Origin of the sequence: Cryobacterium sp. Sr8 (assembly GCF_004403225.1) — a bacterium.
GTDB lineage: Bacteria > Actinomycetota > Actinomycetes > Actinomycetales > Microbacteriaceae > Cryobacterium > Cryobacterium psychrotolerans.
Window position 1 is genome coordinate 57,233 of the sequence record NZ_SOHO01000065.1, and the last position, 56,335, is coordinate 113,567.

Here is a 56,335-nt window from a genome sequence, read left to right on the forward strand (position 1 = left end):
TGAGCAGCGGCGTGAGGCCCTTGGCCGTCTCGCGCGCCTCAGGCAGGCCGGCCAGGGCCAGCCAGTTGCCGAGCATCCGGTAGCCACCCTCGGTCAGCACGGACTCCGGGTGGAACTGCACCCCGAAGATGGGCGCTGACTCGTGCCGGAGTCCCATGATCACGCCGCCCTGCGTGCGTGAGGTGACAATGAGCTCGCGCGGAACCGTGGAATCGACCACGGCGAGGGAGTGGTACCTGGTCGCCGTGAAGGGCTGCGGCACTCCCTGGTAGAAGTCGCTTTCGTCGTGCGTGATCAGCGACGTCTTGCCGTGCATGAGTTCCTCGGCGTTGGTCACCGTGGCCCCGAAGGCCTCCGCAATCGCCTGGTGGCCCAGGCAGACCCCGAGCAGCGGCGTGCCGGAGGCGAAGGCCGCCTCGACGATTGGAATGGAGACGCCCGCATTGGATGGCTTGCCGGGCCCCGGCGAGACAAGGACGCCGTCGTAGTGGGAGAGTCGTTCGGCCGCCTCCGATGCGTCGAACGCGTCGTTACGCAACACCTCGGTCTCCGCGCCGAGCTCCATCAGGTACCCGTTGAGGGTGTAGACAAAGCTGTCGTAATTGTCGAGAACCAGAATGCGGGTCATGAGCCGCCCACCGTCGCTTCCTCTGTGTTGATGATCTCGTCCACCCAGGGGAACACCCACGTGCTCAGGACGAGCAGAACGCCGGCCAGCAGGACAAGCAGGAGCAGGATCCGGAGCCAGGCCGGACCGGGCAGGATCTGCCACAGTGCTGCGTACATGTGAGCCTCCTAGCCCTTCGCCTGCGCGGCGATGATCGGTGCGAGTTCCGCGGGCGGGCCGGCGGATGTCGGCCGCCACGATTCGAAGACGCCGTAGGCGATGATCCGCTCCGCCGTCGAGTACAGCGGGTTGCAGCTGGTCAGGGTGATGAGGGCGTCGGTGGCGGCCTTGTCCACTGCGCCGGGAACCGGGGCGAGCACAGCCACCTCGGTCGGCGCAACGTATTCCATGTCCCGGAAACGGTAGGTGAAGTAGCCGTCGGCCGTTTGCACGTAGATTGCGTCGCCGAGTTGCAGTTCATTGATCAGGTGCATGCCCCCTCCGTAAGCGCTCCGGTGTGCGGCCACGGCGAAGTTGCCGACCTCACCGGGCATCTGGGTGTCGGGGTAGTGCCCGATGCCGAGGCGGGTGCTGTTCAGGACGCCCGTTCCGACACCCTCCGCGATGGTGCGGTGGTAGTCGGCACCGAAACGCGGCACGAAGAGCACGGCGAAGGCATCCCCGACGCCCGGCGCCGCTGACACAATCGGGTCACCGTAGTCCGCGGGTACCGGGGCGGGCTTGTCGGCGCCCCTGGCGTTGCGGTCCTGCGCGATCCAACCGTTACTGAGGTCGGCGGCGGCCTTCGACTGCTCGCCCGCGACGAACGCGTCATTCCACCAGAGCTGCCAGCCGATGAAGAGGAGCACGACGGCGCCCGCGGTGATGAGCAACTCACCGAGCACTCCCAATACGGTGACCGGGCGTCGAGACGACTTCCGGCCGCGTCTGCCACGGGCGGGCGCGGCGACAGGCTCGGACATTTCGGTCATGACGCAATCCTAATCGGGCTCCCGCCGGGCTTTCCCCGAATGGCGGACCGGGGCCCGCCCAGCCGGGGACGCTAGAATCTGAGGCATGGCACGCACAAACCCCCGCACCAAGCCCGCACGCGACGTGGTTTCCCGCTCCGAAGACGCACCGAACCCGGTCTGGTTCAAGCCGGTCATGTTCGGCTTCATGCTCCTCGGCCTCGCCTGGATCATCGTCTTCTACGTGAGCCAGGGCGGTTTCCCCGTGCCGGCGCTCGGCTCCTGGAACATCCTGGTCGGCTTCGGGATCGCCTTCATCGGCTTCCTGATGACGACCCGCTGGCGCTGACTGTCCCCATTTCGGCGGACCAATTACACCGGTGTAATTATCCCCATGTGGAAACTCCTGTGGATAACTTTTCCACAGGCTTCTAGGCCAGTAGTCTCACGCAACTGAGGGCCGCCAGGATCAGCGCGAAAACAACGATCAGCGCGGTCTGCAGGGTCGCCTGGGAGCGCTTCCTCGTCTGAACGAAGATGAGGCCCACGATGACGCCGCCGATCAGTCCGCCGAGGTGCGCCTGCCAGGAGATGTTGGTCCCCGGCAGGAACCCGATCACGAAGTTGATGCCGAGGAGCACCAGTAGCTGGGTGGAGTTGCCCCCCAGTCGGCGCTGGATGACGAGCATGGCGCCCACCAGCCCGAAGATGGCCCCGGATGCCCCCACAACGCCCACACGCGGGTCGGCGAGGAACAGGACGCCCAGGGAACCGGCCCACCCGCTCAGCAGGTAGAGCGCGAGGAAGCGCCAGCGTCCCAGCATGGCCTCCAGCTGCGGACCGAAGATCCACAGCATGTACATGTTCAGCAGCACGTGGAAGATGAAGCCGGTCGAATGCAGGAAGACGCTGGTGAGCATCCGCCAGGGCTCGAAGAGCGCGGGGTAGGAAAACGCACCGGCGTAGAAGAGCCTGTCCGTGACTCCGAGGCCCGGAATGAGTTGAAGCACGAACACGAAGAGCGTGACGGCAATGATGCCGTAGGTGACGACGGGTGCGCCGCTGCCCGTGAGCCGGGTCAGCACGGCCGACTTCGTGCGCGGAGCGTTGCGGCGCTGCTCCTGCATGCACTCGGGGCAGATGACGCCGACGGCGGCCTGGGTCTGGCACTCAGGGCAGATCGTGCGTCCGCAGCGCTGGCACAGGATGTAACTGGGCCTGCCCGGATGCCGATAGCAGTAGTTCGCGGCGGTACCGGGCAGGTCGGTCATCCGGGGCGGGGCCTAGACCTGTTCGACGGTGACGCTCTCGATGAAAACATCGGAGAGCGGGCGGTCGCGGCCGTCGGTGGGGACCGTGGCCAGCTTCTCGACGATGGCGCGGGAATCCGCGTCCTCGACGGCGCCGAAGATGGTGTGCTTGCCCTGCAGCCAGGTGGTGGGAACAACGGTGATGAAGAACTGCGAGCCGTTGGTGCCGCGGCCCCCCTGGATGCCGGCGTTCGCCATGGCGAGCACGTAGGGCTGGGTGAAGTCGAGCTCCGGGTTGATTTCGTCGTCGAACTGGTAGCCGGGTCCGCCGGTGCCCTGGCCGAGCGGGTCGCCGGCCTGGATCATGAAGTCCTTGATGATGCGGTGGAAGACGGTGCCGTCGTAGAGCGGCGTCTTCGAGGTCTGGCCGGTGGCCGGGTGCTTCCATTCGATCTCGCCCGTGGCGAGGCCGACGAAGTTCTTCACGGTCTTCGGCGCGTGATTGCCGTAGAGGTTTACCTTGATCGGTCCGAGGGTCGTGTTCAGGGTGGCGACTGCGGTGTGCTTAGACATAACGGTAATTCTTGCACAGCACTATTGCCGTCTCCTGACGAGGATCCGATACCCAGAGCGCTCCCAGCCGATTCAGTGGCAAGATGGGTGTGTTCGCCACACGACATCGATGGAGGGTCCAGATGAGCCTGTCACGCAAGCGCCGCAAGGAACTTGACCGGCTGCGCAAGAGCGCAGACGAACTATGGAACCACCAGCAAGAGGTTCTCGACCGTGCGAATGAGATCGCACGCGAGGCCGCACGTCAGGCGGGGAGCCTGACTCGCGAGGAAGTCGTCCCGCGCGTACGCGAGGGATACGAGCACTACGTTCGCCCCGGAGTTCACGCGGGCCAGGAAGTCGCCGACAGCGTTCGCCGCCGCCTGGTCGAGGACGTGCTCCCCGGCATCGGGACCGCGATCGGCACCGTCATGTCGGTCGGGGACGTCGCCAAGGATGCGCGGGTGCGCGCCGCCATGAACCGCCTTCGCTTCCAGAAGCCCGTCGTGGTTGAGAAGCAGGGCCTGGGCGCCGGCACGTACATCGCCATCGGAATCGGCCTGGCCGCCGCAGCCGGCGTCGCCTACGCCGTCTGGCAGACGTTCCGTGCCGACGACGAGCTCTGGGTGGCCGCTGACGAGCCCGAGCGCACGCCGAACGAGGACTAACCGTCCATAGCTTCACCAGGGCCTGTATCTTCCGGATACGGGCCCTGGTCTGTTAACGGGTTCGATTCCGGCTCGTGCCCTTAAACGAAGAACGCCCGGCCGCTGGAGCGGGGCCGGGCGTCTGTCCTTTGTGGAGCCACGGGGAATCGAACCCCGGACCTCCTGCTTGCAAAGCAGGCGCTCTACCAATTGAGCTATGGCCCCGCGAATCACAGGTGACAAGTCACCTTGAGGTCGCACGTGGGGATACCGGGATTTGAACCTGGGACCTCTTCATTATCAGTGAAGCGCTCTAACCAACTGAGCTATATCCCCCTATTGGGCAGATTTGAGACTACCGGAACCAGCCGGTTTCTCCCAATCGAGACGAGAGAAAACCGCGGCTGGTTCCACGTGAAACGTGTATTTCTGCCTAGTTGTTGGTGAAACCGACGAGCAGTCCGCCGGTCATCTTCACGCTGAGGTTGTACAGCAGGGCGAAAATGGCCCCCAGCGCGGTGATGACGACCGTGTTGAGCACGGCCACCACGGTGGCGAAGCCCATGACGTTCCCGAGCGAGAGAATGCTCGCGAGGTCTGACGAGTCGCCGGCGATCGAGGTGTACAGGTCGTCGACCGTGTCGAAAATCATCGTCTGGTTGAGCACCGTAAAGATCAGGAACGTGGCCACGATCGTGACGACGGCCAGGCAGACCGCGACCAGGAACGAGAGCTTCACGCTCGACCAGAAGTCGATGTACACCAGCTTGAGGCGCACCTGCTTCGTGGACGGTCGGCGGGTCGACTTCTTGGCAAGCTTTTCTGCGACGCTACTCATCTACTGATTCTTCTTTCTCCGCGTCGGTCTCCGGTGCGGCCTCAACGAGTTCGGCCACCAGATTGCGTTCGGTGTTCTTCGCTATGGCAATGATCCTGTCCTGCTCCGCGAATTTCGCGAAGACCACGCCCATCGTGTCGCGTCCCTTGGCCGGGACTTCCGCGACGTCAGAGCGTACCACCTTGCCGCTGGCCAGGACCACGAGCACCTCGTCGCCTTCATCGACGATCAGGGCGCCCACCAGGTCGCCCCGGTCCTCGTTGAGTTTGGCGACCTTGATGCCGAGGCCCCCGCGGTTCTGCAGGCGGTATTGGTCGGCCGCTGTGCGCTTGGCATAGCCGCCTTCCGTGACCACGAAGACGAATCCGTCATTGGAGACAACGGATGCGTCGAGCAGTTTGTCTTCGCCCCGGAAGTGCATGCCGATGACGCCGGAGGTGCTGCGTCCCATCGGCCGCAGGGCCTCATCCGTCGCGGTGAACCGGATGGACATGCCCTTGCGGGAGACGAGCAGCAGGTCGGAATCGTCATTGACGAGCAGCGCGGAGACGAGTTCGTCGCCTTCTCTGAGCTTGATCGCGATGATCCCGCCGGTGCGGTTGGTGTCGTATTCGCGCAGCGCGGTCTTCTTGATCAGGCCGTCGCGGGTGGCGAGGGTGAGGTACTGGGCCACCCCGTAATCGCGGATGTCGAGGATCTGCGCGATTTCCTCACCCGGCTGCAGCGCGAGCAGGTTGGCGACGTGCTGGCCCTTCGCGTCGCGGCCGGATTCGACTGCTTCGTACGCCTTGGCGCGGTAGACCCGGCCGGTGTTCGTGAAGAACAGGAGCCAGTGGTGCGTGGTGGTGACGAAGAAGTGCTCCACGACGTCATCCGCTCGGAGCTGGGCTCCCTTGACGCCCTTGCCGCCACGGTGCTGGTTGCGGTAGTTGTCGCTCCGGGTGCGCTTGATGTAGCCGCCGCGGGTGACGGTGACGACCATCTCCTCTTCGGGGATGAGGTCCTCGATCGACATGTCTCCGTCGAAGCCGAACATGATCTCGGTGCGCCGGTCGTCGCCGAACTTGGCGGTGATCTCGCCGAGTTCTTCGCTGATGATCGTGCGCTGGCGCTCGGGGCTGGCCAGGATCGACTTGAACTCGGCGATCTGCAGCTCGAGTTCGGCGGCCTGGTCGATGATCTTCTGTCGTTCGAGGGCGGCCAGGCGACGCAGCTGCATGGTCAGGATCGCGTCGGCCTGGAGCTTGTCGACGTCGAGCAGGGCCATCAGGCCTTCGCGGGCGTCATCGACGGTGTTCGACCGGCGGATGAGGGCGATGACCTCATCGAGCGCGTCGAGGGCCTTGAGGTAGCCGCGCAGGATGTGCGCGTCGGCCTCAGCCTTGTTCAGCCGGAACTGCGTGCGCCGGACGATGACCTCGATCTGGTGCGCGACCCACGCGGTGATGAAGCCGTCCAGGGCGAGCGTGCGCGGGATGCCGTCGACGATGGCGAGCATGTTCGCGCCGAAGTTGTCCTGCAGCTGGGTGTGCTTGTACAGGTTGTTCAGCACGACCTTGGCGACCGCATCGCGCTTGAGCACGATGACGAGGCGCTGGCCGGTGCGACCGGATGTCTCGTCGCGGATGTCGGCGATGCCGCTGATCTTGGCGTCCTTGACCAGGTCGGCGATCTTGATCGCGAGGTTATCCGGGTTGACCTGGTAGGGCAGTTCGGTGATGACGAGGCAGGTGCGACCCTGGAGCTCCTCGATGTTGACCACGGCGCGCATCGTGATGGAGCCGCGGCCGGTGCGGTAGGCATCCTGGATGCCCTTGGTGCCGAGGATCTGGGCGCCGGTGGGGAAGTCGGGGCCCTTGATCCGCTGCATCAGGGCCTCGAGCAGCTCCTCACGGGTGGCCTCGGGGTTCTCGAGGTACCACAGCGCGCCGGCGGCCACCTCGCGCAGGTTGTGCGGCGGGATGTTCGTGGCCATGCCGACGGCGATGCCCACGGAGCCGTTGACCAGCAGGTTCGGGAACCGGGCGGGCAGCACGGTCGGCTCGAGCGTGCGGCCGTCGTAGTTGTCCTGGAAGTCGACGGTGTCTTCGTCGATGTCCCGCACCATCTCGAGCGCGAGCGGAGCCATCTTGGTTTCGGTGTACCGGGGGGCGGCGGCACCGTCGTTGCCGGGGGAGCCGAAGTTGCCCTGGCCGAGGGCCAGCGGGTACCGCAGGCTCCACGGCTGGACGAGCCGCACGAGGGCGTCGTAGATCGAAGAGTCACCGTGCGGGTGGAACTGCCCCATCACGTCGCCGACGACGCGGGCGCACTTCGAGAAGGCCTTGTCGGGGCGGTAGCCGCCGTCGAACATGGCGTAGATCACGCGGCGGTGCACGGGCTTCATACCGTCGCGCACGTCGGGCAGCGCGCGCCCGACGATGACGCTCATCGCGTAGTCGAGGTAGGACCGCTGCATTTCCAGCTGCAGGTCGACCTGGTCGATCTTGCCGTGCTGGATCAGGTGCTTCGCCGCGGCCGCGGCCTCGGCGGCCTCCACGGTGTTCTCGCCCGGGGTGTCGGGGGTGTCTTTAGATGTCAAGGAAACGCACGTCCTTCGCGTTCTTTTGGATGAAGTTACGGCGGGACTCGACGTCCTCGCCCATCAGGGTGGAGAAGATTTCGTCGGCAGCCGCCGCGTCATCGAGGGTGACCTGCAGCAGCGTGCGGGATTCCGGAGCCATGGTCGTTTCCCACAGTTCCTTGTAGTCCATCTCGCCAAGACCCTTGTAGCGCTGGATGCCGTTGTCCTTGGGAATCCGCTTGCCGGCCGCAGCGCCATCCGCCAGCAGGGCGTCGCGCTCTCGGTCCGAGTACACGTATTCGTGCGCCGAGTTGGCCCACTTCAGTCGGTACAGCGGCGGCTGGGCGAGGTAGACGTAGCCCAGGTCGATCAGCGGGCGCATATACCGGAACAGCAATGTAAGCAGCAGGGTGGTGATGTGCTGGCCGTCGACGTCGGCATCGGCCATCAGCACGATCTTGTGGTACCGCACCTTGTCCGGGTTGAATTCCTCGCCGATGCCGGCGCCGAACGCCGTGATCATGGCCTGCACCTCGTTATTGCCGAGCGCGCGGTCGAGGCGAGCCTTCTCGACGTTGAGGATCTTGCCGCGGAGGGGGAGGATCGCCTGGGTCTCGGGGTTGCGTCCCTGCACGGCGGAACCGCCGGCCGAGTCACCCTCGACGATGAAGATCTCGGAGAGGGAGGGGTCCTTGCTCTGGCAGTCCTTGAGCTTGCCGGGCATGCCGCCGCCCTCGAGCAGGCCCTTGCGGCGGGCCGTTTCCCGGGCCTTGCGCGCGGCCATCCGGGCGTTCGAGGCCTGGAGGGCCTTGCGGATGATCTCGCGGGCCGGGTTCGGGTTGCGGTTGAACCAGTCCGAGAGCTGGTCGCCCGCGACGCGCTGCACGAATGCCTTGGCCTCGGTGTTGCCCAGCTTGGTCTTCGTCTGTCCTTCGAACTGCGGTTCGGCGAGTTTGATCGACACGACGGCGGTCAGACCCTCGCGCACGTCGTCGCCGGTGAGGTTGTCATCCTTTTCCTTCAGGATGCCCTTCTCGCGGGCGTACTTGTTGACGAGCGTGGTGAGCGCGGCCCGGAAACCCTCTTCGTGGGTTCCACCCTCGTGGGTGTTGATCGTGTTCGCGTAGGTGTGCACGCTCTCCGTGTACGCGGTGGTCCACTGCATGGCCACTTCGAGCGCGATCTTGCGCTCCTTGTCTTCGAACTCGAAGGAGATGATTTCGTCGTTGACGAGGTCGGCCTTCTTGGCACGGTTCAGGTAGGCGACGTAGTCGACCAGGCCCTGCTCGTACATGAAGGTATTGGTGACGGGGTTGCCCTCGTCGTCAGCGTGTTCGGGCCGCTCGTCGGCGAGCGTGAGGCGCAGGCCCTTATTGAGGAAGGCCATCTGCTGGAACCGGGCGCGGAGCGTTTCATAGTCGAACTCGACGGTCTCGAACGTTTCGGTGCTCGGCCAGAAGGTGATGGTCGTGCCGGTCTCGCTGGATTCTTCGCCCTTTTCCAGCGGAGCGTTGGGAACGCCGTCGGCGAAGCTCTGGCGCCAGACATGTCCCTGGCGGCGTACCTCGACCTCGAGGCGGGACGACAGCGCGTTGACGACCGAGCTTCCGACTCCGTGCAGTCCGCCGGAGACGGAGTAGCCGCCGCCGCCGAACTTTCCGCCGGCGTGCAGGACCGTCAGCACGACCTCAACGGTCGAGCGGCCCTCAGCCTTGTGGATGTCGACCGGGATGCCGCGGCCGTTGTCCTCGACCCGAACCGCGCCGTCGGCGAGGATACGGATTCCGATGGTGTCGCAGTATCCGGCCAGCGCCTCGTCGACGGAGTTGTCGACGATCTCGTAGACGAGGTGGTGCAGCCCGCGGGGACCCGTCGAACCGATGTACATTCCAGGTCGTTTGCGTACGGCTTCAAGTCCTTCGAGAACCTGGATATCGTCTGCGCCGTATTCGTGCGCCGGCTCTGTCTTTGGTTCAACTGACATCTGAAAGTGGGCTCCTGACCGTCGCACGGGCGACCATTCAGTCTACCAAACGGGCCGAGTGCTCCCGGCCACATACGCGCGTCTGGCGCGTTTTATTTGCGAGGGTGACCGAATTTGCCCGGTTACCCGTAGGTATCGCGTGGACCCCGCCCTGGAATTGATCTGGGGCCCTTTTTCCAGGAGGGGGCGTTGGGTCCCTGAAATCGGATTGACTCGATTCCGGCATCCGGATACTTCACGGCGATGTGATCCATGATCTCGACGCGCATCATCCTCAGCTGCGTGGCCCACGCGGTCGACTCGCAGCTCACGGTCAACACACCGTCCTCGATTCCGGCGGGGGTGGAGTGTTTCGCGGTCTCCTCTCCGGCCAGCTCGACCCACGATGCGAGGAGTTCGGACTGGGCGAGGGGAGAGTTCCAGCCGAGTTGCCTGGTGAGCGAACTGATCGCATCGCCGAGCCCCCGCGGGTCGCGGCCGGCCCCGAACGGAACGCTGGAACCGGTTTCGTCACGGGTGCGGCGCTTGCCCCTGGATCGTTTGGCATTCGGGTCGCCGAAGACGTCTTTGAAGCGCAGGTAGACGCGGCCCGCTTCGCTCTGCTCAGCCATCGACAACAGCCCCCGCCCGGATGTGGACGGTGTGCGCCGCGAGGGCCTCTGGCACGTCCTCGAGAACGGCGGCCGTGATAATCACCTGTTCGAAACCCGCGACGGCATCGGCCAGGCGCCGGCGCCGGGATTGGTCGAGCTCGGCGAACACGTCGTCGAGGATCACAACCGGATCTCCGCTCGTGGAGTCGCGGCGCAAGAGCTCGGCCGAGGCGAGCTTCAGGGCCAGGGCGAACGACCACGATTCCCCGTGGCTCGCATAGCCCTTGGCAGGCAGGGCATTGAGCATGAAAACGAGGTCGTCCCGGTGCGGACCGGCCAGGGTCAACCCGCGCTCGAGTTCCTTCGGCCGCAGACTCGCCAGCGCCGCCCGGAAAAACTCCCGAGTCCCGGTGCTCGAGCCTGTCGCGGTGGTCGAGCCTGTCGAGACCCGGATTGCGCCCGCGTCGACCCCGGAATCTTCATCCGCCCCGAGGATGCTGAGCGAGGCGATCAGCGCCGGTCCATGGTCTTCGCCCGCCACGGACTGATAGGCCACGCGCAGCGGTTCGCCGAGCTGGCGTATGAGTTCGGCGCGCTCGTCGATGATCTCGGAGCCCAGTTCGACGAGTCTCTCGTCCCAGATATCGAGTGTGCCCAGCGCATTCGGGCGTACGCCCGCCGCCCGGGCGGACTTCAAAAGAGTGTTCCGCTGTTTGAGCACCCGATCGTAGTCGGCCAGCACAGCGGAAATGCGCGGGGTGCGCAGCACGAGGAGCTGGTCGAGGAATCGTCGCCGACCGGATGGGTCGCCCCGGACCAGGGCGAGGTCCTCCGGTGCGAACAGCACGCTCGAGAAGTACCGCGGAAGTTCGCGGGTCTTGATCACGGATCGGTTGACCTGCGCCCGGTTCAGCCCCGATCGGTTGATCTGGACTTCGGTGAGAAGGTCCCGGCCGTTGTATTCGAGCCGCGCTCGAATGATCGCGGCGTCCTGGCCGGCCCGGATCATGGCACCGGTTGTCGACACCCGGTGCGAACCGAGGGTGCTGAGAAAGCCGAGGGCCTCGATCAAGTTCGTTTTTCCCTGACCGTTGCGTCCCACGACCAGGTTGGGTCCTGGCAGGAACGGAACGTCGACCTGCGCGTAATTGCGGAAGTCGGTGAGTGACAAGTGTGTGACCCTCACGCCGGGTCAGTCCGCCTTCTTCACGGCGTGGCCGCCGAACTGATGACGCAGGGCGGCGACGGCCTTCATGGCGGGTGAGTCACCCTGTCGAGACACAAACCGCGCGAAAATCGACGCGCTGATCGTCGGCACAGGGACACCGTTGGCAATCGCTTCCTCGATCGTCCACCGGCCTTCGCCCGAATCCTCGACGTAGCCCTCGATGTCGGACAGGTCGGGATCTTCCTTGAGGGCGCTAACGAGAAGCTCCAGCATCCAGGAACGCACGACGGTTCCCCGCTGCCAGGCGGTGAAAACGGCCGGGACATCCGTCATCAGGTCGTCGCGTTTTTCCAGGAGTTCATACCCCTCGGCGTATGCCTGCATGAGCGCATATTCGATACCGTTGTGCACCATCTTCGCGTAGTGGCCGGCACCGACGGCTCCCGCGTGAACGAAACCCTCTTCGCGCGCGCCCTCCGGTCGCAGGGCGTCGAAGACGGGCATCGCCCGCTCGACCTGTTCCGCCGCTCCGCCGACCATCAGGCCGTATCCGTTCTTCAGTCCCCAAATTCCGCCCGACACACCGGCGTCGATGTAGTGCACACCGGTCTTCTCCAGGAGTTCGGCATGGCGGAAGTCGTCGGTGAACCGTGAGTTGCCTCCCTCGATGACAAGATCGCCGGCGGCCAGCAGCTCCGAGAGTTCCCCGACCACCGAGTCTGTGATCTCGCCCGCCGGCACCATGATCCAGACGATCCGGGGTGCCGGAAGGGCCTGGATGAGCTCGGCGACGGATGCGACGTCGGTCAGATCCGGATTGCGGTCGTACCCGGTTACCTCAATGCCGCCCGCGCGCATCCGGGTGCGCATGTTCGCACCCATCCTGCCCAGGCCGATGATGCCAATGTGCAATTCGTGTCCTTTGACGGGAACTCGAGCCTCAGCGCAGGAGGAGGTTCGGCTGCAACAGGTACTTGTAGCTGTCGGCTCCCGGCTGGTCGCGTGAGTTCTGGCTGGTGATGAGAACCGGGCCCGGCTTATTCGGGTTCTCGGTCCTGGTGAACGAAATGCGCACGAACTCCGAGTGCACCGCTCCCAGTCCGTCCAGCAGGAACTGCGGCTTCAGGGAGACGACGGTCTCGGTGCCGGAGAGGATCGCGTCGATCTTCTCCGAAGCCTGGGCCTGTTCGGATCCGATGGCCTCCAGGGTTAGTCCGTCGGCGGCGAAGGTGAAACGCAGGGCTGCCTCCCGCTCAAGGACGAGCTGCACCCGGCGGGTCGCTTCGATGAGCTCCGCGGTGTTGATCACGGCGTAGTTGTCAACGGTCTCGGGGAACAAGCGCCGGACGGGCGGGAAATTGCCCTTGATCAGCAACGATGTCACGGTCTTCTTCTCCGCCGTGAAGGCGATGAGCTCACGGTCGTCGGTGCTCGTGATGGCCACCGAGATGGTTCCGCTGTGCCCGAATGTCTTGCCGACCTCCTGCAGGGTGCGGGCGGGAACCAGGGCGGTGATTGTGCCCTGGGCCTCGTTTGAGCCGCGATCCCAGTCGATTTCGCGAACGGCAACCCGATAGCGGTCAGTGGCAACCATGCTCAGGCTGTTCTCGCTGATTTCGAGTTGTACGCCCGTGATCACGGGGGTCACGTCGTCACGGGATGCCGCGACGGCAACCTGCGCGACGGCCATGGAGAATTCCTCGGCCGGTACGAGCCCGGATTGGGCTCCCACCTGCGGAATGCTCGGATATTCCTCGACCGGCATGGACAAGAGTGTGAAGTTTGCGGAGCCGCAGCTGACCGAGATGCGGGACTCGTTGGTCGAGAACCGAACGGGGGCATTCGGCATCCGGCTGGCAATCTCGGCGAGGAGCCGGCCGGAGACGAGGACCTTGCCGGTTTCTTCAACATCGGCGGCGATTTCGGTCTGGGCGGAAACCTCATAGTCGAACGAGGACAGGATCAGCCCATTCTCCGTCGCTTCGATCAGAACGCCACTGAGGATCGGCAGGGTGGTGCGCTGGGGGAGAAGCTTGACCGCGAACGATACAGCTTCGCTGAAAACGTCCCGGTTGGCCTGGAATCTCACGAAGTTACTCCTGTCGAAGGCGGTGGGTGGCTCAATGCTAGTCGTCTTCCGGAGCGGGCCGGTGACCAGCAGCGCTGGGCAGTAAAGGTTGTCGGATGGAGAGATATAAGAATTCTTGTTAATGGTCTTAACCGCTGTGGAAACTGTGGATAACTCTGTGGATATAGCGTGATCACTGGGAACTACACGTTTGTAAGTTGTTAGCGGCCTGTGGGATTAAATGACAAGAAGTTGTGAGGTCCAGATCGGCCCGAGACGAGTTTTCACAGGCGACCGTTGAGTTTCAACAGATTGCGACCCGTTGTTGTCAGAGTTTCCACAGGATTTTCCACAGGTGGAAAACTCTGGGTTTTTGTCAGTTACTTGTACCGGTGATTCTGTTTGATGCGGTTCGTGAGCTCAGTGACCTGGTTGTAGATCGAACGGCGCTCCTTCATGAGCTCGCTGATCTTCTTGTTCGCGTACATCACCGTCGTGTGGTCGCGGTTGCCGAACAGCTGGCCGATCTTGGGCAGCGAGAGATTCGTGAGCTCCCGGCACAGGTACATGGCTATCTGCCGGGCAGTGGCGACGGCCTGGGACCGGGAAGAGCCGTAGAGGTCATCGACGGTGAGTTTGAAGTAGTCGGCCGTGTTGGTGATGATGTCGACCGGTGCGATGACGTTGTCCTCATCGAGGGTGATCAGGTCCTTGAGTACCGTCTGAACCAGGTCCATATCAACCGGTGTGCGGTTCAGGCTGGCGAACGCCGTGACGCGAATGAGTGTTCCTTCGAGTTCCCGGATGTTGGAGGACACCTTCGAGGCCATGAACTCGAGGATGTCGTCGGGAACCTGGAGATTCTCGCTCTGGGCCTTCTTGCGGAGGATGGCGATGCGGGTCTCGAGGTCGGGAGCCTGGACATCCGTGATCAGACCCCACTCGAAGCGCGACCGCATCCGGTCTTCGAAACCGGTCAGGTGCTTGGGCGGCAGGTCGCTGGTGATGACCACCTGCTTGTTGTGGTCGTGCAGGGTGTTGAAGGTGTGGAAGAAGGCTTCCTGCGTCTCCGCCTTGCCCTGCAGGAACTGGATGTCGTCAATCATCAGGATGTCGATGTTGCGATAGCGCGACTGGAAGGCGGACCCGCGGTTGTTGGCAATCGAGTTGATGAAGTCGTTCGTGAATTCCTCGGAACTGACATACCGAACGCGGATGCCCGGATACAGACTCATGGCGTAGTGGCCGATGGCGTGCAGGAGGTGGGTCTTGCCGAGGCCACTCGAGCCGTAGATGAAGAGCGGGTTGTACGCCTTCGCGGGAGCCTCGGCCACAGCGACGGCTGCCGCATGGGCGAATCGATTGGACTGGCCGATCACGAAGTTGTCGAAGCTGTACTTGTTGTTGAGACGTGTGTCGTGGGGGCGCTCGGGCGAGGTTGTCTCAAAGACCGACAACGGCGCGGCCGGTGTTTCGGCGATCGGGCGAGTGGGGGAGTCGAGCTGCGGCGGTTGCTGGGGACGCAACGATTCCTGTTCGAGTTCGGGATTGACCACCACGTAGAAACTGGATACCGCGCTGGCTTCGTCGAGCTGGCCCATCGCCATCAGCAGCGGAACGCGCATGCGCTGGTTCAGCATGCTCGCCGTGAATTCGTTGGGCACCTCCAGGTAGAAGGTTCCGGCCGCAATTCCCTTGGGTTCGACCAGGGTAAGAAAGCCGTAGAGCATCGGTGTGATGCTGTCGTCGGACTCCAGAGTGGTCAGCACCGACCGCCAGGTGTCCGTTATGGGCTGTTCTCCGTCTGCCATGATTGCCTAATCTCTGAAATTCCGACTGGGCCGGAAGCCGCTGGGTTGGTGCCGCGCTCTGGACATCGATTTAATCGCCGAACAAATCATCCACAAAGTTATCCACCGCCTGTGTGTAAATCCGGTCGAATTCACAGGTTTCCTGCCCAAACCTGTGGATAACTTGTCCTCACGGTAGTCACTCGCCGATAGTCAGTCCAAATTAGCCACGATCCCGCCGCGTGTCACTCCGACGATTAGCGGAATTCTTGTGCAGAATCGGTCGTTTGGGCTTGCTGGGTTTGACCAGAACAGGGTGAGGCCGTAGTTTTAGTAGGTTGACCCCAGCCCGAGGGCTAGCTACTTCTTTCCCGGCCATTGTCCTGGCCTGCGGATATCCAACACGTGGAGATTGAGCAATGAGCAAGAGAACGTTCCAGCCGAACAACCGTCGTCGCGCGAAGGTGCATGGCTTCCGTTTGCGTATGCGCACCCGCGCCGGCCGCGCAATTCTCGGTGCCCGCCGTCGCAAGGGTCGCACCGAACTCTCCGCTTAGGCTCCGATGCTCGCCGGGGCCAATCGCATCACGAGCGGGAGCGACTACAAAGCCGTTGTTCGACGGGGTTTGCGCTACGTCGCACCCCATACGGTTACGTATGTTCGCAAGAGCCGTGAAGATTCCCCGGCGCGTTTTGGTTTCATCGTCGCAAAGAGTGTGGGTGGCGCAGTGAGCCGCAATCGCGTTCGTCGGCGGCTGAAGGCCGCGAGCTACGAGATCCTGACGTCGGTCCGACCGGGAACGGATGTCGTGGTGCGTGCTCTGCCCTCGGCGTTGGACACGAGCTGGCTCGTGCTCAAGGCCGAACTCTCCGATGCGCTCGTCAAGGGCGGCGCCCGGTAGATGGCCGTGAACAGGGTGATTGCGACGATTGTGCTGTTCCCCCGCAACGTGGGGGTTCTCCTCCTGCGTGCGTACCGCGCTGTGATTTCCCCGCTCTATGGGGATGTCTGCCGGTACTACCCCTCGTGCTCGGCGTACACCCTGGGCGCGGTCCAGGAACACGGCCTCGTGATCGGATCTGCCCTCGGCGCGAGGCGTCTCGCCCGGTGTCATCCGTGGGCCGAAGGCGGAGTGGATGATGTCCCGCTCAAGCGCACACGCCGCTACCGAGTGACATCCTTTGGATTTGTTGTCGCACCAAGCCACGGAAAGGGCTGACCCGAAGTATGGACCTCCTAGGAATCATCCTCTGGCCACTGAAGTGGGCGGTGGAGCTGCTTCTTGTCGCTTTCCACTGGCTGTTCTCCAATATGGGCCTCGGCTACAACGACGGAATCACCTGGGTGCTGTCCATCGTCGGCCTCGTCATCGTCGTCCGAGCCGCCCTCATCCCGATCTTCGTCAGGCAGATCAAGAGCCAGCGCAAGATGCTCGAGGTTGCGCCGCAGCTCAAGAAGATCCAGGACAAGTACAAGGGCAAGAAGGACCAGTTCTCCCGCGAGTCCATGTCCCGCGAGACCATGGAGCTGTACAAGCGCACCGGAACGAATCCGCTGAGCTCCTGCCTGCCCCTGCTGCTGCAGATGCCCATCTTCTTCGCCCTGTTCTCCGTGCTCAACGATGCCCAGCACCTCAAGGCCGGTGTCGGACCGCTCGACGTCGATCGGGCGCAGAGCTTCGGCAACGCATCCCTGTTCGGACAGGCCCCGCTGAGCGAGTCGTTCGCCAGCCAGTGGACCCTCATGATGGCCGGTAACCCGTACAGCGTCGCCGTCATGGTCATCGCGGCCGTCATGGTCGTGCTGATGACCGCCTCGCAGTTCATCACCCAGCTGCAGATCGTCTCGAAGAACATGTCGCCGGAGACCAAGGCGAGCCCGATGTTCAAACAGCAGCGCATCATGCTGTACCTGCTCCCCCTCGTCTTCGCCTTCTCGGGCGTCGCGTTCCCCCTCGGCGTCATGTTCTACTGGCTCACCTCGAACATTTGGACGATGGTTCAGCAGTTCATCGTGATCCGCAACATGCCCACCCCCGGCAGCGAGGCGGCCAAGGCCCGCGAAGAACGCCTGGCCCGCAAGGGAAAGCTTGTGGCGAAAGACGGCGACATCATCATCGTCGAGGAACCGAAGAAGCCCGCGCAGCGCCAGCAGCCGGTCGGCAAGAACCGTTCAAAAAAGCAACCCGGCCCGAAGAAGTAGACGAGAGACCGACGTGACTGACGTGACTGAAACCGACGCAACCGTGCCCGACACCGCAGAAGATTCCACCGTGCCCGAGACGCCCGTGAGCCCCGAGGCCGAGGGCGGCGCAGCCCACGGCGACGACTCCCCCACTGTCGACCAGCTCGAGCAGGAGGGCGACATCGCCGCGGATTACATTGAGGAGTTCCTCGACATCTGCGACCTGGACGGCGACATCGACATCGACGCCCGCAACGGCCGCGCCTACGTGTCGGTCAACGCCGCCGACGGCGACACGCTGCGCGTGCTGTCGAAGCCGGACACGGTCAACGCGCTCCAGGAGCTCACGCGCCTGGCCGTGCAGAACAAGACCGGATCCTTCTCGCGCTTGATCCTGGACATCGGCGGGTCCCGTGAGGCACGCCAGGCCGAGCTGTCTGCGCTGGTCGGTCGCGCGATCGAACGCATCGAGGCCGGCGCCGCCGACGCGGCCCTGCCCCCCATGTCGTCGTATGAGCGCAAGCTCGTGCACGACCTGGTCTCGGAACGCGGTTTCGTGTCCGAGTCCAATGGCGAGGGCCGCGACCGCCACACGGTCATCTCCCGCGCCTGATCGAACGCGACACGATGACGGAACAACTCGAGCACGAACCGGCCGCCGCAGCGGGACTCTTCGGGGAGAGAATTGGGATCGCACGTGCGTTCGCGCACAATTTGGCTGATCAGGGCGAGATTCGTGGATTGATCGGGCCGCTGGAACTTCCTCGTCTGTGGAGCCGGCACATCCTGAATTGTGCGATCGTGGCGCCCCTGCTGCGACCGGGCGTTGTCGGCGATGTGGGGTCGGGTGCGGGGTTGCCTGGCCTGGTGCTGGCGATTGCACGTCCCGATGTCTCGTTCGTGCTGATCGAACCGATGGAGCGCCGGGTGGCCTGGCTGAACGACCAGGTGGGCGCGCTTGGCCTCGAGAACACGACCGTGGTGCGGGCGAGGGCCGAGGATGTGCGCCTCGAGCAGCCGCTGGATCAGGTGACCGCTCGGGCCGTGAGCGCATTCCGGACCCTCATCCCCCTCACCGCTCCCCTGCTTCGGCCCGGCGGTGAGATGGTGCTCATGAAGGGCGCCGGCGCCGAGGCGGAGGTCGATTCGGCGGCCAAGGCGATTCGCAAGTACCGGCTGAGCAATGTTGAGGTGATTACGCTCGGTGAGGGCGTGCTGGACGAGGTCACGAGGGTCATACGGGCTACAGTGGATTAGTCCCAGGTACCGCCACTCGCCCTCAGTGAGAGTCGGACCGAGGTTCCCTTTCGGGTGGCTCATCAACCGTCGAACGTAAAGGTTTCACGTGAAACATCCTGGTGAAGACCAGCAAGTCAGCAGCCCAGCCGGATTCGACACGCCGCTCGCTCGTGAGATTTCGGACCTGACCCGCCGACGCCAGGCGCTCGCCTCCGAACGCCTCCCCCAGCCCGAGAAAACACGGGTTCTGACGGTGTCGAACCAGAAGGGCGGGGTGGGTAAGACGACCACCGCGGTCAATCTCGCCGCCGCGCTGGCGAGGCAGGGCGCCCGGGTGCTCGTGATCGACCTGGACCCGCAGGGCAACGCCTCAACGGCGCTCGGAGTCGAGCATCGGGCCGAAACGCGCAGCGTGTACGACGTCATCATCAACGACATGCCGCTCGCCGATGTCGTTCAGAAGAGCCCGGAATTCGGTGCGCTGTTCTGCGTTCCGGCGACGATTCACCTGGCTGGAGCGGAAATCGAACTGGTTTCGCTGGTCGCGCGCGAACAGCGGCTTCGACGCGCACTGGATCTGCACCTGCGCGAAATGACGGATCCGTATCACTATGTGTTCATCGACTGTCCCCCGTCGCTTGGCCTGCTCACAATCAATGCCTTCGTCGCTGCCCGGGAAGTTCTGATCCCGATCCAGTGTGAGTACTACGCGCTCGAGGGCCTAAGCCAGCTGCTCAAGAACATCGAACTCATCGAGAAGCACCTCAATCCCGACCTCGCGGTCTCAACGATCCTGCTCACGATGTACGACAGCCGTACGAACCTGGCCAACCAGGTGGCCCAGGATGTGCGCGACCACTTCCCGGATCAGGTGCTGGATACCCTGATTCCGCGTTCCGTGCGGGTGTCCGAGGCTCCCAGCTACGGGCAGAGTGTGATCAGTTACGATTTGAACTCCGCAGGATCGCTTTCCTACCTCGAAGCAGCGGCAGAAATCGCCCGGCGGGGCGCCCCAGAAACAGGAGCATAGCAATAATGGCGAAACGGACTGGCCTCGGCCGCGGCATTGGCGCATTGATTCCCGTTCAGGACCCGGCTCGGCTCTCCCGCCCGGTGGACGTCTTCTTCCCCTACGCGGAAGGGCAGGACCCCGACAAGGCGCCGGCCGCGGACGTGGCGGATGAACCGGAGGATCTCCTCCCCGTGCCCGGGGCCCGGCTCGCGCACCTCGACCCGGCCGATATCGTTCCGAACGCGGTTCAGCCCCGCACCGTCTTCGACGAGAGCGACCTGTCGGAACTGATCCACAGCATCCGCGAAGTCGGCGTCTTGCAGCCGATCGTGGTGCGTCCGCTTCTGGAACAGCCGGGCAAGTACGAATTGGTCATGGGCGAACGTCGCCTGCGGGCGAGCAAGGCGATCGGGCTGTCGAGCATCCCCGCGGTTGTTCGGGAGACCGCGGATGTCGACATGCTCCGCGACGCCCTGCTCGAGAACCTGCACCGCGCGCAGCTCAATCCGCTCGAAGAGGCGTCGGCGTACCAGCAACTGCTGGCCGACTTCGGCATCACGCAGGACGAGCTCGCGACGCGAATTGGTCGGTCCCGTCCGCAAATTACCAACACCCTGCGACTCCTGAAACTTCCGGAACCGGTGCAGCTTCGGGTGGCCGCGGGTGTTCTCAGTGCCGGCCACGCGCGGGCGATCCTGTCCGTGGGGGACCACCAGGGGATGTTGCGCCTCGCCGACAAGATCGTCAACGAAGACCTCTCGGTTCGCGCGGCCGAGGCGGCCGCGACCGCGGTGCCCAAGGCGGCGTCGACGCGTCCCGCGCCGGGGAAGCGGCAGGGTCACCTCGACGAGATCGCGGAGCGCCTCGGCGACCGCCTCGACACTCGTGTGAAGATCAATTTGGGAGCAAGAAAAGGCCAGATCACAGTGGATTTCGCTACGATCGGTGACCTCAACCGCATCCTCGTCGTCCTGGGCGAGCCCGGCTTCGGAGCGAACTAGCTTTCGACCCGCAGGATCGTTCCTGACGCGGTGAAAACTGCCGAATTCACCTCAATTCTGCGCCGGATCTGCAACCAGAAGCTGGCGTTGGGTGCCGCCGATGATCGCCCCGGGTCGAGTCCGGCACGCAGTCTGAGGCCGCATGTTTCACGTGAAACATCTTCGCTGCCGGCCGTTTCAGCGGTGCTGCTTGCGGGCTGGTTGCTGTGTTTCTCGTGGCGCAGCAAGCCGGAGGTCCGCGTTCCCCTATCTGCCGTAGGGGGACGCGCGGGATGATTCGCCCAGGGCCGGCAAATGGACTTCACGAGCACGCCAGCGTGTCGGTAGTTTTGATCCTTTGTGGGCGGTCCCCGTGATTGGGGGAGTGTACGTTTCACGTGAAACATCAGCGCTCCCGACGACCATCTGTGGTCTTCGGCGGGTCCAAGCGGCCCAGGCGGACCCAAATCGGTGAGACTTCGGCGCAGGGACGGAACTCCATGAACTCTCCCCTGCTGGTGCGATCATGACCACCTTGTGTAGGTTCGCGCTTCCGTCGAAGCGTGTTTCCCACGGCAGTAATCCGCGCACGAGTTCCATCAGGCCCGGGTCTCTTACGCGCACCGTGCCGCACGTTTCACGTGAAACATGCCCGATAGCGAGTGGTTCCGGGGCGGACCGTGCCCTTGCAAGCCTGAATCTTTCCCCAACGCCGCCCGGGCGTGCCCCGATGTGACGCCGATTTCCCGCAGTGGAGGCCATCCTGAGGGCCGACTTTCCCTGTGTGTGCCGTATTGACGGGGATGGGGTCCATGAGTGCCCAGCAATGTTTCACGTGAAACATGCCCTCTGCGCGGCCAAGAGTTGCGGCCATTCCGCTGCACCCAGTAAGTCTTACAGAAAACATGCGAGTCGGTTCGCGCGCGCCAACTTAGGCTTCAGGCGTGCACGCACCGCTGTCGTGGTGAGGCTCCTTTCCGGAGAGGGAGCCGAACTTTGCAGATCGGCCCCGAAAATGTCCCGCCTGAAGGCGTTGTGGTGCAACTACGCTGGGTTGATCCAGCTAAGGGCCGTTTGCGGTGAACCAGCAGTGTTTCACGTGAAACATGACGAATCCGGACGCCACGAGTGGCCCCTGGCTCCCGGAACGTGTGGCCAACTCAGGAGATCCGTAGATTTTCGAGGGTCCGACCGGACTGCTCCGGCTGTCGCCGGCGGAATTTCCTGAGTTAGCCCCACGCTGGCGCTCTACGCGGGACTGACAGCGGAACAGGTGGGCAGAACGGGGCGCGGGTGGGCTGAACGGGTGGCGGATGGACCTTGTCTGGTGTGACAAGGCGATGTGCCGTGGGCAAGCAGAGAAACACGTTGCGTTCGGCGTCCTGGGCGCCGGGAAAGAGTGACGCCGGGAAAGAGTGACACTGAGGCACGCGATATCCCCGTACGGGAACCGGGGGAGAGGTCAACTCAGGAGGTCCGGGGCCCGCAGGTGGTTTTCGCGCACTGGTTCGGCCCGCGTGGCCGGAATCTGCTGAGCTGGCCCCGGATGAATTCGGCCATCGCCGGAGGACGCGTGCGTCGATCGGAGATTCGTGCACCGCATTCCGATTTCCCGGGATGCCGGCCCGAAAGCACTCGTCCTGCGGCGCTGCTGCTGCTGTTGTTGCTAAGGAAGAATCTGCTGCTGTCGCAAAGCAAGAAAATGAACGGATATGCCATTTGATCAGCAATTTCCTATAGACGAGCTTGTGTGTCAGCGCGCGTCGATTACGCGGTTTGCTTGAGCTGACACACCGGGCAGTCGGGCGACGCCGGGAGTGTTTCACGTGAAACATCGGCCGCACCCGCACCCGCACCCGCACCCGGAACCGCACCCGGAGCACCACCGGGGCCCAGGTCGCACAAACAGTTCCTGGGCCTGCGGCGCCCCCGGGGGAGGGGTTCTCCCTCGACGGATCCGGGACGGAAGAAAAAATCAGGCTTCGGCGACAGCCGCCCGGGCGAGCGCCGCGTAGACCGCGCCGAGCGACTCGCCCGATGCCTCGATCGCCTGCGGGACCAGCGACGTCTCGGTCAGCCCGGGCAGAACATTGGCCTCCAGGAACCACGGCGTCCCCGCCGCGTCGACGATGAGGTCGATCCGGGACAGGTGGCGGAGGCCCAGGAGCGAATGGATCGCAACCGCAGTCGACTCGACAGCCGCAAGGACGGTCGGGTCCATGCGAGCGGGAGCGTAGAACAGGGTCTCGCCGGCGTTGTAGCGCGCCTCGAAGCTGTACACCCCGCTCAGGGGAACAATCTCGACCGCGGGGAGGGCGATGGGGCCCTCGCCCTTGTCGATAACCGTCACCGAAACTTCCGTGCCGGAGATGCGGGACTCGACCAGGGCGACATCGGCGTAGGCATAGGCGTCCACCATCGCGCGCGGCAGTCCGGCCGCGGCGGTGACGATAGTCACCCCCTGCGCGGACCCTCCCTGAGCCGGCTTGACCACGAGGGGCGCGGGCAGGGCGGCGAGTAGCCGTTCGAGAACACTCGTCGCGCCGAGGTCGCGGAAGGTCTCCTTGGAGAGGGCGACGGATGCCGGCGTCGCGTAACCGGCTCGGCGCACGAGTACCTTCGCCGTGGGCTTGGACCAGGCCAGGGCGGCCGCTTCGCCGCGCGCGCCGACGTGGGGGATACCCGTGGTCTCGATTAGCGCGAGGAGCGCACCGTCTTCACCGGTCGCCCCGTGCAGCGTTGGCCAGATGACATCCGGGTTGCGATCGACGAGTTCGGAGAGCAGCCCGGCGTGCGGGTCGATCACCGTGACGTCGTGGCCAGCTCCGGTCAGGGCGTCGGCCAGGCGGCGTCCCGAGCGAAGGGATACCTCTCGTTCGTGCGAGATCCCGCCCGCCAGCACAACGATGTCGAGGGGTACGAATTCGGTCATGATCAGGGAGTTTCCTTGCTCTAGCTGAGGCGGACGAGATCAGGAGGCGTCGGGTGGCGGGGAACCGAAGCGGGAATCGGCGCTGGGGGCATGGAGTGAGCCGGTTCCGGCGAAGGTGTCGAGCAGGTCCAGTTCGTCGCGGATGACCGTGGCCAGCCTGCGCACACCGAGCCGGATCTGATCCGGGGTCGGGTAACAGAACGACAGGCGCATGTTCCGGCGCCCGTCGCCGTTCGCGAAGAAGGCGGTCCCCGGCGTGTACGCCACGAGCTCGGTGACCGCGCGGGGAAGCATTGCCTTCGAGTCGAGCTCATCCGGCAGCGTTACCCAGACATAGAAGCCTCCGTTGGGGTTCGTCCAGGTCAGCTCCGGGAGGTATTCCTCCAGGGCGCCGACCAGGGCGTTCTTGCGCTCGCGGTACACGTCGCGGAACGTATTGATCTGACCTTTCCAATCGGCGGTGGACAGATACTCGGAGATCACGGACTGGGTGAACGAACTGGGCGACAGCACGGCGGCCTCGTTCGCGAGCACGAGCTTCTCCCGGATGGCGTGCGGAGCGAGCGCCCAGCCGACGCGGAAGCCCGGTGCCAGGGTCTTGGAGAAGGTGCCCAGGTACACGACGCCGTCCTCTTCGACCGAGCGCATGGCATCCGGCGCGGGGCGGTCGAAGTACAACAATCCGTAGGGGTTGTCTTCCAGCACGAGGATGTCATTCTGCCTGGCGATCTCGAGCACCTCGAGGCGCCGCTCCCAGCTCAGAGTCACGCCGGCCGGGTTATGGAAACTCGGGATCGTGTACAGGAACTTGATCCTCTTCCCGGCGGACTTCAGCCGGGCAATGTGCTCGCGCAGCGCTTCCGGGATGAGACCGTTCTCGTCCATCGGGACGTGCTCGACCTCGGCCTGGTAGGACTTGAAGATGACGAGGGCCGTGACGTAGCTTGGCCCCTCGGAGAGGACAACGTCCCCCGGGTCGAGAAAGAGCTTGCTGACGAGTTCCAGCGCGTGCTGCGATCCGGTCGTCACAACGACATCGTCGGCGTTGGCCCGGATGCCTTCGAGCGCCATCACGTCAAGGATCTGCTCGCGCAGCAGGGGAATGCCCTGCCCCGAGCCGTACTGCAACGCCGCGGCGCCGCGCTCGCGCATGACACGTTCCATGGCGTCGATCACGAGGTCCTGCGGCAGCGCGGCCACGTAGGGCATGCCGCCGGCCAGCGAGACGACCTCGGGGCGGGATGCCACGGCGAACAGGGCGCGCACCTCCGAGGCGCGCAATCCAGCGGCCCGGTCCGCGTAGTGGTGATACCACGGGTCGAGGTTGTTGCCGGCCTGGGAGGAGCCCTGTTCTGTCACGTCACGTCCGATCTGGTGTGCTCTTCATCGTATGGGGTCTTCTGCGGCGCCCTCGAAGTGTGTCCCGGCCGGGACCGCCGGGAGCACAAGAAAAGACCCGCCCGGCGTGAGCCGGACGGGTCCTCGTTCCTCAGGAACCAGCCGGTCGGCTACGCGAGGTAGGCGGCCAGGTCGGCTTCGAGGGCAGGCTTCGGCTTGGCGCCGATGACGGTCTTGACGACCTCGCCCTTCTGGAACACCTTCATCGCGGGGATGGAGGTGATCTGGTACTTCGCGGCCAGGCCCGGGTTGTCATCGACGTTCAGCTTGACGATGTCGAGCTTGTCGGCGTGCTCATGCGCGATCTGGTCCAGGATCGGGCTGACGGCGCGACAGGGGCCACACCACTCCGCCCAGAAGTCCACCAGAACGGTCTTCTCGTTTTTGATGACTTCCTGGTCGAAGGTTGCCTCTGTAACGGCACGTGCAGTCATGTCATTCTCCTTAGTTGGTAACGCTTGCAAGTTCGGTTTCGCCGGCCTTCGCCAGCAAATCCTCGGGAAGAGTGGAGAGGTAGTGCTCGGCGTCGAGCGCGGAGACACAACCGGATGCCGCGGCCGTCACGGCCTGGCGATAGGTGGGGTCGACCACGTCGCCGGCGGCGAAGACACCGGCCTGGCTGGTCTTGGACGAGCGGCCGCCGACGGAGATGGTGCCCTCGGGGGTAAGGTCCAGCTGGCCGTGCACGAGGTGCGTGCGCGGGTCGTTGCCAATGGCCACGAACAGCCCATCCAGTTCGAGGGTGCTCTCCGTGCCTGAGACGGTGTCGCGCAACTGGACGCCTTCAACGGCATCCGCGCCCAGGATGCCTACGACCTCGGAGTTCCAGATGAACTCGATCTTGTCGTTGGCGAAAGCGCGATCCTGCATGATCTTGGAAGCGCGCAGGGTGTCTTTTCGGTGAATGACATAGACCTTGCTGGCGAACCGAGTGAGGAAGGTCGCTTCTTCCATCGCCGAGTCCCCGCCGCCGACAACGGCGATGGTCTTGGCCTTGAAGAAGAAACCGTCGCACGTGGCGCACCAGGAGACTCCGTGGCCCGACAGTCGCTCTTCGTCGTCCAGGCCCAGCTTTCGGTACGCCGAGCCGGTGGCGACGATGACGGCCAGAGCCTCGTGCGTCTCGCCCGAGCCGAGGGTGACGGTCTTGATCGGGCCGGTGAGGTCAACGGCGGTGACGTCGTCGTAGACAACTTCGGTGCCGAACCGTTCGGCCTGCTCCTGCATCTTCGTCATGAGTTCCGGGCCCTGCACGCCATCGGTGAATCCGGGGAAGTTCTCGACGTCCGTCGTGTTCATCAGCTCGCCGCCGGCCTCGACCGAGCTGGCAATCAGCAGGGGCTTGAGGTTGGCCCGTGCGGCGTAAATGGCGGCCGTGTAGCCGGCGGGGCCGGAACCGATGATGATGATCTGGCGCACGCGTGCACACTCCTTGAATTCTGGGGGAAAGCGGGTAGAAGGCGATCGGGAACGTCGCTCACTGCCCGGTACAACACATCCTAATCGGATGCTATTCCGCGCCTTCCCCTCGGCGGGCGGGCGCACAGGAGGTTCGGAGGGGGCTCCCGCCGATTTGGTCTAGCGCCGGAGGCGGGCACGCAGCGGGACGATGACGGAGCGGAGTTCGGCACTGCGCATCAGCAGCAGCATCCCGAAGTAGGCCGCCGACATGACCACTCCGATGAGGAGCATCGACAGGATCGCCGGGATCCGGCCGGAGACGGCGAAGCCGCCCTCCCGGGCGCCGCCGAGTATCCAGAGCAGGGCCATGCCGAGCGCGAGCGGCAGCAGCACGGCGACGAGGTATTTGGCCAGGCTGCCCAGGATGCGGCGTCCATCGATCCCCCCGAGGCGGCGATGCAGGAGCAGGGCAGCCAGCCCGGTCTGTGCGATGCCCGAGACCGTCACGACGAGTGCGATGCCGACCGCGATCCACTCCTTCGGCAGCAGCGTGCACCCGAGCACCCCGGCCACGATGAGCACGACCTGGAACAGCGTGAAGAAGAACGGCGTGCGCGTGTCGCCCAGGGCGTAGAACGTGCGCTGGAGCACGAACAGGATGCAGAAGGCCACGAGGCCGAGAATGAAGGCGACAATCACGTTGCCGATGCCCTGCACCTGCTCGAACGGACGGACGAAGACGGCTGCGAACGGATAGGCGCAGACCGCGATCACGGCCGACGCGAGCACGATCAAGAGAGTCGTTCCGCGGATGGCGGACGAGGCATCCGTGCGCACCAGGTCGTACATGCCCCGCGAGGCATGTTCACTCATCCGGGTGAAGTACGCGGTGGCAACCGAGACGGTGATCACCGAATGCGGGAGCATGAAAATGAGCCAGGCCGTGGCGAGCACGAAGACGGATGCCTTGCCGGTGGCCACGAGGGCGACCTGCGTTTCGACGATCCCGGCGGCCGTGCTCAGGATCAGCATTCCGAAGGTCCAGCCGGCCATCTTGCCTGCCGTGCCGAGACCGACTCCGCGGAAGTGGAAGTCCGGACGGTAGCGCAGCCCTGCTCGCCGCCAGAAGTAGAACAGTACGACCGCCTGCGCCACGACGCCGAGGGTGGCGCTGCCCGCGAGGAGGGCGATCATCTCTGGGCTGAAGGCGCCGGCGGGTCGCTGGCCGTTCGGGTCTGCGCCGAAGAGGAGACCGAAGATGACCAGGCCCGCGATGGCGACGATGTTGTTGAGCACCGGGACCCAGGTGGATGGACCGAACGACTTGCGAGCATTCAGCACCTCGCCCAGCAGCGTATACAGCCCGTAGAAGAAGATCTGGGGGAGGCACCAGTAAGCGAACGCGATTGCGAGGCCGAGCTGGTCGCCCTTCAGGGGGAGCCCGATGAACCCCGTGATGGCCGGGGCCAGCAGGGTGGCCAGGATCGTCGTCGCGCCGAGAATGAGCAGGGCCACGGTCAGGAGCTTGTTGATATAGGCGGCGCCGCCGTCGGCGTTCAGGCTCGCGCGGACGATCTGTGGCACGAGCACCGCGGTGAGGATGCCGCCCGCGACGATGACGTAGACGGTGTTGGGCAGCTGGTTCGCGAGGGCGAAGGCGTCGGCGCCGTTGCCGATCGCACCGATCATCCCGGCGAGAACGATCAGTTTCACGAAGCCCAAAACCCGGGAAACGATCGTGCCCGAGGCGAGGAGGGCGCTCGCCCGGCCGATTCCGCCGGTATCGGCGGTGTCGGCGGCGCTAACCACGCGGCTCCGCGGCGGGTGTGGTGACGTCATCGGTCCCCGTCCCTGTTCCAGTCTCGGTCCCTGTTCCGGTCCCGGCGTCCGGCTCGGTCCCGGCGCCCACGGATGCCGCGCCTTCACGGCGGCGGCGCAGGATGTTGCGCCAGACGCCGAAGCCGAAGAAGAGCACGACGACGGCGGCGAAGAGCAGGGCGCCCAGGCCCTCCCAATCCGCGTGCACGCTCACCGCGATCTCCGCCGGACGGTCGATCCGCGTGCCGGCCGGTGTGTAGAGCGAGACGCGAAGCGTCACGTCTCCGTTGCCCACCGCGGCCGTCACCGGAACCTTCACGGTGCGCGCCGACTCGGCGTCAATGGTCGCCTCGACGTCATTCCCGACGACGAGGCGGCCGTTGGAGGGCACGACCTGCACCCTGACGCTCACGGACTGGCCGAGGGCGTTGCTCAAGGTGACCGGAATGTCCACCTTGCTGCCCACGACGTTGATCGGGCCCTTGGTGGTGACGGTGACGGACCTCAGCAGGGCGCCGGACGCGGCGAAACTCGCCGCGGTCGACTGCTGCCAGGCTGCGGGATCGTCGGCCCACGACGCGGACAGCAGCGCCAGGAGTTCGAGCCGGTGTGCGCCCGTGACGCGCACGGGGTCCTCGAGGGCGGTGGCGAAGGCGCCGACCTCGGCCTCACGTCGAAGGAGCTGACGGCCCTGGTCCACCCGGGCTGCCGATTCCGCCTGGGCCTGGAAGGCCACGGTGGCGGCCTGCGGGGCGGAACGCGCTTCCCTCAGCGTGGCGGGGGTCTGCCACGGGAGGGCAGCGAGGGCGTCGAGGGTCTCGCCGAGCCGGTTGGGACTCGCCGGCCAGCCCCGGTCAAAGGTGGCGAGGAGGGTGCGCGCGGTGCCCGGACGTTCCGCCGACACCACCGCCAATTGCGACGACGCCTCCGCCACCGCCTCGTGCCACTCGTCGTCGGTGGTTGCGCGCGCGGCCGTCCGCAACGCCCGGGAGATGGCGTCGTCGGTGGCGAGGCCCCGCCCGCTGCCGAGGGCGAGCACGGTGTTGGGCGTGGGGTCGTCCGCCGACTGGGTGACATTGCTGCCGCTGAGGATCGTCGTGGTGAGGCCGCTGGCGGCGAAGACGTCGAGATCGTTCTTCGCCACGACGCCGGCCGCCGGCCAGCCGATATCCGTCATCGTGTAGTCCCAGTCGAGCAGCCCCGCGCTCGTGGGCGGCGTCACCTCGCCCGGGGTCGGGGACGGCGAAGGAGTGGTCGCTTGACCGGGAGTCGGCGCGATGGTGCCGGGCGTCGGCTGGGGAGTGGCCGGGGCCTCGGTGAAGAGTTCGGGGTCGATGAGCCACTCGAACGAAATCGGGGAGAGCACCGTTTTCGAGCCGGCCTGGGCCTGCAGGGCGATGTCGGCGTCTGCATAGCTGAGAGGGAATATATCGTTCGTGGCCGCGGAGAGGCGGGAAAGCCACTCGGTTGCGCTCGGCGGCGCGGAGCTGCCCAGGACGCGGATCGACGCGATGATCATCGGATCGATCGCGATGGCAACGGGGCGGTCGATCACGCCGTCGAGCTGGCGTGAGAGCAGACCGGACTCCTGCGTGTACGTCTCCAGCTCCTCGGCCGGGATCAGGCCCGCCGATGACTGCGGGGCCGTGATCGGCATCGCAACGGCCAGCTTCACCGGGGTGACCGGGTCGCCGGAGTACCAGACGAAGGTGCCGCGTCCCTGCGCCAGCACCTCCCCGTCTGCCGTCAGGGTTGCCGCGATCCCGCGGGCTCCCCACGCATTCGCGGCACCGAGGCCGATGGCGTCGGCGGGCACGCTCAGCTTGACGCTCGCCGTGCTGCCGGGCTGGATGGTCGTCGTCGGGTGGCTCAGCATCCGGTCGCCCGGATCGCCGATGTCCTTGGGCTTCAGCCAGGAGTCCAGCGCGGACCGCGAAGTCAGCGCGCGCTTGGCCAGGTAGAGCTTGATGGTGCCGGCCGGAATTGAGTCTGCTGTGCTGTTTGTGATGCGCACCGTGACCGGAAGCGGCTGGCCGGGGCGCAGGATCGGCGACCCGGTGGGAAACACGTCGATGCTCACCGTGTCGGGCGGGGTCGCGGCCGCGTGGGCCGCGGAGGAGCCGGGGAACGTGCCGGCGAACCCGGTGAGGGCGAGGAGGAGGGTGACGAGCAGCACCGAAAGCGGCATCCGCAGTCGCGAGGTCAGGCTGCGCACGACCCCCGGGTGCACAGGCCGACGCGCGCGCTTAGTCCCGGCCTCCATAGAGGCGATTCTACGGCGTGCTTGCCGGGAGAAGCCTCCGCCGGGCAGCCAGTCGCTCCCCCCAGCAACTAACATGGGGAGATGCAGAGCGTCGCGGCAGCCCTCGCGCGGCTGGGCGACCTGGCTGCCTCCCCCACGGTGTCCCGACTGGCGAACGCATTCGCCGCCGCGGGGCACGAGCTTGCCCTCGTCGGCGGACCGGTGCGCGACGCCTTCCTCGATCGAGTCACCAACGACCTCGACTTCACGACGGATGCCTCTCCGGACCAGATCCTGAAGATCGTGAAGCCCCTCGCCGACGCGCATTGGGACATCGGTCGTGCGTTCGGCACCATCGGGGCAAAGGTCGGCGACGACACGGTCGAGATCACGACCTATCGCGCCGACAGCTACAACGGGCAGACGCGGCGGCCGGACGTGGTCTTCGGCGCGAGCCTCGAAGACGACCTCGTGCGGCGCGACTTCACCGTGAACGCGCTCGCCCTGCGGCTGCCCGAGGTGAAACTCGTCGACCCCTCCGGCGGCATCGACGACATGCTCGCCGGGATCCTGCGCACCCCCGCCGCGCCGGAGGTGTCTTTCGGTGACGACCCGCTGCGAATGATGCGGGCCGCCCGGTTGAGCGCTCAGCTCGGGTTCACCCTCGACCCGGACACCAGGGCCGCGATGACGGCCATGGCGGACAGCATCCGGATCATCTCGGCCGAGCGCGTCGGCGAGGAGCTGTCGAAGCTGCTGAAAGCCGACCGTCCGCGGTCCGGGATCGAAATTCTGGTGGAATCCGGGCTGGCCGAGATCGTGCTGCCCGAAATTCCGGCCCTCCGGCTCGAGGTCGACGAACACCACCACCACAAGGATGTCTACCAGCACACGTTGACCGTGCTTGAGCAGGCCATCGATTACGAACGGGAGCGCGGCAACCTGCCCGCGCCCGACCTGGTCGTGCGCCTGGCCGCCCTGCTTCATGACATCGGCAAGCCGGCCACGCGGCGGCTCGAGCCGGGCGGGGTGGTCAGTTTCTACCACCACGACGTGGTCGGTTCGAAGCTGGCGAAGAAGCGCCTGCGCGCCCTGCGTTTCGACAATGAGACGATCAACGCCGTGGGGCGGCTGGTCGAGCTCCACCTGCGTTTCTTCGGCTACACCGAGGGCGCCTGGACCGACTCGGCCGTGCGCCGCTACGTGCGCGACGCCGGCGACCAGCTCGAGCGCCTGCACATCCTGACCCGGGCGGACGTGACCACGCGCAACCGCCGCAAGGCCGACCGGCTCGGCTTCGCCTACGACGACCTCGAGCAGCGGGTGGCCGAGCTGGCCGAGCAGGAGGAGATGGCGGCGGTTCGCCCCGATCTCGACGGCGAGCAGATCATGGCCATCCTCGGCGTGAAGCCCGGACGCGAGGTGGGCGAGGCCTACCGGTACCTGCTCGAGCAGCGTCTCGACGACGGGCCGCTGGGCGAGGAAGAGGCAACCCGGCGGTTGCAGGCCTGGTGGGCGGGGCGTGGCCGGTAGCGGTGTCGCCCGTCGTGGCGCGATCCGACGGCGCAACGCCCTCACCGGGTACTCGTTGCTGGCGCCGAGCCTCTTCGGTGTCGTCTGCTTCCTGCTGCTGCCGGTGCTCGTCGTCGTCTGGCTCAGCTTCCAGAGCTGGGACCTGATCGGGCCGATCTCCTACGTCGGCCTCGACAACTACCGGTCGGTGCTCACCGACGGCGTGTTCGGCAATTCGCTCCTGGTCACGCTGGTCTTCGTGGCGCTGGTGGTGCCGATCCAGACCGCCATCGGCCTGTGGGCGGCAACCTTCCTGACCCGCGGGCTGCCGGGCTCCGCCTGGTTCCGCACCATCTACGTGCTTCCGTGGATCGCCGCCCCGCTCGCCCTGGGCGTCGTCTGGAAATGGATCCTCGCGCCGACCGACGGGGCGCTGAACACGCTGATCGGCCAGCGGATCGAATGGCTGAGCGACCCCTCGCTCGCGCTGCCGTCGGTGGCCGCCGTCGTGATCTGGACCAACGTCGGCTACGTGACGCTCTTCTTCATGGCCGGGCTGCTGAACATCCCGGACCAGGTCCTCGAGGCGGCCAGGATCGACGGGGCCGGCGGCATGTCGCTGTTCTGGCAGATCAAACTGCCCCTGCTCCGGCCGACGATGTTCTTTGTGCTGGTGACGACCGTCATCTCGGCGTTCCAGGTCTTCGACCAGGTGTACGCGCTGACCCAGGGCGGTCCCGCCCGCACGACCGACGTCGTCGCGGCGCGCATCTACTATGAGGCCTTCAGCGCGTTCGACCTGGGCCGCGCGGCGGTGATGGCGGTCGTTCTCCTCGTCATCCTGGTCACGATCACGCTCGCCCAGCAGCTCTACTTCCGGCGGAGGGTCACCTATGAGATGGAGTGAGTCCTGATGCGCTGGACCCGGCCGACCGCCGTCTACCACGTGCTCGTGGCCGGGGCCGTTTTCACCCTGGCACCGTTCCTGCTGAGCGTCCTGACCGCGTTCAAGCCGAGGCAACAGTTCGCCCGGGAGTCGGCGCTCGCCTGGCCGGACCCGTTCACGCTCGATAACATCGTGGCGCTCATCACCGGTCCCGCGCAGTTCGGCCGCGCCATCCTGGTCACCCTGCTCGCGGCCACACTCATCCTGATCGGCCAACTGATCTCGTCGATCCTGGCCGCCTACGCGTTCGCGCGCGTCGACTTCCCCGGCCGCAACGCGCTGTTCTGGGTCTACCTGTCGACGCTGATGATTCCGCCGGTGGTGCTCGTGGTGCCGCTCTACCTGATGATGACCGAGGCCGGGCTGCGCAACAGCTTCTGGAGCCTCGTGCTGCCGTTCGCGTTCGCGTCGCCGTACGCGATCTTCCTGCTCCGCGAGTATTTCCGCGGCATCCCCCAGGAACTGATTGACGCGGCCCGGCTCGACGGCGCCAGCACCCTCGACGTGCTGGTCGAAATCGTCGTGCCGCTGTCCCGGCCGATCATCGCCACCCTGACACTCATCACGATCGTGAGCCACTGGAACAGTTTCATGTGGCCGCTCGTGGTCACCAGCGGCAGCGAATGGCGCGTTGTCACGGTGGCGACGGCATCCCTGCAAAGCCAGTTCAACGGCAATTGGACTCTCGTGATGGCGGCGACGACGCTCGCCCTGGTGCCGCTGCTCGTGCTCTTCCTCGTCTTCCAGCGGCAGTTCGTGCGTTCCATTACCTTCTCCGGGTTGAAGTAATCTGAGAGGAATTCCCGGCCGTTCGCCGGAGCAGCAGAGGAAACCATGCCCAAGCGTTCAACAGTTCTCGCCGCGGGTGCCGCGGCCGTCGTTCTCGTCATCGCCGGGGTCGTCACCGCGCTGACCGTGTCGGGCCAGGGCCCGGCCGACCAGACCACCGTCACCGTGCGGCTCTGGGACGACCAGGTCGCCAAGGCCTATGAAGCATCCTTCGCCGAATTCGAGAAGGACAACCCCGACGTCAACGTCGAGTTGAGCGTCATCCCCTGGGCGGACTACTGGGAGAAACTGCGCACGGATGTCGCGGGCCAGAGTGTCGACGACATCTTCTGGGTCGACGGCGGCAACTACCCCGTCTACGCCGACGCGGGCGCGCTGCTCGACATCGACAAGACGCTGGGGCGGGATGCCTCGTCCGCGTGGGCGCCGGCCGTGGTCGACCAGTACACGCGCGACGGGGTGCTCTGGGGAGTGCCGCAGCTGGCCGACCCCGGCATCGCTGTCTATTACAACGCCGAACTGCTCGCCGATGCCGGCCTCACCGCGGCGGACCTCGACGGCCTGCGCTGGGACCCGACCGGCGCCGATGACACACTCCTGCCCCTGCTGGAGAGGCTGACCCGGGACACCGCCGGGCAGACGGCCGACAGCGCCGGCTTCGACGGAAGCAGCCTGGCCCAGTTCGGCTACAACTCGGCCTACGACGTGCAGGCGATCCTGCTGAACTACCTGGCCTCGAACGGCGCGGAGTTCCAGGACGGCGAGGAGTACGCGTTCGCGTCGCCGAAGGGCGTTGAGGCCTTCCAGTACATGGTCGACCTGATCAATAAGCACCACGTGTCGCCGTCCGCCGCGGATACCAACACGAACGGTGACTTCAGCCGAGACCAGTTCCTGCAGGGCAAGATGGCGTTGTTCCAGAGCGGGGTGTACAACCTGGCCAACGTCAACGAGGGCGCCGACTTCGACTGGGGGGTCGCGCGGCTTCCGGCCGGACCGGCCGGCGCCATCAGCGGCGTCGACGGCATCGTCGCCGCGGGCAGCACGGCGTCCGAGCATCCCGCCGAGGTGAAGCGCGTGCTGGCCTGGCTGGGCAGCGCGAAGGGGTCGAGCTTCATCGGCGCCGGCGGTTCGGCCTCGCCGGCAGTGCTCGCCGCGCAGCAGGACTACTCGGACTACTGGGCGTCGCTGGACGTCGACATCAGCCCGTTCTACGACGTGCTCGAGAACGGCACGGCCCCGGCGCCGAAGGGATCCGGCTGGCCCGCCGCCGACAACGCGATGCGGCCACTCCTGCAGGAGGTCTTCCTCGGGCGCACCCCCGTGGCCGAGGGCGTGCGCGCCGCCCAGGACGCGGCGAACGCCGCCGTAGCGAAGTAGCCCCCGCCCCCGCCCCGCCCCGCCCCGCCCCGCCCCGCCCCGCCCCCCCCCGCCGCCCCGCCCCCCGCCCTCCTTTCGCCGAGAGTCGCCGTTTCTGCCGAGAGTCTCCGTTCCAGCGGCGACTCTCGGCAGAAACGGCGACACTCGCGGGCACAGGGACCTTCTCCACCGGGGGCAGTCGGACGACGTTGTCCACAGAGCGGTGCGCACGCCACGCATCGGCCCCCCTCGGCCCGAGCATGGTGGCATGAGCGCAAACCCAACACGTGACCCCCTGGCCGGCTGGCGGCCGCTGCGCCTTACCCGTGACCTCGCCCGAGTCGGCGCGGACGGGCGCCGCCTCCAGCGGTCGGTCGCCTCGGGTGAGTCGATCCGTCTCCGCCGCGGCGTCGTTGTGGACGCGGGAAACTGGGTCGATGTCGCCGACGACGCCAGGTACCTGCTTCGTATCCGTGCGGTTGCGGCCACTCGCAAATCGGTGCCGGTGTTCTCACACCAGTCGGCCGCGGTCACCTGGGGGCTGCCAATCATCGGCCGGTGGCCTGGTCCTGTGCACCTCATGGCTGCCGGACGCGCAGGAGCGCACTCTAAGAACGGGGTGATCTGGCATCACGATCGCCTCCGCGACGACGACGTCGTCGAGGTCGACGGGATGCTCGTGACGAGTCTCATTCGAACCCTCGTTGACCTCGCCTGCACGACATCGTTCCTCTCGGCAGTCGCGACCCTCGACCATGGCACGGGCCGCACGCTGGTCACGGCCATGGGCCGGCCGGTCGGCGGAGTCAGCCGGGAGGAAGTGCTGGAGCGCCTGGCCAGCGAGGGCCGGAGGCGCGGCGCCCGGACGGCGCTGAAGGCTGCTCTCTTCAGCGCCGTCCGCTCGGGTTCCCCCGGGGAGTCCCTGAGTCGCGGCCAGATCCACCTGTGCGGATTCCCCGCGCCGGAGCTGCAGGTGGTCTTCATCGCCACCGAGGGCCAGAGGGACATTGTCGACTACCGCTGGAGACAGACGCAGGAATCGCGCACTCTCAGTCTCGTGGGCGAGTTCGACGGACAAGTGAAATACACTCGCAGCCAGTTCACTGCAGGCAGGTCGATCGAGCAGATCGTCTGGGCCGAAAAGATCCGGGAAGACCGCCTTCGGGCCCAGGGCAACGGGATGGCCCGATGGACCTGGGACGTCGCGCTGCGCGCCGACCGATTGCGCGCGCTGCTGCTCGGTGCGGGATTGCGCCCCGAGCGATGAGCAGCGCTTGTGCAGCCGAGAGTCGCCGTTTGCGCCGAGAATCGCCGGTGCAATGGCGACTCTCGGCAGAATCGGCGACTCTCGGCGGAAGGAGCGCGCCCGGCGGGCCGGACGAAGGACGGGCGTGGTGGCGGAGGGCCGCCGCATCCGGTAGTCTGGGCAGGTTGTCTGTGCGCCGGATTCCCGGCCTCCGCGTTCAACACATGTCACAACCCTCCTGTTGCAGAGATTCTGCAGCCGTTTAGTCCGAAGGAGGTGGGTTAGTCATGCACCAGTACGAATTGATGGTTATCCTCGATCCCGAGATCGATGAGCGCACCGTAGCTCCCAGCCTTGACAAGTTCCTCAACGTTGTTCGCAACGATGGTGGAACCATTGACAAGGTTGATGTTTGGGGTCGTCGTCGTCTCGCGTACGAGATCAACAAGAAGTCCGAAGGCATCTACGCCGTCGTCGATTTCACCGCGAACGCATCCGCAACGGCCGAGCTCGACCGTCAGCTGAAGCTTTCCGAAGCAGTCATGCGCACCAAGGTTCTCCGCGCCGAAGAGGGCATTGCCCAGGTCGTCGTTGCGACCAAGCTCGCCGCAGAGAAGGCCGCCCGCAAGGCTGCCAACCCCAAGGTGATTGCCGCCAAGGCTGAAGCCGCGGCTGCCGCCCCGGCCGCCAAGGTTGCCGCAGCGGTCAAGCCTGCTGCAGCCAAGGCCGACGCTACCGAGGCTCCGGCCAAGGCAGAGGTCAAGGCAGAGGTCAAGGCCGAGGCCAAGACCGAAGCGAAGGCCGACGCCAAGGTTGCCGCTCCGGCCGCCAAGGTTGCCGCAGCAAAGCCCGCAGCCGCCAAGGCTGACGCCGACAAGGCAAGCGACAAGTAGCCCGTGGCCGGCGAGACCGTAATCACCGTGGTGGGCAACCTCACCAGCGATCCGGAACTGCGTTACACGCAGAACGGGCTGGCGGTTGCCAACTTCACCATCGCATCCACTCCGCGCAATTTCGATCGCGCAGCAAACGAGTGGAAAGATGGCGACGCATTGTTCCTGCGCGCGAGCGTTTGGCGTGAATTCGCTGAGCACGTCGCCGGATCATTGACCAAGGGTTCCCGTGTCATCGCTACCGGGCGTCTCAAGCAGCGTTCGTATGAGACGAAGGAAGGTGAGAAGCGCACGAGCATGGAGCTCGAGATCGACGAAATTGGTCCTTCGCTGCGCTACGCAACCGCTTCGCTCACCCGCGCGCAGTCTTCATCTCGCGGCGGCGCACCCGCCTCGAGTGGTGGCGACGAGCCCTGGGCAGCCAGCGCTCCCGCCGCACCGGCAGCAGCTTCAGGCGGAGACGTCTGGAACAGCCCGGGAAACTTCAGCGACGAGACTCCCTTCTAAGCCCAACCTCACGGTTGTTGGCTGAATCACACTTTTTAGAAAGTTAGGAAATCATGGCTGGAAAGTCGAGCGGCGACCGCCGCAAGCCGCTTCGCGGAGCTAAGGGTGGCAAGAACGCCGCTCCCGCGAAGTCGATCCGGGTTGGTGTCATCGATTACAAAGATGTCCCCACTCTCCGGAAGTTCATCTCCGAGCGCGGAAAGATCCGTGCCCGCCGTATCACCGGCGTCTCCGTCCAGGAGCAGCGCCTCATCGCCCGTGCCGTCAAGAACGCCCGCGAAATGGCCTTGCTGCCCTACGCGGGCTCAGGCAGGTAAGGAGCCCTCATGTCAAAATTGATTCTGACGCACGAGGTCTCCGGACTCGGTGCACCCGGCGACGTCGTTGAAGTTAAGAACGGCTTCGCCCGCAACTATCTCGTTCCCCAGGGCTTCGCTGTTGCGTGGACCCGCGGTGGCGAGAAGCAGATCAACCAGATCAAGGCAGCCCGCGTAGCCCGCGAGCACGCCACCCTGGAAGAGGCGCAGGCCCTCAAGGCGGCCCTCGAGAACACCAAGGTCAAGCTCGTCGTCACGGCCGGCCAGGGCGGACGCCTCTTCGGCTCCGTCAAGACCACCGATGTCGCCGAAGCAGTCGCGGCTGCTGGTCTCGGTGCGATCGACAAGCGCAAGATCGAGCTCAGCCCGATCAAGATGGTCGGTGAGCACACGGCGACTGTTCGTCTCCGTGACGAGCTCAGCGCCACCATCACCCTGCTGGTGGTCGCCGCTAAGTAAGCGACGATCTCGGCGGCGTAGCGGCGGATCCCCTCGGGGGTTCGCCGCTACACCTGTTTAAGGTCCACCGCTACCCCTGGACAACGCCTCCAGCGCGCCCAGTGTGGGGGTCAATTCGGGCCGACTCATAGCGGCGTTTATACACAGGAATCACCAGCACACACAACGTTCAAGGCGCACTTTAGACAAGTATTTACACACAGGTGTGAATAGTTTTATTTGCTGGTCAAAAGGCATTTATTACGAAATGCTCTTAAGTTATCCCCAGATCAGTCCACAGGTTGTGCACAACTCCCACGGCGTTTCGCGCAGATTATCCACAGGCTTGTCCACAGGGCCGTTTGGCCCGGTGCACGCCGATCCCTAGTCTGGCAACGCGGCGTTTCCCGGAGTGCGCGCGCGTCGGGCCGCGACTGTCAGCGGGTCCTGATACACCGGTAACAAATACACAAAAAGGAGGCGGAGTGTCGATCGCTCACCTGGGTCTGGCCGACCAGCGCAACGCAGATCCACGCGGTGCCACCGAATACCGTGAGCGCACCCCGCCGCACGACCTCCTCGCCGAACAGAGCGCCCTCGGGGGCATGATGCTGAGCAAGGACGCCGTCGCCGACGTCGTCGAGACGGTGCGCTCGACGGACTTCTACATCCCCAAGCACGAGATCATCTTCGACGCGATCCTCTCGCTCTACTCGCACGGCGAACCGACCGACGTCATCACCGTCACCGACGAACTCACGAAGATCGGCGAACTCTCCCGGGCCGGCGGCGCCGAGTACCTGCACACGCTCACCAGCCTCGTTCCCACCGCGGCCAACGCGGGCTTCTACTCCACAATCGTCGCCGAACGGGCGCTGCTCCGCCGCCTCGTCGAGGCCGGCACCCGGATCGCGCAGATGGGCTACTCCGGCGAGGGCGAAGTGCTCGACCTGGTCAACACCGCGCAGGCCGAGATCTACTCCGTCACGGGCGGCACCCAGACCGAGGACTACGTCCCCCTCACCGACGCGGTCACCGCCGCGATCGACGAGATCGAGGCCGCCAAGCTCAAGGACGGCCAGATGAGCGGCGTCCCCACCGGGTTCGCCGACCTCGACGAGCTCACCAACGGGTTCCACGGCGGGCAGCTGATCATCGTCGCGGCCCGGCCGGCGCTCGGAAAGTCGACGCTCGCGCTCGACTTCGCCCGGTCCGCCTCGATCCACCACGACATGCCCAGCATCTTCTTCTCCCTCGAAATGGGACGCAGTGAGATCGCGATGCGCCTGCTCGCCGCGGAGGCATCCGTGCCGCTGCAGAGCATGCGTAAGGGAACCGTCGATGCCCGCGACTGGACGACGATCGCCCAGACCCGCGGCCGCATCAACGACGCCCCGCTCTACATCGACGACAGCCCCAACATGACCCTCGTGGAGATTCGCGCCAAGTGCCGTCGGCTCAAGCAGCGCGTCGGGCTCAAGATGGTCATCATCGACTACCTGCAGCTGATGACCTCCGGAAAGCGCGTCGAGTCACGCCAGCAGGAAGTCAGTGAGTTCTCCCGGGCGCTCAAGCTGCTGGCCAAGGAACTCCAGGTCCCCGTCATCGCGCTCTCGCAGCTCAACCGTGGCCCCGAGCAGCGCGCCGACAAGATGCCGGCCATCTCCGACCTCCGCGAGTCCGGCTCCCTCGAGCAGGATGCCGACATGGTTATCCTGCTGCACCGCGAGAGTGCCTACGAAAAAGACAACCCGCGCGCGGGCGAGGCCGACCTGATCGTGGCCAAGCACCGCAACGGCCCCACGCGCACGGTCACGGTCGCCTTCCACGGCCATTACTCCCGCTTCGCGGACATGGTTCCCGGCGCGTAGCCCGCCGCTGTACTGCGCTGGCAAACAGTGCAGGAGGAACCATGGCCACCATCGAACGTGACGTCGTCATCATCGGCGCTGGTCTCGGAATGGCAACCGTGTCGCGGGCGTCGCCCCCGCTACGCTACGAGGACCAGTGCAGCACCGTCGCGCACGTGGTCGGGTCCGCTACCGGTCGCGACCGCCCCGACGTACCGCAACGAAGGGGAAACCGTGAAAGTTGGAGTGCCACGAGAGAGCCGTGAGGGTGAGCGTCGCGTCGCGGCCACACCGGAGACGGTCGGCCAGCTGAAGGACCTTGGGGTCGAGATCCAGATCGAAGCCGGCGCCGGAACCGCGGCCGGCTACCCGGATTCTGCGTACACGGATGCCGGCGCCCGCGTCGTGCCGCAACTCGACACCGCCGGGCTCGACGTCTACTGCCACGTGCGGCCGCTCACGCCCGCACAAGCGACCGGCCTCAGCCGCGGCACGATCACGATCGGCCTGGCCTCGCCGGCCGCCGAGCTGGACACCGTGTCCGCCCTCGCCACCGCAGGCGTGACCGCCTTCGCGCTCGAATTGGTGCCGCGGATCTCCCGCGCCCAGTCGATGGACGCGCTCAGCTCCCAGTCCCTGGTCGCCGGCTACCGCGCGGTGCTCGAGGCGGCCATCCGTTTTCCCCGGTTCTTCCCGCTCTACATGACGGCGGCCGGCACGATCCCGCCGGCCCGAGTGCTCGTGCTCGGCGCCGGCGTCGCCGGCCTGCAGGCCATCGGCACCGCCAAGCGCCTCGGCGCGCGCGTCTCCGCCTACGACGTCCGCCCCGCCTCCGCCGACGAGGTCACGTCGATGGGCGGCACCTTCATCAACCTGGACCTCGACGCGGTCGAGGGAGCCGGCGGCTACGCCCGCGAGCTCAGCGAAGACCGGTCGGTGCGCCAGCGCGAACTGCTCGCGCCGTACGTCGCCGCCGCGGACGTGCTCATCACCACCGCGGCCATCCCGGGCCGGCCGGCCCCGCTGCTGGTGACCGGCGCCATGGTCGCCGCCATGCGGGCCGGATCCGTCGTCATCGACCTCGCCGCCGAAACCGGCGGCAACGTCGAAGGCGTGGTCGCCGGGCAGGATGTCGGGGTCCCGACGACCGCGGGCGACGGGGCGGTGATCCTGGTCGGCATGAAGGACGCGCCATCCGCGATGCCCACCGACGCCTCCAGGCTGTACGCGAAGAACGTCGCCAACCTGCTCGCGCTGATGACCTCCGCCGACGGCATCGTCGCCCCCGATTTCACTGACGAGGTTCTCGCCGGTGCGTGTCTGACCCACGACGGCAAGGTCACACATGCGCCGACGGCCACCGCCCTGGAGGGAGAACGCTAATGGAACCGATCACACTCCTGACCGTGGTCGTGCTGTCCGTCTTCGTCGGCTTCGAGGTTGTCTCGAAGGTGTCGAGCACGCTGCACACCCCGCTGATGTCCGGCGCCAACGCGATCCACGGGATCATCCTGATCGGCGCGATCATCGTCGCCGGACAGACGACCGAACCCGGACTGCTGGTTGTCGCCCTGGTCGCCGTCGTGCTCGCCACCGCCAACCTCGTCGGCGGCTTCGTGGTGACCGACCGGATGCTGGGGATGTTCCGGGGCCGAAAGCCCACGACCGACGCCGGGAAAGGCACCAAATGAGCCTGCTGTCTCCCGAATGGACGGCGATCCTCTACCTGATCGCGGCCGTCTGCTTCATCCTGGCGCTCAAGGGACTCAACTCCCCGCGCACCGCCCGGCGAGGCAACCTGATCGGCGCCGCGGGGGCCCTGCTGGCCGTCGTGACGGTGTTCCTGTCGTCGAGGCTCGAGAACATTGCGCTCATCCTCGCGGCGATCGCCGTCGGCTCGGCCATTGCCGCTCCGATCGCCCGGCGCGTGCAAATGACCCAAATGCCTCAGCTTGTGGCCCTCTTCAACGGCGTCGGCGGCGGGGCGGCCGCGCTCGTGGCCGTGCTGGAACTCGGACACAACGCCGACACCTGGGTGCGGGTGGCCGTGGTCTTCACGATGCTCGTCGGCGCTGTGTCCTTCTCCGGTTCCGCCGTGACGGTGGCCAAGCTCCAGGAACTCATCACCACGCGACCGGTCATCTTCCCGGGCATGCGCTGGGTGATGTCGGCCGTGCTGATCGCAGCGCTCGTCGTCGGGGGCTTCGTCATCGCCACCGGGTCGGCCGGCTGGGCGATCGCCCTGCTGCTGCTCGGCCTCGCCGCGGGGCTCCTGCTCGTGCTGCCGGTCGGCGGGGCCGACGTGCCCATCGTCATCTCCCTGCTGAACGCCTTCACCGGGCTCGCGGTCGCGGCATCCGGAATCGTGCTCGGCAACCTGCTGCTCGTGGTCGCCGGCACCCTCGTCGGCGCCAGCGGCACGATCCTGACCCGCGCGATGGCATCCGCCATGGGCCGCGGCGTCAGCGGGATCATGTTCGGGGCGTTCCGCGGCGGATCGACCGCCGGGTCGACCGCGCAGAGCGACCGCCCGGTGCGCTCGTCAGGGCCGGAGGACGTCGCCGTGCTCCTCGCCTACGCCCAGCGGGTCGTGATCGTGCCCGGCTACGGGCTCGCCGTCGCCCAGGGCCAGCACACCATCGCCGAACTCGCCACCACCCTCGCCGCCCGTGGGGTCGAGGTTGACTTCGCTATCCACCCCGTCGCCGGCCGGATGCCGGGGCACATGAACGTGCTGCTGGCCGAGGCGAACGTGCCGTACGAGTCGCTCAAGGAGATGGCCGAGGTCAACCCGGAGTTCAAGCACGCGGATGTCGCCCTCGTCGTCGGTGCGAACGACGTGGTCAACCCGGCGGCCAAGTCCTCTCCCGGGTCACCCATCTACGGGATGCCGATCCTCGAGGTCGGGCAGGCGCGGCAGGTCATCTTCCTGAAACGCTCGATGCGCCCCGGCTTCGCCGGGATCGAGAACGAGTTGCTCTACGACCCGAAGACCTCGCTGCTCTTCGGCGACGCGAAGGATTCGCTGACCAAGGTGCTGGGGGCCGTCAACGCCCTCTGACCGGGCGACCTCTGTCGTTTGCCCGCCCGCTCCGGGGCCCGCACCGCCCGCGCGTAGACTGGGCCGGTACGAGATTCCGTAACGAAAGAGGTGCGCGTGGCGAAAGCCCAGGCAGCCGGCACCGTTGGTGCGCGGCTCGATGTCCGGTCCGGCGCGCGGTACTGGACGGTTCCCGTCATTCGTGCCGCCCTGGCCCTCATCCCGGCGGCGGTCATCACCTTCACGGCCGATCACGCCGCCCAGTTCGGGCTCCTGGTCTTCGGCGCGTTCGCCCTCGCCGGCGGCCTGCTGCTGGCCGGACTGAGTTGGCGCACGCTGGGCGACCCCCGCGAACGCATGCTCTTCGCGGTGCAGGGCGCGGTCGGCGTCGTTGCCGGAGCGCTCGCCCTCGCGCTGAACGGTGGCGGGCTCGGCTTCTTCCTCTACCTGGTCAGCGTCTGGGCCGCAGTGACCGGCTTCCTCGAGCTGTACAGCGGTGTCCGCGTGCGCGGGCGGTCGGCATCCTCCCGGGACTGGATGCTCGTCGGCGGCCTGACCGCGGGGCTCTCCCTCGCCTTCCTGCTCTTGCCACCCAACGCCGTCGTCGCGGTCGGCCTGTTCGGCGCCTACCTTGTCATCCTGGGCGTGTACCTCGTCATTGCCGGCCTCTCCCTCAAGTGGGCGCCGACCGATGAGCCGGCCCCGGCATCCGTCCCCAACGATTTGGACCCTTCGTGACCCAGAACACCCCGCACCAGCCCAGCCGATCCGACAAGATGAAGCCGGCCGAGCTCATCGGATTCTCCGGAGTGCTGGCACTGGTCGTCGGACTCGTCGTGCTGATGAGCACGCGCCAGGTCGTGCTGTCCGTGATCTCCCTGGGCGTCACGTTCATCGTGGTGCTCATCTCCGTCGCCATGTTCACGCTGAACATGAAGCCGAACGACGCCGAGAAGACCGACCTCGACGAGCAGAACCACGGCGCGTGACCTCGCCCCATCCGCCGAACTGTGAGTTTGGCACCTTCCCGAGCGCAACGAAGGTGCCAAACTCACAGTTCGGCGAGGGGACAGCGGGGGTTAGCGCAGGTGGTCGATCAGGGGATCGGCCAGCCCGACGTAGCCGGCCGGGGTGAGGGCGAGCAGACGCGCCCGGGCGGCGTCGCCGATCTCGAGGCCCGAGACGAACGCGGCCAGGTCGGCCTGCCCGATGCGCTTGCCGCGGGTCAGCTCCTTGAGCAGCGCGTAAGGGTCCGCGATCGTGGAGCGCCCGGCCGTCACCTCGGCGCGGATCACGGTCTGGATCGCTTCGCCCAGGATCTCCCAGTTCGCATCGAGGTCGGCCGCGAGCAGCACTCGGTCGATGTCGATCTCGCCGAGGCCGCGCAGGATGTTGTCGAGGGCGAGCAGGGAGTGGCCGAATCCGACGCCGATGTTGCGTTGCGTGGTCGAGTCGGTCAGGTCGCGCTGCAGGCGCGAGGTGACCAGCGTGGCCGAGAGCGAGTCCAGGATGGCGCTCGAGAGCTCCAGGTTGGCCTCGGCGTTCTCGAACCGGATCGGGTTGATCTTGTGCGGCATCGTCGACGAGCCGGTCGCCCCGGCCTGCGGGATCTGACGGAAGTAGCCGATCGAGATGTAGCTCCAGACGTCCGTGGCCAGGTTGTGCAGCACCCGGTTGGCGTGCGAGACCCTGGTGTAGAGCTCGGCCTGCCAGTCGTGGGACTCAATCTGCGTCGTGAGCGGGTTCCAGGTGAGACCGAGGCCCTCGACGAACTCCCGTGAGATGGCCGGCCAGTCGACGGATGGCTCTGCCGCGACGTGGGCGGCGAACGTGCCGGTGGCGCCGCTGAACTTGCCGAGGTAGTCGTTGCCCTCGACCTGGCCGGCGATGCGCTCCAGGCGGTAGACGAAGACGGCGATTTCCTTGCCCATGGTCGTCGGCGTCGCCGGCTGGCCGTGGGTGCGGGCGAGCATGGCGTCCGCGCGGTATTCCACGGCCCGGCCGCGCAGGGCCTCGATGACGGCGCGAAGCTTGGGCAGCCAGACATCGCCCACGGCCGCGCGCACCGTCAGCGCGTAGGCCAGGTTGTTGATGTCTTCGCTGGTGGCCGCGAAGTGCGTGAGTTCGCTGATGTGCTCCAGGCCGAGGGGGACGAGGCGACGGCGCACGAGGTACTCGACGGCCTTGACGTCATGCCGGGTGGTGGCCTCGAGCGCGGCGAGCTCGTCGATTTCGGCCTGGCCGAAGGAGGTGACGATGTGGCGCAGGGCTGCCTTCTGCTCCGCGTCCAGCGGGGAGGAGCCGAACAGCTTGTGGTCCGTCAGCGTGATCAGCCATTCGACCTCGACCTGCACGCGTGCGCGGTTGAGTCCCGCCTCTGACAGGTACTCGCCCAGTTCGGTGACGGCTGCGCGGTAGCGGCCGTCGAGCGGGCTGAGGACCTGGGGGGGTAGTGGACTCATCGGACTCCCTGTCTGATTGCGGGTGCGAGCTGCTTGAAGAGCGCCTGGTTCGCACTGTCAATCATGCCTAAAACCGAGTCAAACAAAGCATCGTCGGAGTAATACGGGTCGGGAACGTCCTGGAGGACGGCCTGATCCGGGTCGAAACTGAGCAGCAGGCGCACCTTGCCGCGGTCGTGCTCCGTGCCCGCCCAGTTGCGCAGGATGCGTTCCTGCGAGCGGTCGAGCACCACGACGAGGTCGAGGTCGGTGAACCAGGTGGGGTCGAACTGGCGCGCACGGTGGTGGCTGCCGTCGTAGCCGCGTTTGGCGAGGGCGGTGATCGTGCGCCGGTCGGCCTGCTCGCCCACATGCCAGTCCCCGGTGCCGGCCGAACTCGTGGTGATCAGTCGACTCAACCCGGAGCGCGTGATCAGGTCGCGCAACATCACCTCCGCCATCGGCGAGCGGCAAATGTTGCCGGTGCACACGAAAATGATGCGGAAGGGTGTCGCCTCATCGGGGTTGAGGGCGGCGAAACTCATTCACCCATTGTGGACCCCGTTTCCTGTCCTGCACACCCGCCCTTTTCGTGAACACTGAACAAACCCGGGCGCGGCCGGGGGCGGGCGGGCGCGGTCGGGCAGGCTCGGGAAAGTCGATGGAGGAGGTGCCGTGGAGGGTCTTCTGCCTGCGGGACTGTTCGGCGACCCGACGGCAGCCGAGCGGGACGCCGAGCGTCTCTGGGCGCTGCGCGAGCAACGGATGCTGCTGCGCGACCTCCGAGACGAGGTGCACCTGGCAGCAGGCTCGGTGGCCGCCGCCGACCTGGGCGACTCGTGGCAGTCGGCGGCGCATCGGGGCTACGCGGCACGCCTCGGCGACCTGGCCGGCGACCTGTGCCGGGCCGGCCGGCAGCTCGACGACGCCCTCGACGCCGTGCACGCGTCCATTTCGAGGCTCACGGCCCCATGACCGGACGGGCAGCGCAATGAACGGAGACGACGACCCCGGCGCGCTCGTGCTCTCCGGCGGCGGCACCACGATGGTCTCCACCGACGCGCTCCTGGCGCAGGCGGCGCGGCTGGCGCTCCTGCGGGCCGACGCGAGGGACTGGCAGGCTCGACTGGAACGCATCCGTGCCCTGGAGGCCCTTCCGGCGCCGGCGTGGTCGGCCGAGGACCCAGGCCTCGCGGTGTTCGCGGCCCGGCAAACCATCGACGCGGTCGAAGCCCGCAGCGGGGAGCTGGCCGAATCGCTCGTGGTGGCCGCGGAGGCATACGGGCAGGCCGATCGCACCGCCGCGATGCTCGCCCGCATGACGGGGGCCTGGCTCGGGCACAGCCTGGGCCGGCTGGCTCCGCTGGTCTTCGCCGCCGCGATCCCGGCCGCCACGGCAGGCGCCGTGGCCTGGCTGCTCGGGGGCCTGCTGCGGCGCGACGCCCCCGGCACCGCCCGGAGCCCGGGCCCGGACGTCGCCGGGCTGTGGATCGGTGACCCCCGCCTGCTGGCGAACCCGGCCGTGGTCGCCCTGGTGCGGGTGCTGGTGTCCTCGGTCGATGACGTGGCGGCCGGCGCGGTCGGTGTGCCCTTCCCGGTCTCCGCCGCCCTCGGCGACGAGGGGGCCGGGCTGTTCGGGGTGACGACGACCGCGGCCGGCACGCTCGCCGTGGCGCGTTCGATCGGGATGCTGCGGGAGACGCCGGTCACGGTCACCCGCGTCGGGAAGCCGCGACCGGCCAGGCCGCCGGGCGGGTTCGCGGACCTCGCCGCCCGGATCCCCCGCGTCTCAACGGGCGGGCCGCAGGTGCGCATCGAGCGGTACGGCGGCGCCGCGGACGCCGCCTGGCTGGTGTACATCGGCGGCACGGCCGAGTGGAGCCCGGTCTCCGCCGGCGAACCGTGGGACATGACCTCCAACATCACCGCGGTCGCCGAGCAGGGCGCGGGCTCGTACCGGGCGGTCGTCCAGGCCATGCACGAGGCCGGCATCCGCCCCACCGACGCGGTGATCCCGGTCGGCCACTCCCAGGGCGGCCTGGTCGCGGCGCAGCTGGCCGCGGCGGGGGAATTCAACACCGTCGCGGTGGCCACCTTCGGCGCACCGGTCGCCCAGGTGCCGGTGCCGGGCGGGCTGCCCGTGATCGCGGTGGAGCACTCCGAGGATCTCGTGCCCGCGCTCGGCGGCGCCGCCCGCGATGCCGCGGCCCGGCTCACCGTGAGCCGGGAGCTGTACGCCGACGCGGCGGTGCCCGCCTCGCCGCTACCGGCTCACGGACTGGTGACCTACCGGGAGACCGCCCGCATGATCGACGCCTCCCTGGCTCCGGCGCTGGCCGACTTCCGCACGCTGCTCGCGGCGACCGTGGGTACGGCCCCCGGCGTCGCCTCCCGGTGGCGGGGAACCCGATCGGGTTCTAGCGGCGCGCAGTAACCGGCCGCACGAGAATCCCGAGCAGCCAGCTGATGATGCCGAGCACGAGCGCGCCGAGCACGCCCCACCAGAAGTCGTCGACGACGAGGCCGAAGCCCATCAGCTCGGAGATCCAGGCGACGAGCATCAGGAGCAGGCCGTTCACGATCAGCGCGAGCAGGCCCAGGGTGAGGATGTACAGCGGCAACGCGATGATGCGGACGAGCGTGCCGATGACGGTGTTGACGAGGCCGAAGATGAGGGCAACCAGCGCGAAGGTCAGGACTGCTGCCACGGTCGTGTCCGCGTACGGCTCGACATGCACCCCGGTGACGATCAGGGTTGTCAGCCACAGCGCGACCGTGTTGAGGATCAGCTTGATCAGGAATCTGCCCATGCGTCCACTATGGCACCGGACCGGGGCCGTGCGCATGCGGTCAGGTGAATATGCCGCGGCGTAGACTCGCCGAGTGAGCCCCTCTGACCTGCCATCAGTCCGTCTGCGTCCCGAGATCGTTGCCCTGCCTGCTTACCGCCAGGGCAAACCGGCCGACGCGTCGGCGTTCAAGCTGTCCAGCAACGAGAACCCGTTCGACCCGCTCCCCAGCGTCATCCGGGCGGTGAACGCCGCCACCGCGTTCAACCGCTACCCGGATGCCTCCGCCCTGGCGCTCCGGGAACGCCTCGCCGCCAAGTTCGGTGTCGGCTCCGACGAGGTGCACGTCGGCTCCGGGTCGGTGGCGCTGCTGGCCCAGCTGATCCTCGCCGCGGCCGGACCCGGCGACGAGGTGCTGTACTCCTGGCGCTCGTTCGAGGCCTACCCCGGCCTCGTCACGGTCAGCGGGGCGACCAGCGTGCAGGTCCCGAACCGCGCCGACCATGGCCACGACCTGCCGGAGATGGCGGCGAATATCAGCGACCGCACCCGAGTCGTCATCGTCTGCAGCCCGAACAACCCGACCGGCACCATCGTCACGGCCGAGGAATTCGACGCGTTCATGGCCGTCGTTCCGCGGGACCTCCTCGTCATCCTCGACGAGGCCTATGCCGAGTTCGTGACCGCCCCCGACGCGGTCAACGGGCAACTGCTGCTCGCCCGGTACCCCAACCTGGTCGTGCTGCGCACCTTCTCCAAGGCCTACGGGCTCGCCGGACTCCGGGTCGGCTACGCCCTCGGCCCGGTCCCGATCCTCGACGCCGCCCGCTCGACCGCGATCCCCCTCTCCGTCACCGGGCCGGCCGCCGCCGCCGCCATCGCCTCCCTCGACGTCGAACGCGAGCTGCTCGCCCGGGTCACGGTCATCGCCGAGCGCCGCGACGCGGCCTGGCGGGCGCTCGGCGAGCAGGGCTGGAACATCCCGAACCCCCAGGGCAACTTCCTCTGGCTGCCCACCGGCGAGCAGACGACCGAGGTCGCCGACCGGCTCTTCGACGCAGGCCTCGTCGTGCGTGCCTTCCAGCCGGACGGCATCCGGGTCTCGATCGGCGAGGAAGCGGCTGTGGAGGAACTCCTACGGATCGCGGCTGACATTGTCGGAAATCTACCGACGGGCAACCCGGCCCGCCGGTTAGGTTAGAACCGTGGCAGCCACCCCCAATGACGCACTTCCGACCGTGCAGCTGCTCTCCACGGAGGGCGTGTTCCGGCCGAATGACGCCGCGGCCGAGTTCCTGCCCTACCTCGAGCGGCTGACCGAGGACGACCACCGCCGGTTCTACCGCGACATGGTCGTCGTGCGGAAGTTCGACACCGAAGCGGCCAACCTGCAGCGCCAGGGCCAGCTGGCCCTGTGGGTGCCCAGCCACGGCCAGGAGGCCGCCCAGGTCGGCTCCGCCTACGCGACCAGGCCGCAAGACCACGTCTTCCCCTCCTACCGCGAACACGTCGTCGGCATGATCAGGGGGCTCGACCCCGTCGACATCCTCCGGATGCTGCGCGGTGTCACCCTCGGCGGCTGGAACCCTGAGGACCACGGCAACTTCCACCTCTACACGCTCGTCCTCGCCTCGCAGACCCTGCACGCCACCGGCTACGCGATGGGCATGCAGCTCGACGGATCAACGGCCACCGGCAACCCGGAGACCGACCAGGCCGTGATCGTCTACTACGGCGACGGAGCGTCCTCGCAGGGCGACGCCAACGAGGCGCTCGTCTTCGCGGCCAGCTACCAGACCCCGCAGGTGTTCTTCCTGCAGAACAACCACTGGGCCATCTCGGTGCCGGTCACCCGCCAGTCGCGCACGCCTCTGTACCTCCGCGCGGGCGGCTTCGGCATCCCGGGAATCCAGGTCGACGGCAACGACGTGCTCGCCAGCTACGCCGTGACCGCCAAGTCGATGGACGACGCGCGCGCCGGCCGCGGCCCGGCCCTGATCGAGGCTCTCACCTACCGGGTCGGCGCCCACACCACGGCCGACGATCCAACCAAGTACCGCGACCCGGACGAGCTGGCCCGGTGGGTCGCCCGCGACCCGATCGCGCGGTTCCGCACCTATCTGCAGGGACTCGGCGTGGAGCAGGAGTTCCTCGACTCCGTCGATGAGGAAGCCGCCGACTACGCCTCCGATGTGCGCCGCCGGGCGCTGGAGATCCGCGCGCCGGAACGCTCGATCATCTTCGACAACGTCTACGCCGAGCCCCACCCGCTCATCACTGAACAGAAGACCTGGCTCGAACGCTACGAGGCATCCTTCGAAGGGGGCCAGGCATGAACGACGAGACGGTGACCACCGGCCCGACCGTCACCGACGGCGCCCCCGCGGCATCCGCGAACCTGCCCATGACGAAGGCCCTGAACGCCGGGCTCCGGCAGGCGATGCTGGCCGACCCGAAGGTGCTGCTGATGGGCGAGGACATCGGCCCGCTCGGCGGCGTCTTCCGCGTGACCGAGGGGCTCTTCGCCGAATTCGGCGACAAGCGCGTGCTGGACACCCCGCTGGCCGAATCCGGGATCATCGGCACGGCGATCGGCCTGGCCATGCGCGGCTTCCGCCCGGTCTGCGAGATCCAGTTCGACGGTTTTGTCTTCCCCGGCTTCGACCAGATCACCAGCCAGCTCGCCAGGATGCGGAACCGCCACGAGGGGCAGCTGGTCATGCCCGTCGTCATCCGCATCCCCTACGGCGGCCACATCGGTTCGATCGAGCACCACCAGGAGAGCCCGGAGGCGTACTTCGCGCACACGCCGGGCCTGCGCGTGGTCAGCCCGTCGAACCCGCACGACGCCTACTGGATGATGCAGGAGGCCATCGCCTCCGACGACCCGGTGATCTTTTTCGAGCCCAAGAGCCGGTACTGGCCCAAGGGCGAGGTGCAGTTCGGTGAGAGCGGCAGCCCGCTGCACGCGAGCCGCGTCGTGCGCACCGGCACGGATGTCACGGTCGTCGGCCACGGCGCCATGGTGAGCGTGCTGCTGCAGGCCGCCGACATCGCCCAGGCGGAGGGCATCAGCATCGAGGTCGTCGACCTGCGCTCGCTCTCCCCGATCGACTACGGACCGATCCTCGCCTCCGTGGAGAAGACGGCCCACCTGGTCGTCGCCCAGGAGGCGCACGGCTTCGTCAGCGTCGGCTCCGAAATCGCCGCGACCGTCGCCGAGAAGGCGTTCTACACGCTCGAGGCCCCCGTGCTGCGGGTCTCGGCCTTCGACACCCCGTTCCCGCCGGCGGCCGTCGAGACCCACTTCCTGCCGAGCCCCGACCGCGTCCTCGAGGCCATCGACCGCGCCCTCGCCTACTGACCCATGATTCGTCTCAAGGAAGGCACAGCATGACCGTGTCGAAGTTCACCCTCCCGGATGTCGGCGAAGGACTCACCGAGGCCGAGATCGTCGAGTGGAAGGTGGCTCCCGGCGACACGGTGACCATCAACCAGGTCCTCGTCGAGATCGAGACCGCCAAGTCGCTGGTCGAGCTGCCGTCCCCGTTCGTCGGCGTCGTCGGCGAGATCCTCGTGCCGGCCGGGACGACGGTGGACGTCGGGACGCCGATCATCACGATCCGGTCGGACGCGGCCTCGGACGCCGCCGCTGCGCCGGGGGCCGACGTGCCGGCGCCGATCAGGGAGGCTGCCGACGCGGCCGCCGATGTCGCCAACACGATCACCGAGGACGGATCGGCCGCGGTCCTCGTCGGCCGCGGCGCCGCGGCGACGATGCCGACCCGCCGCAAACGGCACAGCGGCGCCCGCGTGGCGCATGAGTCGATGGCCCCGCCCGCCGCGGCATCCGCTCGCCCGGCCGCCACCCCACTCCCGCAGCAGGTGCCCGGCGCCCCGGTGGGACCGGTGTTCGCCAAACCGCCGATCCGCAAGCTCGCCAAGGACCTCGGCGTCGACCTCTCCCAGGTCACCCCGACCGGCCCGATCGGGGACGTGACCCGCGAGGACGTGCTGCGCGAGGCGACCCAGGTGAGCGTTTTCCGCAACATCGAGACCCCGGAGTGGCCCGCCGACCGCGAGGAACGCATCCCGGTCAAGGGGGTGCGCAAGGCCATCGCCCAGGCCATGGTCAAGAGCGCGTTCACCGCGCCGCACGTGAGCCTCTTCGTCGACGTCGACGCCACCCGCACGATGGAGTTCGTGAAGCGACTCAAGGCGTCGACCGACTTCGCCGGGGTGCGGGTGTCGCCGCTGCTGATCATGGCCAAGGCCATGATCTGGGCGGTGCGCCGCAACCCCACCGTCAACTCGACCTTCACCGACGACGAGGTCATCATCCGGCACTACGTCAACCTGGGCATCGCCGCGGCGACACCGCGCGGGCTCATCGTGCCCAACATCAAGGAGGCCCAGGACATGAGCCTGCTCGAGCTGGCTTCTGCTCTCGAACGGCTCACGATCATCGCCCGCGACGGGAAGACGAGCCCCGCCGAGATGGCCGGCGGCACGATCACGATCACGAACATCGGCGTGTTCGGCATGGACACCGGAACGCCCATCCTCAATGCCGGCGAGGCCGGAATCGTCGCGCTGGGCACGATCAAGCAGAAACCGTGGGTCGTCGACGGTGAGGTCCGCGTGCGGTACGTCACCACGATCGGGGCGAGCTTCGACCACCGCGTCGTCGACGGGGATGTCGCCAGCCGGTTCCTCGCCGACGTGGCGAGCATCATCGAGGAACCGGCGCTGCTGCTCGAATAGCGGGCCGCAGTCGTCCGGGAAGCACGTCATCGGGGAAGCAGGGGAGGGGTCGATGGGGCATTCAGCCCGGGGCGCCACCCGCGGCGCCGGCGCCCGCATCCTCGGCACCCTTCTCCTGGGCGCCCTCCTCCTGTCGGGCTGCGTGGCCGAACCGGCACCGCAGACGGATGCCCCCGCAGCGAGTGAGCGCCCGAGCGTGCCCGGGCGGGTGCCCTCGCCCGTGCTCGACGCGACAACGGCCCGGCCGGGCACTCCGCTCACCGTGATCGCCGACGCCGATCCGGTGCGGAATGCCATCGCCGCCAGCGCCGCCCTGTACTCCGAGTCGCGGCTGGTCGTCACAGCGTCGGTGGGTGACCTGGCCGCCCAGCTCCTGGCCTCCTCTGCCGCGGTGGCGCTCGGTGTCCCCCTCCTGCTCACGCCAACGCCGGATGCGACGGCCGCGGCCGCAGCGCTCGAAGACGAACTCGGCCGCCTCGGGGCATCCCACCTGCTGAAGGTGGGCGGCGATCCCGCGGCCCGGCACGTCGGCACCGATGCGGCGGGGAGGGAGGAGTTCCACGTGGTCGCCTCGCCGGACGCGGTGGGCGCGATCCTGCCCCGCGAGCTCGCCGCGGAGGCGGTGACCGCGAATGCGGTGACCGCGGAGGGCGCGCTGGCCGCGGTCGCGAAGCTGAAGGCCGGCACCCCGCTCCTGCTCGGACTGGCCGCGGGCGCCGACCCGGCGCCGACCACGACGCCGACCACGACGCCGACCACGACGCCGACGGGGCCTGCAGCGGCAGCGACGGACCGGCCGCCGGTGACGCTGCCGCGCGTGCGACGCAGCGTGCCGCGCACCGGAGTGCTGGTCCTGGCCGTGAACGACCCGGCCCAGCTGGCCGGGGCGGCCACGGCGCGTGCGGCAGGCGTAGACGTGCTGCCCGTGCCGGCCGACCACCCGAACCCGCAGGCATCCGCCGCACTGGTGACGGCGCTGGGCGCGGCCCGGCCGTCGGCCGTGCTCGCCCTCGGCGCGGCGTTCGCCGGCGAGGAGCGCCTGGCCTGGAAGGTCCGCGCGGCCGCCACCGGCGTCCAGCTGCCCGGCGGGGGGCAGGTGCTCTTCCCGGCCAGCCTGCTCGTTGCCTTGTACGGAACGCCGGGGACGTCGGCGCTCGGCGTGCTCGGCGAACAGGAGCTTCCGGCGGCGATCATCCGGGCCAGGAGCACGGCGAGCCAGTACGCGGAGCACACCGAACGCACCGTCGTGCCGATGATGGAGATCATCGCCACGGTCGCCGCCGGGGCGGAGGGGGCCGACGGGAACTACTCCAACGAGCTCTCCGCCGACCGCCTCCGACCGTGGGTCGAGGCAGCGGGCAAGGCCGGAATGTACGTGGTGCTCGACCTGCAGCCGGGGCGCACCGACTTCCTCACCCAGGCGAAGCGGTACGAGTCACTGCTCGTGCTGCCCCACGTGGGACTCGCCCTCGACCCGGAGTGGCGGCTCGGCAAGACCCAGCGGCACCTCGAGCAGATCGGATCGGTGGACGCCGCGGAGCTCAACACGGTGATCACCTGGCTCGCGGACCTGACCAGCACGCACGCGCTGCCACAGAAACTGCTCGTGCTGCATCAGTTCAGCCTGAAGATGATCCGGAATCGCGCCAGCCTCGACACCTCCCGCCCTGAACTCGCCCTCCTCCTGCACGTTGACGGGCTCGGCGGCCAACCGGCGAAGCAGGCCACCTGGCGGGCCCTGCGGGCCGGCGCGCCGGCCGGCATCTTCTGGGGCTGGAAGAACTTCATCGACGAGGACCAGCCGATGCTCACCCCGGCACAGACCATGGCGCAGGTCGTGCCGAGCCCGGACCTCATCACCTACCAGTGACCCGCCCGCGAGTCCTTTGATCCGGACTAATGGTTTTGACAATCATTATCAATAAGCGTAGTGTCGCACCGTGAGACCCAGACACCTTTCCCTTGCCGCCCTCCTGGCCGCGGCCGTCGTCCTGCTCTCCGGCTGCGGTACCGACCCGGACGCGTCCGACGCCGGGCTCGAGATCGTGGCAACGACCACGCAGGTAGCCGATTTCACCCGCGAGATCGTAGGCGACACGGCCGACGTCGCGCTCACCCAACTCGTCCGGCCCAACCAGAGCGTCCACGCCTTCGACCCGTCGGCCGCGGATCTGACCGCGCTCGGGCGGGCCGACGTGCTCGTCGTCAACGGCATCGGGCTCGAAACCTGGCTCGACGACGCCATCGAGGCATCCGGCTTCGACGGTGTCACGATCGACGCCAGCGAGGGGATCTCCCTGCTGGAAGACGACAATCCGCATGTCTGGACCGACCCGCGCAATGCTGACGCCATGGTGAACACCATCGCCTCGGGGCTTGGCAACGCCGACGCGCCGAACGCCGATGCGTTCGACGCCAATGCGACGGCCTACGGCGACAAGCTCACCCGGCTCGATGACTGGACCCGCGCCAACGTGGACACCGTCCCCGCGGGCGATCGCCTGCTGGTGAGCAACCACGACGCCCTCGGCTACTTCACCGCCGCCTACGGCATCACCTACGTCGGATCCGTCATTCCGAGCTTCGACGACAACGCCGAACCCAGCGCAGCCGAGATCGACAAGCTCGTGGCCGCGATCACGGCGACGGGCGTCAAGGCCGTGTTCTCCGAGGCGTCCCTCGACCCGAAAGCCGCGCAGACCATCGCGAGCGAGGCCGGGGTGCGTGTCTACTCCGGCGAGGATGCCCTCTACGTCGACTCGCTCGGCCCGGCCGGAAGTGAGGGACAGACCTACCTCGCGGCGCAGGTGCACAATGTCACCGTCGTTCTCGAATCCTGGGGCGTCACGCCCAGCCCCGTCCCGGCCGAACTGGGATAGTGGTGCTGTGAACGAGAACCCTCCCGATCCGGCGCCCGCACTGGCGGTCTCCGGCGCCTCCTTCAGCTACGGCCGCGGGCCCGCCCTGGAGGACATCACCTTCGAGTTGCGACCCGGCGAAGCCGTTGCCCTGATCGGCCCGAACGGCTCGGGAAAATCAACGCTGCTCAAGGGCGTCCTCGGGCTGGTCCCGCGGGTCAGCGGCACCGTCACGGTGCTCGGCCAGGCCGCGGCGCCCGCCGGCTCGGTCGGCTACGTTCCCCAGACCGAAGACATTGACCCGCACTTCCCGATCACGCTCGAGCAGGTCGTCATGATGGGCCGCTA

56 protein-coding genes, 2 tRNA genes and 1 pseudogene (2 of these 59 cut by a window edge) are annotated in these 56,335 nt (G+C 66.9%); 35 read left to right on the top strand and 24 right to left on the bottom strand.

Annotation, left to right across the window (positions count from 1 at the left end; all coding sequences use genetic code 11):
* The 3 genes in view from E3T54_RS13230 to E3T54_RS13235 are tightly spaced (at most 9 nt apart) and all read right to left on the bottom strand, a layout consistent with a single transcriptional unit that may run on beyond the window.
* A protein-coding gene (locus E3T54_RS13230; protein WP_092322563.1) for an aminodeoxychorismate/anthranilate synthase component II crosses the window boundary here: on the bottom strand, window positions 1–628 show its 5' portion. 11 nt of this gene lie to the left of the window's left edge; the window shows 628 of its 639 coding nt (coding positions 1–628); it begins with the start codon at window positions 626–628; its stop codon lies off the left edge, out of view.
* Window positions 625–786 (bottom strand): hypothetical protein, encoded by a 162-nt coding sequence (locus E3T54_RS16880; RefSeq protein WP_166784409.1) that lies wholly within the window; start codon window positions 784–786, stop codon window positions 625–627. Before E3T54_RS16880 ends, E3T54_RS13230 begins: the two co-directional genes overlap by 4 nt.
* A 9-nt stretch (window positions 787–795) precedes the next feature.
* Window positions 796–1,599, bottom strand: a complete 804-nt coding sequence (locus E3T54_RS13235) for a class E sortase (protein ID WP_241977223.1) — start codon at window positions 1,597–1,599, stop codon at window positions 796–798.
* A gap of 85 nt (window positions 1,600–1,684) precedes the next feature.
* Between E3T54_RS13235 and E3T54_RS13240 the strand changes: the two genes are divergently transcribed.
* Entirely contained in the window at window positions 1,685–1,927 is a 243-nt protein-coding gene (locus E3T54_RS13240; protein WP_092322564.1) for a cell division protein CrgA, read from the top strand.
* Window positions 1,928–2,009: 82 nt separating this feature from the next.
* Here E3T54_RS13240 and E3T54_RS13245 read toward each other — a convergent pair whose 3' ends face one another.
* Both E3T54_RS13245 and E3T54_RS13250 read right to left on the bottom strand, forming a co-directional pair.
* Window positions 2,010–2,849: a rhomboid family intramembrane serine protease gene (locus tag E3T54_RS13245; protein ID WP_134476094.1), complete on the bottom strand. Its 840-nt coding sequence runs from the start codon at window positions 2,847–2,849 to the stop codon at window positions 2,010–2,012.
* Window positions 2,850–2,861: 12 nt separating this feature from the next.
* Window positions 2,862–3,401 carry a peptidylprolyl isomerase gene (locus E3T54_RS13250; RefSeq protein ID WP_092322567.1) on the bottom strand — a complete coding sequence of 180 codons (540 nt, stop codon included), beginning with the start codon at window positions 3,399–3,401 and terminating at the stop codon, window positions 2,862–2,864.
* A gap of 122 nt (window positions 3,402–3,523) precedes the next feature.
* Between E3T54_RS13250 and E3T54_RS13255 the strand changes: the two genes are divergently transcribed.
* The gene (locus E3T54_RS13255; RefSeq protein ID WP_092322569.1) at window positions 3,524–4,048 is read left to right on the top strand and encodes a hypothetical protein; all 525 of its coding nucleotides are present in this window, start codon (window positions 3,524–3,526) and stop codon (window positions 4,046–4,048) included.
* 131 nt (window positions 4,049–4,179) lie between these two features.
* Here the strand turns inward: E3T54_RS13255 and E3T54_RS13260 are convergent.
* From E3T54_RS13260 to dnaA, 10 genes are all read right to left on the bottom strand, one after another.
* A tRNA-Ala gene (locus tag E3T54_RS13260) sits at window positions 4,180–4,252 on the bottom strand.
* 37 nt (window positions 4,253–4,289) lie between these two features.
* Window positions 4,290–4,363: transfer RNA gene (locus E3T54_RS13265), tRNA-Ile, on the bottom strand.
* Window positions 4,364–4,460: 97 nt separating this feature from the next.
* Complete coding sequence (locus E3T54_RS13270; RefSeq protein WP_092322673.1) at window positions 4,461–4,865, bottom strand: DUF3566 domain-containing protein; 405 nt, start codon at window positions 4,863–4,865, stop codon at window positions 4,461–4,463.
* A complete protein-coding gene (gene gyrA / locus E3T54_RS13275; protein WP_241977230.1) occupies window positions 4,858–7,404 on the bottom strand; it encodes a DNA gyrase subunit A in 2,547 nt (848 codons plus the stop codon). Before gyrA ends, E3T54_RS13270 begins: the two co-directional genes overlap by 8 nt.
* 31 nt (window positions 7,405–7,435) lie before the next feature.
* The gene (gene gyrB, locus E3T54_RS13280) at window positions 7,436–9,412 is read right to left on the bottom strand and encodes a DNA topoisomerase (ATP-hydrolyzing) subunit B (RefSeq protein WP_092322676.1); all 1,977 of its coding nucleotides are present in this window, start codon (window positions 9,410–9,412) and stop codon (window positions 7,436–7,438) included.
* Between the two features lie 122 nt (window positions 9,413–9,534).
* Entirely contained in the window at window positions 9,535–10,023 is a 489-nt protein-coding gene (locus tag E3T54_RS13285) for a DUF721 domain-containing protein (RefSeq protein ID WP_134476098.1), read from the bottom strand.
* Complete coding sequence (gene recF / locus E3T54_RS13290; RefSeq protein ID WP_134476099.1) at window positions 10,016–11,191, bottom strand: DNA replication/repair protein RecF; 1,176 nt, start codon at window positions 11,189–11,191, stop codon at window positions 10,016–10,018. Before recF ends, E3T54_RS13285 begins: the two co-directional genes overlap by 8 nt.
* A gap of 6 nt (window positions 11,192–11,197) precedes the next feature.
* Window positions 11,198–12,085, bottom strand: a complete 888-nt coding sequence (gnd, locus tag E3T54_RS13295; RefSeq protein WP_134476101.1) for a phosphogluconate dehydrogenase (NAD(+)-dependent, decarboxylating) — start codon at window positions 12,083–12,085, stop codon at window positions 11,198–11,200.
* A 28-nt stretch (window positions 12,086–12,113) separates the two neighbouring features.
* Window positions 12,114–13,262, bottom strand: coding sequence for a DNA polymerase III subunit beta (dnaN, locus tag E3T54_RS13300; RefSeq protein WP_134476103.1), 1,149 nt, complete (start codon window positions 13,260–13,262; stop codon window positions 12,114–12,116).
* Between the two features lie 359 nt (window positions 13,263–13,621).
* Window positions 13,622–15,052: a chromosomal replication initiator protein DnaA gene (dnaA, locus tag E3T54_RS13305; protein ID WP_134476104.1), complete on the bottom strand. Its 1,431-nt coding sequence runs from the start codon at window positions 15,050–15,052 to the stop codon at window positions 13,622–13,624.
* A 398-nt stretch (window positions 15,053–15,450) separates the two neighbouring features.
* Here dnaA and rpmH point away from each other — a divergent pair, with 398 nt between their 5' ends.
* The 9 genes from rpmH to E3T54_RS16885 all read left to right on the top strand — a co-directional run bounded on the left by rpmH (window position 15,451) and on the right by E3T54_RS16885 (window position 22,170).
* Complete coding sequence (gene rpmH, locus E3T54_RS13310; RefSeq protein ID WP_010204566.1) at window positions 15,451–15,588, top strand: 50S ribosomal protein L34; 138 nt, start codon at window positions 15,451–15,453, stop codon at window positions 15,586–15,588.
* Window positions 15,589–15,594: 6 nt separating this feature from the next.
* Window positions 15,595–15,933, top strand: a complete 339-nt coding sequence (gene rnpA / locus E3T54_RS13315; protein ID WP_134476106.1) for a ribonuclease P protein component — start codon at window positions 15,595–15,597, stop codon at window positions 15,931–15,933.
* On the top strand, window positions 15,934–16,251 hold the full coding sequence (yidD, locus tag E3T54_RS13320) for a membrane protein insertion efficiency factor YidD (RefSeq protein WP_174843273.1): 318 nt from the start codon (window positions 15,934–15,936) through the stop codon (window positions 16,249–16,251).
* Window positions 16,252–16,259: 8 nt separating this feature from the next.
* On the top strand, window positions 16,260–17,234 hold the full coding sequence (gene yidC / locus E3T54_RS13325) for a membrane protein insertase YidC (RefSeq protein ID WP_092322687.1): 975 nt from the start codon (window positions 16,260–16,262) through the stop codon (window positions 17,232–17,234).
* An 85-nt stretch (window positions 17,235–17,319) separates the two neighbouring features.
* Complete coding sequence (locus tag E3T54_RS13330) at window positions 17,320–17,829, top strand: R3H domain-containing nucleic acid-binding protein (protein ID WP_174844428.1); 510 nt, start codon at window positions 17,320–17,322, stop codon at window positions 17,827–17,829.
* Between the two features lie 14 nt (window positions 17,830–17,843).
* The gene (rsmG, locus tag E3T54_RS13335; protein ID WP_134476107.1) at window positions 17,844–18,473 is read left to right on the top strand and encodes a 16S rRNA (guanine(527)-N(7))-methyltransferase RsmG; all 630 of its coding nucleotides are present in this window, start codon (window positions 17,844–17,846) and stop codon (window positions 18,471–18,473) included.
* Between the two features lie 88 nt (window positions 18,474–18,561).
* The gene (locus E3T54_RS13340) at window positions 18,562–19,485 is read left to right on the top strand and encodes a ParA family protein (RefSeq protein ID WP_134476109.1); all 924 of its coding nucleotides are present in this window, start codon (window positions 18,562–18,564) and stop codon (window positions 19,483–19,485) included.
* A 5-nt stretch (window positions 19,486–19,490) separates the two neighbouring features.
* The gene (locus E3T54_RS13345; RefSeq protein ID WP_134476111.1) at window positions 19,491–20,468 is read left to right on the top strand and encodes a ParB/RepB/Spo0J family partition protein; all 978 of its coding nucleotides are present in this window, start codon (window positions 19,491–19,493) and stop codon (window positions 20,466–20,468) included.
* A 1,525-nt stretch (window positions 20,469–21,993) separates the two neighbouring features.
* The gene (locus E3T54_RS16885; protein WP_166804922.1) at window positions 21,994–22,170 is read left to right on the top strand and encodes a hypothetical protein; all 177 of its coding nucleotides are present in this window, start codon (window positions 21,994–21,996) and stop codon (window positions 22,168–22,170) included.
* A 252-nt stretch (window positions 22,171–22,422) separates the two neighbouring features.
* Here E3T54_RS16885 and E3T54_RS13350 read toward each other — a convergent pair whose 3' ends face one another.
* From E3T54_RS13350 to E3T54_RS13375, 6 genes are all read right to left on the bottom strand, one after another.
* Complete coding sequence (locus E3T54_RS13350) at window positions 22,423–23,379, bottom strand: D-alanine--D-alanine ligase (RefSeq protein WP_092322693.1); 957 nt, start codon at window positions 23,377–23,379, stop codon at window positions 22,423–22,425.
* A 39-nt stretch (window positions 23,380–23,418) separates the two neighbouring features.
* Entirely contained in the window at window positions 23,419–24,738 is a 1,320-nt protein-coding gene (locus E3T54_RS13355; RefSeq protein ID WP_134476112.1) for a PLP-dependent aminotransferase family protein, read from the bottom strand.
* Between the two features lie 149 nt (window positions 24,739–24,887).
* Complete coding sequence (gene trxA, locus E3T54_RS13360) at window positions 24,888–25,211, bottom strand: thioredoxin (RefSeq protein WP_092322696.1); 324 nt, start codon at window positions 25,209–25,211, stop codon at window positions 24,888–24,890.
* 10 nt (window positions 25,212–25,221) lie between these two features.
* Entirely contained in the window at window positions 25,222–26,196 is a 975-nt protein-coding gene (gene trxB, locus E3T54_RS13365; RefSeq protein WP_134476113.1) for a thioredoxin-disulfide reductase, read from the bottom strand.
* 159 nt (window positions 26,197–26,355) lie between these two features.
* Entirely contained in the window at window positions 26,356–27,987 is a 1,632-nt protein-coding gene (gene murJ / locus E3T54_RS13370; RefSeq protein WP_241977224.1) for a murein biosynthesis integral membrane protein MurJ, read from the bottom strand.
* A complete protein-coding gene (locus tag E3T54_RS13375) occupies window positions 27,980–30,259 on the bottom strand; it encodes a DUF6049 family protein (RefSeq protein ID WP_134476116.1) in 2,280 nt (759 codons plus the stop codon). The genes murJ and E3T54_RS13375 overlap by 8 nt, the downstream gene beginning before the upstream one ends.
* Before the next feature lie 81 nt (window positions 30,260–30,340).
* Between E3T54_RS13375 and E3T54_RS13380 the strand changes: the two genes are divergently transcribed.
* The 15 genes and pseudogenes from E3T54_RS13380 to E3T54_RS13450 all read left to right on the top strand — a co-directional run bounded on the left by E3T54_RS13380 (window position 30,341) and on the right by E3T54_RS13450 (window position 44,124).
* Complete coding sequence (locus E3T54_RS13380) at window positions 30,341–31,771, top strand: CCA tRNA nucleotidyltransferase (protein ID WP_134476118.1); 1,431 nt, start codon at window positions 30,341–30,343, stop codon at window positions 31,769–31,771.
* On the top strand, window positions 31,761–32,657 hold the full coding sequence (locus E3T54_RS13385) for a carbohydrate ABC transporter permease (protein ID WP_134476119.1): 897 nt from the start codon (window positions 31,761–31,763) through the stop codon (window positions 32,655–32,657). The genes E3T54_RS13380 and E3T54_RS13385 overlap by 11 nt, the downstream gene beginning before the upstream one ends.
* Before the next feature lie 6 nt (window positions 32,658–32,663).
* Window positions 32,664–33,485 carry a carbohydrate ABC transporter permease gene (locus E3T54_RS13390; RefSeq protein WP_134476121.1) on the top strand — a complete coding sequence of 274 codons (822 nt, stop codon included), beginning with the start codon at window positions 32,664–32,666 and terminating at the stop codon, window positions 33,483–33,485.
* A 45-nt stretch (window positions 33,486–33,530) separates the two neighbouring features.
* Window positions 33,531–34,865, top strand: coding sequence for a sugar ABC transporter substrate-binding protein (locus E3T54_RS13395; protein WP_134476123.1), 1,335 nt, complete (start codon window positions 33,531–33,533; stop codon window positions 34,863–34,865).
* Window positions 34,866–35,112: 247 nt separating this feature from the next.
* Window positions 35,113–36,111: a hypothetical protein gene (locus tag E3T54_RS13400; RefSeq protein WP_134476124.1), complete on the top strand. Its 999-nt coding sequence runs from the start codon at window positions 35,113–35,115 to the stop codon at window positions 36,109–36,111.
* Between the two features lie 266 nt (window positions 36,112–36,377).
* A pseudogene (rpsF, locus tag E3T54_RS17410) lies at window positions 36,378–36,746 on the top strand (30S ribosomal protein S6); the annotation flags it as partial.
* Window positions 36,747–36,986: 240 nt separating this feature from the next.
* Window positions 36,987–37,490: a single-stranded DNA-binding protein gene (locus tag E3T54_RS13410; RefSeq protein WP_092322711.1), complete on the top strand. Its 504-nt coding sequence runs from the start codon at window positions 36,987–36,989 to the stop codon at window positions 37,488–37,490.
* 53 nt (window positions 37,491–37,543) lie between these two features.
* Window positions 37,544–37,807 carry a 30S ribosomal protein S18 gene (rpsR, locus tag E3T54_RS13415; protein WP_035835236.1) on the top strand — a complete coding sequence of 88 codons (264 nt, stop codon included), beginning with the start codon at window positions 37,544–37,546 and terminating at the stop codon, window positions 37,805–37,807.
* Between the two features lie 9 nt (window positions 37,808–37,816).
* Entirely contained in the window at window positions 37,817–38,266 is a 450-nt protein-coding gene (gene rplI, locus E3T54_RS13420) for a 50S ribosomal protein L9 (protein ID WP_092322713.1), read from the top strand.
* Between the two features lie 464 nt (window positions 38,267–38,730).
* Window positions 38,731–40,116, top strand: a complete 1,386-nt coding sequence (gene dnaB, locus E3T54_RS13425; RefSeq protein WP_134476128.1) for a replicative DNA helicase — start codon at window positions 38,731–38,733, stop codon at window positions 40,114–40,116.
* A gap of 213 nt (window positions 40,117–40,329) precedes the next feature.
* Window positions 40,330–41,478, top strand: coding sequence for a Re/Si-specific NAD(P)(+) transhydrogenase subunit alpha (locus E3T54_RS13430; protein ID WP_092322716.1), 1,149 nt, complete (start codon window positions 40,330–40,332; stop codon window positions 41,476–41,478).
* Window positions 41,478–41,786, top strand: coding sequence for an NAD(P) transhydrogenase subunit alpha (locus tag E3T54_RS13435; RefSeq protein ID WP_134476129.1), 309 nt, complete (start codon window positions 41,478–41,480; stop codon window positions 41,784–41,786). Before E3T54_RS13430 ends, E3T54_RS13435 begins: the two co-directional genes overlap by 1 nt.
* On the top strand, window positions 41,783–43,156 hold the full coding sequence (locus E3T54_RS13440) for an NAD(P)(+) transhydrogenase (Re/Si-specific) subunit beta (RefSeq protein WP_134476131.1): 1,374 nt from the start codon (window positions 41,783–41,785) through the stop codon (window positions 43,154–43,156). The genes E3T54_RS13435 and E3T54_RS13440 overlap by 4 nt, the downstream gene beginning before the upstream one ends.
* 96 nt (window positions 43,157–43,252) lie before the next feature.
* Window positions 43,253–43,873, top strand: a complete 621-nt coding sequence (locus E3T54_RS13445) for a hypothetical protein (protein WP_241977225.1) — start codon at window positions 43,253–43,255, stop codon at window positions 43,871–43,873.
* The gene (locus E3T54_RS13450; protein ID WP_241977226.1) at window positions 43,870–44,124 is read left to right on the top strand and encodes a hypothetical protein; all 255 of its coding nucleotides are present in this window, start codon (window positions 43,870–43,872) and stop codon (window positions 44,122–44,124) included. Before E3T54_RS13445 ends, E3T54_RS13450 begins: the two co-directional genes overlap by 4 nt.
* 90 nt (window positions 44,125–44,214) lie before the next feature.
* On the opposite strand, the gene purB is transcribed toward E3T54_RS13450, so the two are convergent.
* Together purB and E3T54_RS13460 are read right to left on the bottom strand one after the other, a co-directional pair.
* Window positions 44,215–45,597: an adenylosuccinate lyase gene (gene purB, locus E3T54_RS13455; protein ID WP_134476133.1), complete on the bottom strand. Its 1,383-nt coding sequence runs from the start codon at window positions 45,595–45,597 to the stop codon at window positions 44,215–44,217.
* Window positions 45,594–46,121, bottom strand: a complete 528-nt coding sequence (locus tag E3T54_RS13460; RefSeq protein ID WP_092322723.1) for a low molecular weight protein-tyrosine-phosphatase — start codon at window positions 46,119–46,121, stop codon at window positions 45,594–45,596. Before E3T54_RS13460 ends, purB begins: the two co-directional genes overlap by 4 nt.
* A 130-nt stretch (window positions 46,122–46,251) precedes the next feature.
* Here E3T54_RS13460 and E3T54_RS13465 point away from each other — a divergent pair, with 130 nt between their 5' ends.
* Entirely contained in the window at window positions 46,252–46,551 is a 300-nt protein-coding gene (locus tag E3T54_RS13465) for a hypothetical protein (protein WP_092322725.1), read from the top strand.
* Between the two features lie 16 nt (window positions 46,552–46,567).
* Window positions 46,568–48,010, top strand: coding sequence for a hypothetical protein (locus E3T54_RS13470; protein ID WP_134476135.1), 1,443 nt, complete (start codon window positions 46,568–46,570; stop codon window positions 48,008–48,010).
* Here the strand turns inward: E3T54_RS13470 and E3T54_RS13475 are convergent.
* Window positions 47,994–48,386 (bottom strand): phage holin family protein, encoded by a 393-nt coding sequence (locus tag E3T54_RS13475; RefSeq protein ID WP_092322728.1) that lies wholly within the window; start codon window positions 48,384–48,386, stop codon window positions 47,994–47,996. The genes E3T54_RS13470 and E3T54_RS13475 overlap by 17 nt on opposite strands.
* A gap of 73 nt (window positions 48,387–48,459) precedes the next feature.
* Between E3T54_RS13475 and E3T54_RS13480 the strand changes: the two genes are divergently transcribed.
* The 7 genes from E3T54_RS13480 to E3T54_RS13510 form a co-directional block, all read left to right on the top strand.
* Complete coding sequence (locus E3T54_RS13480; RefSeq protein ID WP_174844424.1) at window positions 48,460–49,566, top strand: histidinol-phosphate transaminase; 1,107 nt, start codon at window positions 48,460–48,462, stop codon at window positions 49,564–49,566.
* A 4-nt stretch (window positions 49,567–49,570) separates the two neighbouring features.
* Window positions 49,571–50,701, top strand: a complete 1,131-nt coding sequence (locus E3T54_RS13485) for a thiamine pyrophosphate-dependent dehydrogenase E1 component subunit alpha (protein WP_241977227.1) — start codon at window positions 49,571–49,573, stop codon at window positions 50,699–50,701.
* Window positions 50,702–50,769: 68 nt separating this feature from the next.
* Window positions 50,770–51,729 carry an alpha-ketoacid dehydrogenase subunit beta gene (locus tag E3T54_RS13490; RefSeq protein WP_241977232.1) on the top strand — a complete coding sequence of 320 codons (960 nt, stop codon included), beginning with the start codon at window positions 50,770–50,772 and terminating at the stop codon, window positions 51,727–51,729.
* A 29-nt stretch (window positions 51,730–51,758) separates the two neighbouring features.
* Window positions 51,759–53,129: a dihydrolipoamide acetyltransferase family protein gene (locus E3T54_RS13495; protein WP_092322731.1), complete on the top strand. Its 1,371-nt coding sequence runs from the start codon at window positions 51,759–51,761 to the stop codon at window positions 53,127–53,129.
* Between the two features lie 52 nt (window positions 53,130–53,181).
* Entirely contained in the window at window positions 53,182–54,999 is a 1,818-nt protein-coding gene (locus E3T54_RS13500) for a hypothetical protein (RefSeq protein WP_134476137.1), read from the top strand.
* A 70-nt stretch (window positions 55,000–55,069) separates the two neighbouring features.
* Entirely contained in the window at window positions 55,070–56,008 is a 939-nt protein-coding gene (locus tag E3T54_RS13505) for a metal ABC transporter substrate-binding protein (RefSeq protein ID WP_134476139.1), read from the top strand.
* Window positions 56,009–56,015: 7 nt separating this feature from the next.
* Window positions 56,016–56,335 carry the 5' end (the start) of a metal ABC transporter ATP-binding protein gene (locus tag E3T54_RS13510; RefSeq protein ID WP_241977228.1) on the top strand. The gene runs 460 nt beyond the window's last position, so 320 of the gene's 780 nt are visible here — the first part of the coding sequence; it begins with the start codon at window positions 56,016–56,018; its stop codon lies off the right edge, out of view.

Bases quoted from the DNA above. Each gene is read 5' to 3' on its own strand.
- purB (WP_134476133.1), bottom strand. From the start codon at position 45,597: ATGAGTCCACTACCCCCCCAGGTCCTCAGCCCGCTCGACGGCCGCTAC.
- rpsR (WP_035835236.1), top strand. From the start codon at position 37,544: ATGGCTGGAAAGTCGAGCGGCGACCGCCGCAAGCCGCTTCGCGGAGCT.
- E3T54_RS13470 (WP_134476135.1), top strand. From the start codon at position 46,568: ATGAACGGAGACGACGACCCCGGCGCGCTCGTGCTCTCCGGCGGCGGC.
- E3T54_RS13380 (WP_134476118.1), top strand. From the start codon at position 30,341: ATGCAGAGCGTCGCGGCAGCCCTCGCGCGGCTGGGCGACCTGGCTGCC.
- E3T54_RS13345 (WP_134476111.1), top strand. From the start codon at position 19,491: ATGGCGAAACGGACTGGCCTCGGCCGCGGCATTGGCGCATTGATTCCC.
- trxA (WP_092322696.1), bottom strand. From the start codon at position 25,211: ATGACTGCACGTGCCGTTACAGAGGCAACCTTCGACCAGGAAGTCATC.
- E3T54_RS13285 (WP_134476098.1), bottom strand. From the start codon at position 10,023: ATGGCTGAGCAGAGCGAAGCGGGCCGCGTCTACCTGCGCTTCAAAGAC.
- E3T54_RS13270 (WP_092322673.1), bottom strand. From the start codon at position 4,865: ATGAGTAGCGTCGCAGAAAAGCTTGCCAAGAAGTCGACCCGCCGACCG.
- rnpA (WP_134476106.1), top strand. From the start codon at position 15,595: ATGCTCGCCGGGGCCAATCGCATCACGAGCGGGAGCGACTACAAAGCC.
- E3T54_RS13440 (WP_134476131.1), top strand. From the start codon at position 41,783: ATGAGCCTGCTGTCTCCCGAATGGACGGCGATCCTCTACCTGATCGCG.
- E3T54_RS13395 (WP_134476123.1), top strand. From the start codon at position 33,531: ATGCCCAAGCGTTCAACAGTTCTCGCCGCGGGTGCCGCGGCCGTCGTT.
- rpmH (WP_010204566.1), top strand. From the start codon at position 15,451: ATGAGCAAGAGAACGTTCCAGCCGAACAACCGTCGTCGCGCGAAGGTG.
- E3T54_RS13390 (WP_134476121.1), top strand. From the start codon at position 32,664: ATGCGCTGGACCCGGCCGACCGCCGTCTACCACGTGCTCGTGGCCGGG.
- E3T54_RS13500 (WP_134476137.1), top strand. From the start codon at position 53,182: ATGGGGCATTCAGCCCGGGGCGCCACCCGCGGCGCCGGCGCCCGCATC.
- E3T54_RS13250 (WP_092322567.1), bottom strand. From the start codon at position 3,401: ATGTCTAAGCACACCGCAGTCGCCACCCTGAACACGACCCTCGGACCG.
- E3T54_RS13435 (WP_134476129.1), top strand. From the start codon at position 41,478: ATGGAACCGATCACACTCCTGACCGTGGTCGTGCTGTCCGTCTTCGTC.
- E3T54_RS13475 (WP_092322728.1), bottom strand. From the start codon at position 48,386: ATGGGCAGATTCCTGATCAAGCTGATCCTCAACACGGTCGCGCTGTGG.
- yidC (WP_092322687.1), top strand. From the start codon at position 16,260: ATGGACCTCCTAGGAATCATCCTCTGGCCACTGAAGTGGGCGGTGGAG.
- E3T54_RS13350 (WP_092322693.1), bottom strand. From the start codon at position 23,379: ATGACCGAATTCGTACCCCTCGACATCGTTGTGCTGGCGGGCGGGATC.
- E3T54_RS16880 (WP_166784409.1), bottom strand. From the start codon at position 786: ATGTACGCAGCACTGTGGCAGATCCTGCCCGGTCCGGCCTGGCTCCGG.
- E3T54_RS13255 (WP_092322569.1), top strand. From the start codon at position 3,524: ATGAGCCTGTCACGCAAGCGCCGCAAGGAACTTGACCGGCTGCGCAAG.
- E3T54_RS13375 (WP_134476116.1), bottom strand. From the start codon at position 30,259: ATGGAGGCCGGGACTAAGCGCGCGCGTCGGCCTGTGCACCCGGGGGTC.
- yidD (WP_174843273.1), top strand. From the start codon at position 15,934: ATGGCCGTGAACAGGGTGATTGCGACGATTGTGCTGTTCCCCCGCAAC.
- rsmG (WP_134476107.1), top strand. From the start codon at position 17,844: ATGACGGAACAACTCGAGCACGAACCGGCCGCCGCAGCGGGACTCTTC.
- E3T54_RS13400 (WP_134476124.1), top strand. From the start codon at position 35,113: ATGAGCGCAAACCCAACACGTGACCCCCTGGCCGGCTGGCGGCCGCTG.
- dnaA (WP_134476104.1), bottom strand. From the start codon at position 15,052: ATGGCAGACGGAGAACAGCCCATAACGGACACCTGGCGGTCGGTGCTG.
- E3T54_RS13460 (WP_092322723.1), bottom strand. From the start codon at position 46,121: ATGAGTTTCGCCGCCCTCAACCCCGATGAGGCGACACCCTTCCGCATC.
- E3T54_RS13490 (WP_241977232.1), top strand. From the start codon at position 50,770: ATGACGAAGGCCCTGAACGCCGGGCTCCGGCAGGCGATGCTGGCCGAC.
- E3T54_RS13245 (WP_134476094.1), bottom strand. From the start codon at position 2,849: ATGACCGACCTGCCCGGTACCGCCGCGAACTACTGCTATCGGCATCCG.
- E3T54_RS13495 (WP_092322731.1), top strand. From the start codon at position 51,759: ATGACCGTGTCGAAGTTCACCCTCCCGGATGTCGGCGAAGGACTCACC.
- gyrB (WP_092322676.1), bottom strand. From the start codon at position 9,412: ATGTCAGTTGAACCAAAGACAGAGCCGGCGCACGAATACGGCGCAGAC.
- rplI (WP_092322713.1), top strand. From the start codon at position 37,817: ATGTCAAAATTGATTCTGACGCACGAGGTCTCCGGACTCGGTGCACCC.
- E3T54_RS13240 (WP_092322564.1), top strand. From the start codon at position 1,685: ATGGCACGCACAAACCCCCGCACCAAGCCCGCACGCGACGTGGTTTCC.
- E3T54_RS13235 (WP_241977223.1), bottom strand. From the start codon at position 1,599: ATGACCGAAATGTCCGAGCCTGTCGCCGCGCCCGCCCGTGGCAGACGC.
- E3T54_RS16885 (WP_166804922.1), top strand. From the start codon at position 21,994: ATGAATTCGGCCATCGCCGGAGGACGCGTGCGTCGATCGGAGATTCGT.